This is a genomic window from Paraburkholderia guartelaensis, assembly GCF_004353905.1.
Classification (GTDB): Bacteria; Pseudomonadota; Gammaproteobacteria; order Burkholderiales; family Burkholderiaceae; genus Paraburkholderia; species Paraburkholderia guartelaensis.
Map to the genome: position 1 here is coordinate 1 of NZ_SMOD01000030.1, position 57,123 is coordinate 57,123.

General features: G+C 66.0%; 50 protein-coding genes and 1 pseudogene (1 of these 51 only partly in view). 21 read left to right on the forward strand and 30 right to left on the reverse strand.

The genetic code is table 11. The features are described 5' to 3' along the window. Positions 1-750: SH3 domain-containing protein (locus tag E1N52_RS30485; RefSeq protein WP_133186862.1), on the reverse strand; the 750-nt coding region annotated here is incomplete at its 3' end. Positions 751-1,021: 271 nt separating this feature from the next. On the opposite strand from E1N52_RS30485, the gene E1N52_RS30490 reads away from it, so the two are divergent. Further along, positions 1,022-2,344: a TIGR00366 family protein gene (locus E1N52_RS30490; RefSeq protein ID WP_133186864.1), complete on the forward strand. Its 1,323-nt coding sequence runs from the start codon at positions 1,022-1,024 to the stop codon at positions 2,342-2,344. Positions 2,345-2,377: 33 nt separating this feature from the next. Here E1N52_RS30490 and E1N52_RS44925 read toward each other — a convergent pair whose 3' ends face one another. Continuing rightward, complete coding sequence (locus E1N52_RS44925) at positions 2,378-2,746, reverse strand: DUF488 domain-containing protein (protein ID WP_165979475.1); 369 nt, start codon at positions 2,744-2,746, stop codon at positions 2,378-2,380. A 45-nt stretch (positions 2,747-2,791) separates the two neighbouring features. After that, a pseudogene (locus tag E1N52_RS44930) lies at positions 2,792-3,406 on the reverse strand (uracil-DNA glycosylase family protein); the annotation flags it as partial. Positions 3,407-3,599: 193 nt separating this feature from the next. Between E1N52_RS44930 and E1N52_RS30500 the strand changes: the two are divergent. The 5 genes from E1N52_RS30500 (at position 3,600) to dld (ending at position 10,660) form a co-directional block, all read left to right on the forward strand. After that, positions 3,600-4,658 carry a patatin-like phospholipase family protein gene (locus E1N52_RS30500; protein ID WP_133186868.1) on the forward strand — a complete coding sequence of 353 codons (1,059 nt, stop codon included), beginning with the start codon at positions 3,600-3,602 and terminating at the stop codon, positions 4,656-4,658. Beyond that, positions 4,655-6,142, forward strand: a complete 1,488-nt coding sequence (locus tag E1N52_RS30505) for a GntP family permease (protein WP_133186870.1) — start codon at positions 4,655-4,657, stop codon at positions 6,140-6,142. Before E1N52_RS30500 ends, E1N52_RS30505 begins: the two co-directional genes overlap by 4 nt. 90 nt (positions 6,143-6,232) lie before the next feature. Then, positions 6,233-7,777, forward strand: coding sequence for a hopanoid C-3 methylase HpnR (gene hpnR, locus E1N52_RS30510; RefSeq protein ID WP_133186872.1), 1,545 nt, complete (start codon positions 6,233-6,235; stop codon positions 7,775-7,777). A gap of 116 nt (positions 7,778-7,893) precedes the next feature. Continuing rightward, positions 7,894-8,793: a LysR family transcriptional regulator gene (locus E1N52_RS30515; protein WP_133186874.1), complete on the forward strand. Its 900-nt coding sequence runs from the start codon at positions 7,894-7,896 to the stop codon at positions 8,791-8,793. A gap of 124 nt (positions 8,794-8,917) precedes the next feature. After that, positions 8,918-10,660, forward strand: coding sequence for a D-lactate dehydrogenase (dld, locus tag E1N52_RS30520; RefSeq protein ID WP_133186876.1), 1,743 nt, complete (start codon positions 8,918-8,920; stop codon positions 10,658-10,660). A gap of 77 nt (positions 10,661-10,737) precedes the next feature. Here dld and E1N52_RS30525 read toward each other — a convergent pair whose 3' ends face one another. The 5 genes from E1N52_RS30525 to E1N52_RS30545 form a co-directional block, all read right to left on the reverse strand. Next, on the reverse strand, positions 10,738-11,505 hold the full coding sequence (locus E1N52_RS30525; RefSeq protein WP_133186878.1) for a DUF4410 domain-containing protein: 768 nt from the start codon (positions 11,503-11,505) through the stop codon (positions 10,738-10,740). A gap of 189 nt (positions 11,506-11,694) precedes the next feature. Further along, positions 11,695-13,092 carry an ATP-binding protein gene (locus E1N52_RS30530; RefSeq protein WP_133186880.1) on the reverse strand — a complete coding sequence of 466 codons (1,398 nt, stop codon included), beginning with the start codon at positions 13,090-13,092 and terminating at the stop codon, positions 11,695-11,697. Next, on the reverse strand, positions 13,092-13,805 hold the full coding sequence (locus E1N52_RS30535) for a response regulator (RefSeq protein ID WP_133186882.1): 714 nt from the start codon (positions 13,803-13,805) through the stop codon (positions 13,092-13,094). Before E1N52_RS30535 ends, E1N52_RS30530 begins: the two co-directional genes overlap by 1 nt. 16 nt (positions 13,806-13,821) lie before the next feature. Further along, positions 13,822-14,127, reverse strand: a complete 306-nt coding sequence (locus E1N52_RS30540) for an EF-hand domain-containing protein (RefSeq protein WP_133186884.1) — start codon at positions 14,125-14,127, stop codon at positions 13,822-13,824. Positions 14,128-14,229: 102 nt separating this feature from the next. Beyond that, positions 14,230-15,210 (reverse strand): hypothetical protein, encoded by a 981-nt coding sequence (locus E1N52_RS30545; RefSeq protein ID WP_133186886.1) that lies wholly within the window; start codon positions 15,208-15,210, stop codon positions 14,230-14,232. Between the two features lie 332 nt (positions 15,211-15,542). On the opposite strand from E1N52_RS30545, the gene E1N52_RS30550 reads away from it, so the two are divergent. Then, positions 15,543-16,484 carry a sterol desaturase family protein gene (locus E1N52_RS30550; RefSeq protein ID WP_133186888.1) on the forward strand — a complete coding sequence of 314 codons (942 nt, stop codon included), beginning with the start codon at positions 15,543-15,545 and terminating at the stop codon, positions 16,482-16,484. Between the two features lie 90 nt (positions 16,485-16,574). Beyond that, positions 16,575-17,285, forward strand: coding sequence for an SDR family NAD(P)-dependent oxidoreductase (locus E1N52_RS30555; protein ID WP_133186890.1), 711 nt, complete (start codon positions 16,575-16,577; stop codon positions 17,283-17,285). Positions 17,286-17,366: 81 nt separating this feature from the next. Here the strand turns inward: E1N52_RS30555 and E1N52_RS44225 are convergent, their stop codons facing one another. The 6 genes from E1N52_RS44225 to E1N52_RS30585 all read right to left on the reverse strand — a co-directional run bounded on the left by E1N52_RS44225 (position 17,367) and on the right by E1N52_RS30585 (position 23,779). Beyond that, complete coding sequence (locus E1N52_RS44225) at positions 17,367-17,726, reverse strand: hypothetical protein (protein WP_165979474.1); 360 nt, start codon at positions 17,724-17,726, stop codon at positions 17,367-17,369. A 117-nt stretch (positions 17,727-17,843) separates the two neighbouring features. Continuing rightward, positions 17,844-19,346 carry a PepSY-associated TM helix domain-containing protein gene (locus E1N52_RS30565; RefSeq protein ID WP_133186892.1) on the reverse strand — a complete coding sequence of 501 codons (1,503 nt, stop codon included), beginning with the start codon at positions 19,344-19,346 and terminating at the stop codon, positions 17,844-17,846. 89 nt (positions 19,347-19,435) lie between these two features. After that, complete coding sequence (locus E1N52_RS30570) at positions 19,436-21,832, reverse strand: TonB-dependent receptor (protein WP_133186894.1); 2,397 nt, start codon at positions 21,830-21,832, stop codon at positions 19,436-19,438. A gap of 101 nt (positions 21,833-21,933) precedes the next feature. Further along, on the reverse strand, positions 21,934-22,305 hold the full coding sequence (locus tag E1N52_RS30575) for a DUF2946 domain-containing protein (protein WP_205965686.1): 372 nt from the start codon (positions 22,303-22,305) through the stop codon (positions 21,934-21,936). Positions 22,306-22,495: 190 nt separating this feature from the next. Further along, positions 22,496-23,158 carry a response regulator gene (locus E1N52_RS30580; protein ID WP_133186896.1) on the reverse strand — a complete coding sequence of 221 codons (663 nt, stop codon included), beginning with the start codon at positions 23,156-23,158 and terminating at the stop codon, positions 22,496-22,498. Between the two features lie 177 nt (positions 23,159-23,335). Then, on the reverse strand, positions 23,336-23,779 hold the full coding sequence (locus tag E1N52_RS30585; RefSeq protein ID WP_133186898.1) for a hypothetical protein: 444 nt from the start codon (positions 23,777-23,779) through the stop codon (positions 23,336-23,338). Between the two features lie 387 nt (positions 23,780-24,166). Here E1N52_RS30585 and E1N52_RS30590 point away from each other — a divergent pair, with 387 nt between their 5' ends. Both E1N52_RS30590 and E1N52_RS30595 read left to right on the forward strand, forming a co-directional pair. Further along, entirely contained in the window at positions 24,167-24,757 is a 591-nt protein-coding gene (locus tag E1N52_RS30590; RefSeq protein ID WP_133186900.1) for a BPSL1445 family SYLF domain-containing lipoprotein, read from the forward strand. Between the two features lie 35 nt (positions 24,758-24,792). Then, positions 24,793-25,230, forward strand: coding sequence for an acyl-CoA thioesterase (locus tag E1N52_RS30595; RefSeq protein ID WP_028203609.1), 438 nt, complete (start codon positions 24,793-24,795; stop codon positions 25,228-25,230). Positions 25,231-25,244: 14 nt separating this feature from the next. Here E1N52_RS30595 and surE read toward each other — a convergent pair whose 3' ends face one another. Next, positions 25,245-26,033 (reverse strand): 5'/3'-nucleotidase SurE, encoded by a 789-nt coding sequence (gene surE / locus E1N52_RS30600; RefSeq protein ID WP_133186902.1) that lies wholly within the window; start codon positions 26,031-26,033, stop codon positions 25,245-25,247. Positions 26,034-26,205: 172 nt separating this feature from the next. Between surE and ydiK the strand changes: the two genes are divergently transcribed. After that, entirely contained in the window at positions 26,206-27,288 is a 1,083-nt protein-coding gene (gene ydiK / locus E1N52_RS30605) for an AI-2E family transporter YdiK (protein WP_133187022.1), read from the forward strand. A 200-nt stretch (positions 27,289-27,488) separates the two neighbouring features. Further along, on the forward strand, positions 27,489-30,179 hold the full coding sequence (locus E1N52_RS30610; protein ID WP_133186904.1) for an ATP-dependent Clp protease ATP-binding subunit: 2,691 nt from the start codon (positions 27,489-27,491) through the stop codon (positions 30,177-30,179). A 37-nt stretch (positions 30,180-30,216) separates the two neighbouring features. Here the strand turns inward: E1N52_RS30610 and E1N52_RS30615 are convergent, their stop codons facing one another. The 9 genes from E1N52_RS30615 to E1N52_RS30655 form a co-directional block, all read right to left on the reverse strand. Then, on the reverse strand, positions 30,217-31,452 hold the full coding sequence (locus E1N52_RS30615) for a type II toxin-antitoxin system HipA family toxin (RefSeq protein WP_133186906.1): 1,236 nt from the start codon (positions 31,450-31,452) through the stop codon (positions 30,217-30,219). Continuing rightward, entirely contained in the window at positions 31,449-31,727 is a 279-nt protein-coding gene (locus tag E1N52_RS30620; RefSeq protein WP_133187024.1) for a helix-turn-helix domain-containing protein, read from the reverse strand. The genes E1N52_RS30615 and E1N52_RS30620 overlap by 4 nt, the downstream gene beginning before the upstream one ends. A 222-nt stretch (positions 31,728-31,949) precedes the next feature. Further along, positions 31,950-33,587: an AMP-binding protein gene (locus tag E1N52_RS30625; RefSeq protein WP_133186908.1), complete on the reverse strand. Its 1,638-nt coding sequence runs from the start codon at positions 33,585-33,587 to the stop codon at positions 31,950-31,952. Positions 33,588-33,636: 49 nt separating this feature from the next. Further along, positions 33,637-34,053, reverse strand: coding sequence for a RidA family protein (locus E1N52_RS30630; protein ID WP_133186910.1), 417 nt, complete (start codon positions 34,051-34,053; stop codon positions 33,637-33,639). 41 nt (positions 34,054-34,094) lie between these two features. Then, entirely contained in the window at positions 34,095-35,282 is a 1,188-nt protein-coding gene (locus E1N52_RS30635; RefSeq protein WP_246089275.1) for an acyl-CoA dehydrogenase family protein, read from the reverse strand. A gap of 1 nt (position 35,283) precedes the next feature. Continuing rightward, positions 35,284-36,138, reverse strand: coding sequence for an enoyl-CoA hydratase family protein (locus E1N52_RS30640; protein WP_246089276.1), 855 nt, complete (start codon positions 36,136-36,138; stop codon positions 35,284-35,286). A gap of 35 nt (positions 36,139-36,173) precedes the next feature. Next, a complete protein-coding gene (locus tag E1N52_RS30645; protein WP_133186916.1) occupies positions 36,174-36,737 on the reverse strand; it encodes a MarR family winged helix-turn-helix transcriptional regulator in 564 nt (187 codons plus the stop codon). After that, entirely contained in the window at positions 36,734-37,513 is a 780-nt protein-coding gene (locus E1N52_RS30650) for an SDR family NAD(P)-dependent oxidoreductase (protein WP_133186918.1), read from the reverse strand. Before E1N52_RS30650 ends, E1N52_RS30645 begins: the two co-directional genes overlap by 4 nt. A 2-nt stretch (positions 37,514-37,515) precedes the next feature. Next, positions 37,516-39,876 (reverse strand): bifunctional salicylyl-CoA 5-hydroxylase/oxidoreductase, encoded by a 2,361-nt coding sequence (locus E1N52_RS30655; RefSeq protein ID WP_133186920.1) that lies wholly within the window; start codon positions 39,874-39,876, stop codon positions 37,516-37,518. A gap of 574 nt (positions 39,877-40,450) precedes the next feature. Between E1N52_RS30655 and E1N52_RS30660 the strand changes: the two genes are divergently transcribed. Continuing rightward, the gene (locus tag E1N52_RS30660) at positions 40,451-41,539 is read left to right on the forward strand and encodes an OpgC domain-containing protein (protein WP_133186922.1); all 1,089 of its coding nucleotides are present in this window, start codon (positions 40,451-40,453) and stop codon (positions 41,537-41,539) included. Between the two features lie 92 nt (positions 41,540-41,631). Here E1N52_RS30660 and E1N52_RS30665 read toward each other — a convergent pair whose 3' ends face one another. Then, entirely contained in the window at positions 41,632-42,408 is a 777-nt protein-coding gene (locus tag E1N52_RS30665; protein ID WP_133186924.1) for an SDR family oxidoreductase, read from the reverse strand. A gap of 211 nt (positions 42,409-42,619) precedes the next feature. Here E1N52_RS30665 and E1N52_RS30670 point away from each other — a divergent pair, with 211 nt between their 5' ends. Then, positions 42,620-43,564: a ProQ/FINO family protein gene (locus tag E1N52_RS30670; protein ID WP_133186926.1), complete on the forward strand. Its 945-nt coding sequence runs from the start codon at positions 42,620-42,622 to the stop codon at positions 43,562-43,564. 210 nt (positions 43,565-43,774) lie between these two features. On the opposite strand, the gene E1N52_RS30675 is transcribed toward E1N52_RS30670, so the two are convergent. The 3 genes from E1N52_RS30675 to E1N52_RS30685 all read right to left on the reverse strand — a co-directional run bounded on the left by E1N52_RS30675 (position 43,775) and on the right by E1N52_RS30685 (position 47,135). Next, on the reverse strand, positions 43,775-44,512 hold the full coding sequence (locus E1N52_RS30675; protein WP_133186928.1) for a transglycosylase SLT domain-containing protein: 738 nt from the start codon (positions 44,510-44,512) through the stop codon (positions 43,775-43,777). A 137-nt stretch (positions 44,513-44,649) separates the two neighbouring features. Continuing rightward, complete coding sequence (locus E1N52_RS30680; RefSeq protein WP_133186930.1) at positions 44,650-45,546, reverse strand: fructose bisphosphate aldolase; 897 nt, start codon at positions 45,544-45,546, stop codon at positions 44,650-44,652. Between the two features lie 194 nt (positions 45,547-45,740). Then, positions 45,741-47,135: an aminotransferase-like domain-containing protein gene (locus E1N52_RS30685; protein ID WP_133186932.1), complete on the reverse strand. Its 1,395-nt coding sequence runs from the start codon at positions 47,133-47,135 to the stop codon at positions 45,741-45,743. 172 nt (positions 47,136-47,307) lie between these two features. Here E1N52_RS30685 and cyoA point away from each other — a divergent pair, with 172 nt between their 5' ends. From cyoA to E1N52_RS30710, 5 genes are all read left to right on the forward strand, one after another. Beyond that, positions 47,308-48,330 carry a ubiquinol oxidase subunit II gene (gene cyoA, locus E1N52_RS30690; RefSeq protein ID WP_133186934.1) on the forward strand — a complete coding sequence of 341 codons (1,023 nt, stop codon included), beginning with the start codon at positions 47,308-47,310 and terminating at the stop codon, positions 48,328-48,330. Between the two features lie 7 nt (positions 48,331-48,337). Beyond that, positions 48,338-50,347 carry a cytochrome o ubiquinol oxidase subunit I gene (gene cyoB, locus E1N52_RS30695; RefSeq protein WP_133186936.1) on the forward strand — a complete coding sequence of 670 codons (2,010 nt, stop codon included), beginning with the start codon at positions 48,338-48,340 and terminating at the stop codon, positions 50,345-50,347. 3 nt (positions 50,348-50,350) lie between these two features. Then, a complete protein-coding gene (gene cyoC, locus E1N52_RS30700; protein WP_133186938.1) occupies positions 50,351-50,962 on the forward strand; it encodes a cytochrome o ubiquinol oxidase subunit III in 612 nt (203 codons plus the stop codon). Continuing rightward, complete coding sequence (gene cyoD, locus E1N52_RS30705) at positions 50,959-51,333, forward strand: cytochrome o ubiquinol oxidase subunit IV (RefSeq protein ID WP_133186940.1); 375 nt, start codon at positions 50,959-50,961, stop codon at positions 51,331-51,333. The genes cyoC and cyoD overlap by 4 nt, the downstream gene beginning before the upstream one ends. Positions 51,334-51,439: 106 nt before the next feature. Further along, positions 51,440-51,637 carry a CsbD family protein gene (locus E1N52_RS30710; RefSeq protein ID WP_133186942.1) on the forward strand — a complete coding sequence of 66 codons (198 nt, stop codon included), beginning with the start codon at positions 51,440-51,442 and terminating at the stop codon, positions 51,635-51,637. An 86-nt stretch (positions 51,638-51,723) separates the two neighbouring features. Here the strand turns inward: E1N52_RS30710 and E1N52_RS30715 are convergent, their stop codons facing one another. Both E1N52_RS30715 and E1N52_RS30720 read right to left on the reverse strand, forming a co-directional pair. Continuing rightward, a complete protein-coding gene (locus E1N52_RS30715) occupies positions 51,724-52,194 on the reverse strand; it encodes a PaaI family thioesterase (protein ID WP_133186944.1) in 471 nt (156 codons plus the stop codon). Positions 52,195-52,210: 16 nt separating this feature from the next. After that, positions 52,211-54,955: a winged helix-turn-helix domain-containing protein gene (locus E1N52_RS30720; protein WP_133186946.1), complete on the reverse strand. Its 2,745-nt coding sequence runs from the start codon at positions 54,953-54,955 to the stop codon at positions 52,211-52,213. 338 nt (positions 54,956-55,293) lie between these two features. Here E1N52_RS30720 and E1N52_RS30725 point away from each other — a divergent pair, with 338 nt between their 5' ends. Beyond that, positions 55,294-56,850, forward strand: a complete 1,557-nt coding sequence (locus tag E1N52_RS30725) for a long-chain-fatty-acid--CoA ligase (protein WP_133186948.1) — start codon at positions 55,294-55,296, stop codon at positions 56,848-56,850. Between the two features lie 59 nt (positions 56,851-56,909). Further along, a protein-coding gene (locus tag E1N52_RS30730; RefSeq protein WP_133186950.1) for a lipid-transfer protein crosses the window boundary here: on the forward strand, positions 56,910-57,123 show its start. Its footprint extends 971 nt past the window's final position; 214 of the gene's 1,185 nt are visible here — the first part of the coding sequence; it begins with the start codon at positions 56,910-56,912; its stop codon lies beyond the right edge, outside the window.

The following is a 57,123-nucleotide window of genomic DNA, read 5'->3' on the forward strand; positions in this document are numbered from 1 at the left end:
CCCGCCGCCACCTCCGCCGCCGCCCGATCCGCCGCCACCACCGCCACCCTGCGGCCTATTATTCCCGCCGCCGGACGGCCGTCCGCCGCCTTGCCCCTGCGGTCTGCCGCCGCCCTGGCCAGGCGGCCGGGCGTTCCCTTGGCCTGGCGGACGAGCATTCCCCTGTCCGGGCGGTCGCGCGTTGTTATTGCCGGGGCCCGCGCCGGGTGGCCGGTTTCCCTGTCCCGCGTTGTTGTTGGGCGGACGATTCCCGCCGCCCTGGTTAGGCGGCCGTGTGCCGCTCGGCGGACGACCGACAGGCGGACGCGGCCGCACGGGCGGCGGCGGCACGGGCCGCGGCCCTGGATGTCGCGCCCAGCGCGACTGATTGGAGTACCACGGCCGGTCGCGGTAGTGCATGCCCCAGTAGGCGCCGAGCGAGAACGTCACGATTGGCAGACCGATGCGCGGGCCATAGTTCATCACCGGCACGCGTTGTCCTTGCCATGGATAGCTGATGAAGGTGCCGTAGACCCAGCCGCGCAGGCCCGGAAAACCGATGTCGCACCAGCTAAAGCCGGCGACGCAGCCCCATACCGTCACCGCCACGCCACCCGGAATCTGCGCGACGATAGGAAAATCGGCTGCGGGTCCTGCGTAGATATTGACGGTCTGATTCGTGAACGCCTGCGACTGGGCGTGCGCGGGCGGCGAAGCCACGAATATGCCGGCTAGCGCGGCGAGCACGACACCGAGAAACTGCTTGCGCATTGCTGCCTCCAGCTGGGTGGAACCACCCGGACATTTATTGAGATAGCAACCATAACGGTAGCAGATAAGACTTTTTGGGCGCGCCTAACCATGTAACGGCTTATTTCGTGCGGGCGCGCAATCACCGGTCGGGCGCGGCGTTCGGCGCGCATTCGGCAAATTGCCGGCGGCGCGCACGCGTTGTGCCGCGCTGTGCAAAAATCGCGGCCTCGGTTCGTAAAGAAGAAAACAAGCGGCCGATTCCGTATCAGCAGACGAGGAGCAGACCACCGTGATTCAGCGTATTTCCCAATTCTTTACCGGCGTAGTGCATCGGATCTTGCCGGATCCGCTCATCTTCGCCATTCTCCTCACCGTCGTGACCTTCGTGCTGGCGTTCGCGCTCACGCCGCAGCCGCCCGAAGCGCTTGTCTTGATGTGGGGTTCGGGCTTCTGGAACCTGCTCGCATTCGCGATGCAGATGGTCCTGATTCTCGTGACCGGCCACGCACTCGCGAGCTCCGGGCCGGTCAAGCGCATGTTGGTCGCGCTGGCGAGTTGCGCACGCACGCCGGCCCAGGGCGTGATGCTGGTTGCATTCGTGGGTGCGATTGCCTGCGCGATCAACTGGGGCTTCGGCCTCGTGCTCGGCGCGATGTTCTCGCGCGAAGTGGCGCGGCGAGTGCGCGGCGCGGACTACCGGCTGCTCGTTGCCGCCGCGTACATGGGCTTTCTCACGTGGCACGGCGGTCTTTCCGGCTCGGTGCCGCTCGTCGCGGCCACGAAGGGCAACCCCATGGAAAAGGCCGTCGGCCTGATCCCGGTCTCGCAGACCATCTTCACGGGCTATAACGCGTTCATCACGATCGGACTGATCGTGCTGCTGCCGATTCTCGTGCGTCTCATGATGCCGAAGCCCGAAGATGTCGTCTCGGTCGACCCCGCGCTGCTCGAAGATCCGCCGAGCGTCGAGCGCAAGCTCGGCCCGGACGCGACCTTTGCCGAGCGCATCGAGGAAAGCCGCGGGCTCTCGCTGCTGGTGGCGGCGTTGTGCTTCGTGTTCCTCGGCTTCCGGTTTCACACGAAGGGCTTCGCGCTCGACATCGACACAGTGAACCTCGTGTTCCTCGCGGCGGGCCTCGTACTGCATAAAACGCCGATGGCCTACGCGCGCGCCGTGGCCGGCGCGGCGAAGGGCGCCTCGGGCATCATGATCCAGTTTCCGTTTTACGCGGGCATTCAGGCGCTGATGGACCACTCGGGTCTCGCGGGCGTCATCACGAAGTGGTTCGTCGATATCGCGAACGTACACACGTTTCCGCTGCTCGTGTTTCTCAGCTCGGCGGTGATCAACTTCGCGGTGCCTTCGGGCGGCGGCCACTGGGTCGTGCAGGGGCCGTTCGTGATGCCGGCGGCACAGGCGCTGGGCGCGGACCTCGGCAAGTCGGCGATGGCGATTGCTTATGGCGAGGCGTGGACCAACATGGCGCAGCCTTTCTGGGCGCTGCCCGCGCTCGCGATCGCCGGCCTCGGCGTGCGCGACATCATGGGTTACTGCGTGACCACGCTGCTGTTCTCGGGCGTGGTGTTCGTCGCGGGGATGTATCTCTTCTGAGCGTGAAACGGGCGGCGCGCGAGCGCCGTCCACTCACTTCTGCTTCACGTGCTTCGCCAGATAGTCGCGCAGCACGATCGCGTGATTGCGCTCCGTGTCGTGGGAGCCATAGAGCAGGGTGATGTGCCCGTTCCCGGCCGCTTCGGCGAGCGGCCGCCAGGCGTCGGGATTGGCATTCAGCTCGGCCAGATAGCGCTTCTTGAATTCGGTCCACTGCTCCGGGTCCTTGTGGAACCATTGGCGCAGTTCGGTGCTCGGCGCCACTTCCTTGAGCCACTCCACGTTCGCGAGCTTTTCCTTGCTCAGGCCGCGCGGCCACAGCCGGTCCACCAGATAGCAGTGGTGTCCCTGCTCGGGCAGCGGTTCGTAGACACGCTGGATATCGATTGCCGGTTTTGTCATCGTCGGCTCCTTTTTAGTGATTTGCGCGTGGCGGCCCTGGGGTGTCAGCAATGCTTGCACGCGCTCCTGCAGCGCGGGCAGGACGTCGTGTTCGAACCACGGGTGGCGCTTGAACCACGCCTGGTTGCGTGGCGACGGATGCGGGAGCGGCACGAAATTGGGTGCATAGTCCCGCCAGGCCGCCACCGTTTCGGTGAGGGAGCCGCGGCGCTCGCTGCCGAGAAAATAGCGCTGGGCATACTGGCCGACGAGCAGGGTCAGGCGCACGCCACGCAACTGCTTGACGAGCCGCGCGTGCCACAGCGGGGCGCATTCCGGGCGCGGCGGGTTGTCTCCGCCGCCGCCGCGGCCGGGATAGCAGAAGCCCATCGGCACGAGCGCGACCTGGGCGGCGTCGTAGAACGTTTCGCTGTCGATGCCGAGCCACGCGCGCAGCCGTTTGCCGCTGGCGTCGTCCCACGGTACGCCCGAGGCGTGGACCTTCGCGCCCGGCGCCTGGCCGACGATCAGCAGGCTTGCCGTATCGCTCGCCTGAAGCACCGGGCGCGGCCCGAGCGGCAGCGCGTCGGCGCAGGCGTGGCAGGCGCGGATTTCGGCGAGCAGCGCGGGAAGCGGGCCCGATAGCGAAACCGGCCCCCGAAGCGGATGGACATTCGACACGGCAAGGCGGGAAGGCGTGGCGGGAGATCCAGTCTACCAAACGCCCTGGTGCGCCGCTGCGACCGGCCCGCTGCGTGCCGGTCGCAGCGCGATTCCAGCGCGCTCGAGCCACATTGCGCGCTGCGTCATTCTCGAGCGGCCATTTGCGCTTTTCCTGTAATCTCGCCCGTGGTCGATCTGGAACGGAGCCGCAATGTCTGCCGAAGCCGAGACGTCAACCCGCACGACCCGCACCGAGCCCTTGCTCGTCGATCTCGCGCTGCAAGGCGGCGGCTCCCATGGCGCATACACTTGGGGCGTGCTGGACCGACTGCTCGAAGAGCCATGGCTGCAGATCGAAGGCATTTCGGGCACCTCGGCGGGCGCGATGAACGCGGCCGTGCTCGCGAGCGGCTATGCGAGCGGCGGCGTGTCCGGCGCGCGCGAGGCGCTCGAGCGCTTCTGGCGCCGCGTGGCCGACTCCGCGCGCTTCAGCCCGTTCCGGCGCGGCCCCGTCGACATCCTGCTCGGCCGCTGGACGCTCGATCACTCGCCCATGTTCGTCGCGCTCGACATGATGGCGCGCGTCATCTCCCCGTACGACCTGAATCCGGGGCGCGTGAACCCATTGCGCACGATCCTCGCCGACACCATCGACTTCGACGCGTTGCGCCGCTCGCGCATCAAGCTCTTCGTCACGGCCACGCGCGTTTCCAACGGCCAGGCGCGCGTGTTCCGCAACGCCGACGTCACGCCCGACGCGCTGCTCGCTTCCGCCTGCCTGCCCACGCTCTTTCAGGCCGTCGAGATAGACGGCGAAGCATACTGGGACGGCGGTTACGCGGGCAATCCCACCATTACGCCGCTGATTCGCGAGACCGATGCGATCGACGCGATCCTCGTGCAGGTGAACCCCGTGGAACGCGCGGGCACGCCGCGTTCGGCGCGCGACATCATCAACCGCGTGAACGAGATCGCGTTCAACTCGCCGCTAATCAAGGAGCTGCGCATGATGGCGCTGCTGCACAAGGTCGCCGACGCAGGCAGCGACGAGGGCCGCCGCTGGGCGCATATGCGCCTGCATCGCGTGCATAGCGAGAAGCTCGTTACGCTGGGCGCGTCGTCGAAGCTCAACGCCGAGTGGTCGTTCATCACGATGCTGCGCGACGAAGGCCGCCGTACCGCCGATGAATTCCTCGCGCAGCACGGTGCGCGGCTCGGCGAGACGTCCACGTTCAATTTCGAAGCGCTGCTCGAAGGGGTGCTGCAATGAGCGCGGGCACGCTCGTTATCGGCCTCGGGGGCATGCTCGCGAGTCTCGCGCTCCTGATCTGGCTCGCGTATCGCGGCTGGAGCGTGCTGCTGCTCGCACCGCTGTGCGCCATGCTGGCCGCGCTCATTTCCGGTGAGCCGGTGCTCGCGCATTGGACGCAAACATTCATGTCGAGCACGGGCCGATTCCTCGCCCAGTTCTTTCCGCTCTTCCTGCTCGGCTCGCTGTTCGGCAAGCTGATGGAAGATAGCGGCTCGGTTGATGCCGTGGCGCGCCTCATGATCGACAAGCTCGGCACGCGTCACGCACTCGTGGCTGTGGTGCTGGGCGGCGCGCTCGTCACCTATGGCGGCGTGAGCCTGTTCGTCGCGTTCTTCGTCCTCGCCCCGATGGCGCAGGCGCTCTTTCGTTCGGCCGATATTCCGCGCCGCCTGATGCCCGCTGCGATCATGCTCGGCACGGCGACCTTCACGATGTCGGCGCTGCCCGGCACGCCCGCGCTGCAAAACGCCATTCCGATGCCGTTCTTCGGCACGACGCCGTTCGCTGCGCCGGGTCTTGGCGTGATTGCAAGCGTCGTGATGGCGAGCTTCGGCCTCTGGTGGCTTGGACGCGTGGCGGCGGCGGCGCGGCGCAACGGCGAGGGCTTCGTCGAGCCTGACAACGGCGGCGCCGATGACGAAGAGCGTGGCAAGTCCTCGCTCGTGCGCGAGCGCGCGAGTCTCGCGCAAGCCTTCGATCCCGCCGAGATCGGCGGCGCGGCTGTACCGGCACATGCCGGGCCGCCGTCGCCCTTCGTCGCGCTCGCGCCGCTCGTGGTCGTCGTGGGGATGAACTTCGTGATGAACGTCGTGGTGTTCCCGCGCATCGACGCCTCGTATCTCGCCGAACCGCGTTGGGGTTCGACCACGCTTTCGGCGGTGGCGGGCGTGTGGGGTGTCTCGGTTGCGCTCGCGCTCGGCATCATCGTGCTGGTGGCGCTCAATCGCGGGCGGCTCGGCGCGCTGCGCGAAAGCGTCGATGCAGGCGCCAACGCGTCGGTGTTGCCGGTGCTGAGCGTGGGCAGCCTCGTGGGCTATGGCGCCGTGATTGCCGCATTGCCCGCGTTCGAGGCCGTGCGCGACTGGGTGCTCGGCATCGGCGGCGGCCCGCTCGTCTCGCTCGCCGTGGCCACGAACCTGCTTGCCGGGCTCACGGGCTCGGCGTCGGGCGGGTTGACCATCGCGCTCGATGCACTCGGTGGCACCTATATGCAGCTCGCCGCCGAGCATGGCATCGATCCCGCGTTGCTGCACCGCGTCGCCGTGATGTCGTCGGGCACGCTCGACAGCCTGCCGCACAACGGCGCCGTTGTCACGCTGCTGGCCGTGTGCGGCTCGACGCATCGCGAGAGCTATCGTGACCTCGTTGTGGTGAGCATCGTCGGCGCGATCATCGCGCTCGCCGTGGTGATCGTGCTCGGGTCGCTGTTCGGCAGTTTCTGAACGTGTTCCTGCGCGAGACGCGCCGCGGGGCAGCGATCCGCCAACGCGCGTAGACTCTCGCGAAGCAGCGGCCCTTCGCAAGGAGGCTTCATGAAATTGCTTGCTGTCCACCCGAGCGGACTGATGTACACGCGCGTGTTCCTGCGGCTCGAGCCGCTGGGCCTCGAATCCGTGGCCGGCACGGCGCGCGAGGCGGGGCATGACGTGCGCCTCCTCGATCTGCAGGTCGAGACACACCGCGACCTCATGCGCATGGTGCGCGGCTGGCAGCCCGAGGCGCTCTGCTTTTCGGGCAACTATCTGGCCAACATTCCCGAGATCGTCGACTTGTCGAAGGCCGTGAAGGCCGCGCTTCCCTCGTGTTTCGTATTCGTAGGGGGCCACAGCGTGTCGTTCACCGCGCACGATCTGCTGCGCCATGCCGAAGGCGCGATCGATTGCGTGCTACGCGGCGAGGGCGAAGCTTCGGTGAACGAACTGCTCGAAGCGGTATCGCGCGGCGCCGACTTGCTCGCCGTGCCCGGCGTCGTGACGAGCCGCGGATCGGGGCCTGCGCCTCGCTTCGTCGAGAATCTCGATCCGGTGCGGCCCGCGCGCGACCTGCTGCGCCATCGTCGCAAGTATTTCATCGGCACGCTCGATCCTTGCGCTTCCATCGAATTCGCGCGTGGCTGCCCGTGGGACTGCACGTTCTGCAGCGCATGGACGTTCTACGGACGCAGCTACCGCACGCGCAGCCCCGAAGTCGTCGTGGAAGAACTGGCGGCGCTGCGCGAGCCGGGCGTGTTCATCGTCGACGATGTGGCGTTCGTGCACGCCGAACACGGCATGGCGATCGGCGAGGCGATCAAGCGGCGTGGCATCGACAAGCAGTACTACCTGGAAACGCGTGGCGACGTGCTTCTGCGCAACAAGGACGTGTTCCGCCTGTGGCAATCCATCGGCCTGAAATACATGTTCCTCGGTCTGGAGGCGATCGACGAGGAGGGGCTCAAGGCGTTTCGCAAACGCATCAGCCTTGACAAGAACTTCGAGGCGCTCGAATTCGCGCGTTCGTTGGGGATTACCGTCGCGATCAATCTGATTGCCGATCCGGATTGGGACTGCGAACGCTTCGAGACGATCCGCCAGTGGTGCCTGGAGATTCCCGAGATCGTCAATATCAGCGTGAATACGCCGTATCCGGGCACGGAGAACTGGCAGCGCGAGGCGCGGCGCCTCACGAGCCTCGACTATCGTCTTTATGACATCCAGCACGCCGTCGTGCCGACGAAGCTTCCGCTGCCCGAGTTCTACTCTGAACTCGTGCGCACGCAGCAGGTGCTCAATCGCAAGCACATGGGCTGGACCGCGCTGCGCGGCGCGGCGGGGCAGGCCACGCACCTCCTGTTGCACGGCCAGACCAATTTCGTGCGCATGCTGTGGCGCTTCAACTCGGTGTTCAATCCGCGCCTGCAGATGGCCGACCACGCGCGTGAAGTCCACTACGAGATGACGCCGCCGCCCGGCATGAGCGGCGCGCCGCAGGTCGATATGAAGACCGTCTACATTCATGGTCCCACCGGCCGCAAGGGCCGCAAGATTGACGACGCCACGGAGAAGTTCGTCGACGAGACGCGCATGGGTCTCGGCTGATTTTTCGGCCGGCGCCGTCTTGACGCATACCGGCTGCGCGCGCGTCCTGCCGTCGAGGTTGGACGCGCGCGCGTAGTGGGTTCACAATCCACCGGTCGCATCAAGACGAAAAAGATATGGAATTCCGGCAACTACGCTACTTTCTCGCCGTCGCGGAGTATCTGCATTTCAGCGAGGCGGCAGCCTTTCTCGGCATGGCGCAGCCGCCGCTCAGCCAGCAGATCCTCAAGCTCGAAAAGGAAATCGGCACGCGGCTCTTCATTCGCCACTCGCGGCGCGTGGAGCTGACCGAGGCCGGGCGGCTCTTTCGGGAGCGCGCGCAACGCCTCATCGACGACGCGGATCTGGCGCTCGCGGAAGCGCAAAACGCCGGGCGTGGCGAGACGGGGAGGCTCGTGCTCGGCTTCGCGGGCTCCACGGTGTTTCATCCGCTCGTTGCGACCGTGCTGCAGCGCTTTCGCAGCGCGTACCCTGGGGTCGTGATCGGGTGCGAGGAGAGCAACAGTTCGGTGCTGCTTGAGCGCGTGAGCGAAGCCAAGGTGGATGCCGCTTTCGTGCGCCTGCCGCTCGATTGCCGCGGCCTCGCCACGCAGGCGCTTGTGGAAGAGGACGTACTTGCCGTGCTGCCACCGCGCCATCGCCTCGCGCGCCGCCGCAGCCTCGATCTCGGCGATCTCGCGGGCGACCCGCTCATCCTGTTTCCACGCCCGATCGGCCCCGATCTCTACGACTCGATCATCAGCGCGTGCCATGCGGCGGGCTTCAATCCCGTGATCAGCATGGAGTCGCCGCAGATTTCCTCGACCGTCAACATGGCGGCGGCGGGCTTCGGCGTCACGCTCATTCCTTCTTCGATGCGGCAGATCCAGGCCAAGGGCGTGACGTACCACGATCTCAAGGGCGGCACGCTGCACACGACCATCGCGCTCGTGCACCGTCCGCGCGAAAAGGCGCCCACGGTGCAGAACTTCGTGCGCGTCGTGCGCGATGCGTCGCGGCATGCGCCGCAGGGCTGATTCTGCGGGCTCAAAGGTCGATCTATATCTTTTTCGTCTTGATTGTGCGTGGTCGCGATATTGGACGTAATAGGTCGCGGGTTTTATCCTTCCGCGATCATCGTTTTCTGCAGGAGCCGTTCGCATGTCCACCACCAACCCGAGCGCCGCTCGCGAGCCGCTTGTCGCGTCGTTGCGAGCCGTCGTCGGCCGCGAGCACGTGCTGACCGGCGACGAAGCCACGCGGCGCTACCGCAAGGGCTTTCGCTTCGGCGAAGGGAAGGTGGCGGCGGTCGTGCGGCCCGGCACGCTCGTCGAGCAGTGGCGGGTGCTGCAGGCGTGCGTGTCCGCGAACGCAATCGTCATCTCGCAGGCTTCGAATACGGGTCTCACGGGTGGCTCCACGCCCGACGGCGACGACTACGACCGCGAGGTCGTGATCGTGAGCATGACGCGCATGCGCAAGGTCTATGTGATCGACGGCGGCAAGCAGGTGGTCTGCCTGCCGGGCTCGACGCTCGATCAGCTGGAGCAGACGCTCAAGCCGCTCGGGCGTGAGCCGCATTCGGTCATTGGCTCCTCATGTATCGGCGCTTCGGTCGTGGGCGGCGTGTGCAACAACTCGGGCGGCTCGCTCGTGCGGCGCGGACCGGCCTATACGGAGATGACCGTGTTTGCGCAGGTCGATGCAGCGGGACGTCTTACGCTCGTGAATCGTCTCGGCATCCGGCTCGGCGAGACGCCGGAAGCAGTGCTTGGCCGCCTCGATCGCGGCGAGTTGCCCGAAGCCGATATCCTGCACGACGCGGGCGCGGCTTCCGACCACGGTTACGCGGATCACGTACGCGACATCGAAGCGGATACGCCCGCGCGCTACAACGCCGACCCGCTTCGTCTGCACGAAGCGGCGGGTTCCGCGGGCAAGGTCATGGTGTTCGCGGTGCGGCTCGACACGTTCCCGATCGAGCGGGGCGCGAAGGTGTTCTACATCGGCACGAACGAGACGGCTGAGCTGACCGACCTGCGCCGCGACATACTGGGCAAGTTCTCGAAGCTGCCCATCGCGGGCGAATACCTGCATCGAGACGCCTTCGATATTGCCGAGCGCTACGGCAAGGACATGTTCCTCCTGATCCAGCATCTCGGCACGCAGCGCCTGCCCGCGCTGTTCGCCTTCAAGAGCCGTTGCGACGCGTTTTTCGAGCGGTTGCCGTTCTTTCCCGCGCATTTCACCGACCGCGTGGCGCAGGCCGTGAGCCAGTGGTTTCCGGGCCATCTGCCCGCGCGGCTCAAGGACTACAGGCAGCGCTACGAACATCATTTGATGCTCAAGGTGTCGGCCGATATGGTGGACGAAACGCGGGCTTACCTGAAAACGTTTTTCGGCGTGGCGAGCGGCGACTTTTTCGAATGCACCGACGAAGAGGGCAGCAAGGCGTTTCTCCATCGTTTCGCCGCCGCGGGCGCGGCGGTGCGCTATCGGGCGGTGCATAGCGACGAAGTGGAGGATATCGTCGCGCTCGATATCGCGCTTCGCCGCAACGATCGCGACTGGTTCGAGCGACTGCCCGAGGCGGTTGAAAAGCCCATCGCGATCAAGCTCTATTACGGGCACTTCTTCTGCCATGTGTTTCATCAGGACTACATCGTACGCAAGGGGAACGATTGCCTCGCACTGGAACACGAGATGTGGAAGCTGCTGGACGCGCGCGGCGCCGAATATCCCGCTGAGCACAACGTCGGCCATCTCTACGATGCGAAGCCTGCGCTGAAGTCGTTTTACGAAACGCTCGATCCGTGCAACTGCTTCAATCCGGGTATCGGCCATACGTCGAAGTTCGCGCGGTATCGTGAGCCGCAGGCGCAGCGCGAGCCGCAGGCGCAGTAAACAAAAAGACGGCGGCGGTATCGAACCGTCGCCGTAAAGGGCACGTAGCCTCGCGCTGCGCTGCGCGCTTCCCCCTGTCAGCTCTTCGTCGTCGTTGCCATCCAGCCGTTCTGCGTGCTGATCTGCGTGATTTCCTTCGCGATCGAGCGGGCCAGCTTGCCGGCATCCGACGAGAGCGTGTCGCGCTTCGCCTCCGAGGCGCCGTGCAGACCGCCGCCCACCACCGCCGCCGTCGCGACATGGCCAGCCGCCGCGCCCACGCCCGCCGTCTCGGCCATGCCAGGCATATGGCCGCTATCGGCCTTCGTCTGGAAGCTCAGGAGCGGTTGCGGTTCGCCGCCGTTGGCGGGCTGGAACAGCACCGCGATCGTCGCGCCCACTTCGCTCTTGCCCGCGCCCAGTCCGATCAGCATGCGGCGGCGGCTGCTGCCCGCGTCCATCGTGTCGATGCGGCCTTCCACGATCAGCGCGTTGCGACCGGCGGGGGCGGGACCGTCCATGCGCACGGCGGGCAGGCCCATTTTCTGAAGTTCGCTCACGAGCTGATCGGCGAGATGCTCGCGCGTTTGCAGCGCGGCCTGCTGTTGCTGCTGCTCCGACGACTCGCCGCTCGTCATCGTCTTGAGCTTGTGCAGCATGCCGGTGCTGTCGAGCTTCACCTGGTCGGCGGCGGCGTCGAACGTGTAGACGTAGACGACGTCGGCGTGCAGTTGCGGGAGCGGCCCATTCGTCTGCACGACCGGCGCGGCCGATGCGCAGCCGCTCGCGAACAGCGCGCCGGCGAGGCACGTGGTGCCCGCGATGCGCTTGGCTTTTTTGACGAGGAAGTTGATGATCGTTTGCATGTCGATGTCCTTTTGCCTGAAAGAGTGTCTCGTGTCTGCCGATACTCGCAAATTACTCAGGATGGCGAACTATCGACTATGGTGCTTCGGCGTCTGGGCTTCGGTTTGTTCTGCTCCGTTGCTCAGGCTCAGGCGCAAGTATGGGGGGAAGGGCGCGCGAAATCCACGCGCAAATTATGTCGATTCATGTCATGCGTGAGCGGCCGGCGGCGCGCCGTTCTGACTCGACGAGGGACGGTTCAGCGGCAGGCGCACGACGGCTTCGAGGCCGCCGCCTTCGCGGTCGCGGAACGTGAGCGAGCCGCCATGCAGCCGCGCGATCCGCTCGACGATGGCAAGCCCGAGGCCCGAGCCGCCCGAATGCGTGCGCGCGTTCGCGCCGCGGCTGAAGGGCGATTTGAGGCGCTCCAGCTCCTCGGCGCGGATGCCGTTGCCGCGGTCGGCAACGATCACGCAGGCGGTGTCGCCGTCGCGCCAGGTGCGAATCGTCAGACCTGTGCGGCCATAGTTCACGGCGTTCTGCATGAGATTCATCAGCAGACGCATAACCGCGATGGGCCGGAACGCGAACACCGGCAACTCGCCTTCGTCGAAATCGAATTCATGGCCGAGCCCCGCGAAGTCGGCGACGAGCTGGCCTGCGAGTGCGTTGAGGTCGCCCGGTTGCGGCGCTTCGCGCTCGCCGCTGCCTGCGTAGTCCATGAACTGCTGGAGGATCGTGTCGATCTGGTCCAGATAGCTCTCGGACGAGGCCACGAGCGCATCGTTGCTGCCGCGCGGCAGGGCCATCGCGATCGCGAGGCGCAGTTTCGTGAGCGGCGTGCGGATGTCGTGCGAGACGCCGGCCAGCATCAGCGCGCGCGTGGCCTCGGCCTGCTTCAGCGCTTCGGTCATTTGATTGAAGGCGCGGCTCACTTGGGCGATTTCGGTGGGGCCGTTGGTCGGCAGCGGCGGCGGCGTTTCGCCGGCGCTCACACGCCGCGCCGCGCGCGCGAGCTTGCGCAGCGGCCGGTTGATGTGGCGCTGCAACAGATAGCCGGTGAGCGCGGCGAGCAGCGCGAGCGCGGCGGACAGGATCAACGCCGTGGTGATGCCGCTCGCGCGCGCGTCGGCGGTTACCGGCAGTGCGATCCAGATCGGTTCGCCCGCTGCATGAAGGCGGATCCACAGGCGCTCCTGCGCGGCTTCGCCATCCGCTGCGGGTTCAGTCTCGTCGTGACTCGCGTCCCAGCGCACCAGCAGCTCGGGCGGCAGATGGCTTTGCAGCGCTTCGACGAACACGTCGCGCTGCCAGGTGCGGAAAAAGTCGACGAGACTCGGAGGCGCCTCGCTCGACGCTTGTGGCGGCGCCGCACGGCGCGCATCGAACCGCGCAGCCGCCGCGCGCCCTTCGTCGGGCGGCATGGACGCGAGCGTGGTGTCGAGCAGCTTGACGTAATCGGCGAAGATGATCGAGGCGCGTTCGATGCGCGGGCGCTGCACGAAGTGCAGCAGCACAATGAGCGAGCAGATCTGCGAGAGCGCGACGAGCGCCACCAGCAGCGCGATGTTGCGCGAGAGCAGCGAGCGCGGCAGGCGCAAGCGCATTACGATTCGACGCCGGCCACCAGCATGTAGCCGATGCCCCAGACGGTCTTGATGAAGCGCGGCTTGGCGGGATCGTCCTCGACGATCTGCCGCAGGCGCAGGATCTGCACGTCCACGCTGCGGTCGAGCGCGCTGTGGTCGCGCCCGCGCGCGCGGGCGAGCAGATTCTCGCGGCTCACGGCGCGGTTCGGCGACGAGCCGAGCGCGTGAAGCAGCAGCATCTGCGCCGAGTGGACCTCGATGGGCGTGCCGTCGCGGTAGAGCGTTTGTTTGCCAACGTCGAACTGAAAGTCGCCGAAGCGCAGCAATTGCGAGGTGACCGTGGGCTCGCCCGAGGCCATCTTCTGGCGGCGCAGCAGGGCGCGAATGCGCGCGACCAGCTCGTCGGGAAGAAACGGCTTGGCGAGGTAGTCGTCGGCGCCGGTCTCGAGGCCGATCACCTTGTCGGCGGCATCGCCCTTGGCGGTGAGCATGAGGATCGGCAGCGTCTGGCCTTCGGCGCGCAGGCGGCGGCATACCGTGAGGCCGTCTTCAGGCTCCATCATGAGATCGAGCACGAGGAGGTCGTAGGGCTCACGCTGAAGCAGGCGGTCGAGGCGCTTGCCGTCGGCGACGGCGCGCACCTCGAAACCCTGGCTCGTGAGAAAGCGCTGCAGCATGTTGCGCAGTTCGGCTTCGTCGTCGAGCACGATGATCCTGTTTGCCTGCTCCATGTGACGCCTCCGGCGTTCATCGGGCTGCTGCGCGCGCTCGCATGAAGTCCTCGATCTGCGCGAGGGTGACGAAGCCGGCCTTTTGCGTGTCGATTTCGTCGAAGTGCTGCGCGACCTTCGGCATACCCGCCTGCGCCTGCTCGCGCGTGAGCTTGCCGTCGTGCGTCGTGTTCGCGGCGGCGAAACGCCCTTCCATCTGCGCCATCATGCGTTCGACGCGCGCGCTGTCGCCTGAGCCGCCCGGCAAGGCCTGAGCCGATGCCGGCATGCAAACCGCTGCTGAAACGATACACAAAACGAGGGCAGCGATCATCTTCTTCATGGTGTTCTCCGTGAGGTGGCCGACGTAGCGCGCCGGCCGGTTGATAAAGCGAATGAGAGGGGCGGCTGCGGGTCATGCGAATCCGCAGCCGCCGGTGATGGTTCAGGCCCAGTGAGCGGGGACCCACACGCGGCCGACCCAGTGGCCGGGAATCCACACGGCGGGGCGCGGGGCGATGTACACGGCGCGCGGCAGCGGCTGGCCCACATAGACGACCTTGGGTGCCGGCGGCGCCACGTAGACGACCTTCGGTGCGGGGGCCGGCGCCACGTAGACCGTCTTCGGTGCGGGAGGCGCGACATAAACCGTCTGCGGTGCGGGTGCCGGCGCGACGACCACCGTCTTGGGGGCGGGCGGCGGCGGGGCGACATACACCGTGGTGCTGGGCGGCGGCGGCGTGACGACGACCGGCGCGGGCACGGGGGCCGGGACGCCCACGACGGCGACCGTCGTGCCCGAGGTGGTGACCGTGCCGGTGGTGACTGTGCCGCCGTGGACGACGGTGGTGCCGCCGCTCGTGGTCACCACGCCGGTTCCGACGCCCGTCGCGCTGCCCGAGTGGTAGACGCTGCCGCCCTGCGTACCGGTGACGGTGCCCGAGCGATTGCACGTGTTCCCCGCGCAGCTCGTGGACGCCGAGTGCCCGTAGGTGTTGCCGTTGCCCGTCGTGACCGTACCCGTCGACGAGTACTGGCCGGGCGCCGTGCGCGTCACGCTACCCGAGGTGCTCGCGCTGCCGCCATCCGAGCCGTTGAGCGAGCCGGTGTGCGAGCAGGTGCCGCCCGCGCAGCTCGTATCGCCCGAATGCTGGACCGAGCGGCCGTTCGGGCCGTAGGCCGTGCCGCTGTTGCTGAACTGGCCCGGCGCGGTGCGGGTGATGGAGCCGCTGTTGGTGGCGACGCCGCCCCAGGGACCGGCCACGCCGCCCGCATGCGAGCAGGTGCCGCCGCTGCACGAACCGTAGTGCGCGCCGTTGTACGTGCCGTGCGGCGTGTATGCCGTGCCGTGGCCGGACCAGCCGGCGAAAGCGGGGGCGCTGGCGAAGCCGATGAGCGCGGCGACGACGAGGGGGAGCGTTTTCATCAGAGGTCCTTGCGGTTCGTTTCGGGAGGCACGCTGCGGCGTGTCAGCGGAACGAACTATAGGGCTGGGCCTGGCTCAAGTCGCGTCATAAACCATGTCGCCGTGTTACACGTCGCGCGGCGTTTGGCGCTACCTCCCCGCGCACGCGGCGCGGCGGGCGTATCGACGTGTTTCGCGCGCGTGGCGCGTGACATATCCCGACATACTTTGCGCGTGGTTTTTCCCTCTGCGCGCCACTACAGTGCCCTTCATCCGACGCGCCGCCGCGACTCCTGCGTGCAACACGCGTCTTTCCTCACCGCGCAAGACGCGCTTATTGCACACGATCCATCATGCTCACCACAGGAAAACTCGCGTTCTATGTCACGCTGTTCGTCGTCGCCGTCTCGCTGATCGAGGCGTGCGTGCTCACCTTCAGGAAGCGCCGCGAAGCGGCGGGCGAGGCCGCTTTCGATTGGTCTGAAGTTTGGCTTTCGCTCGCCGACCTCGCGGGCCGCAAGCTCCTCGCGTTTCTGCCGCTTTCGCTTGCCGCGCCGATCCTGGATTTCGCGTGGGAGCATCGGCTTTTCACGCTGCATATCGACACGGTTGCGCTCGTGCTGCTGGTCTTTATCGGTCAGGAGTTCTGCTATTACTGGTATCACCGCGCGTCGCACCGCATCCGCTTTTTCTGGGCCACGCATGCCGTGCACCATTCGCCGAACCAGTTGACGCTTTCGTCTGCCTACCGTCTGGGGTGGACCGGCAAGCTCACCGGCCCGGCCATGTTCTTCGGGCCGCTCGTGTGGCTCGGCGTGCGGCCCGAAGTCGTGCTCGCCATCCTTTCGCTCAACCTGCTCTATCAGTTCTGGCTGCACAACACGTGGATTCCGAAGCTCGGCTGGCTCGAGTACGTGTTCAACACGCCGTCCAACCATCGCGTGCACCATGCTTCGAACGTCGATTATCTCGATGCCAATTATGGTGGAGTCCTGATCATTTTTGACCGTCTGTTCGGTACCTATGTGCCGGAACGCGCCGATGAGCCTTGCCGCTACGGGCTCGTGACGCCCGTGCGCTCGCGCAATCCATTCGTCGTCGAACTGGAACACTGGGCGACGCTCGCACGCGATGTCGTGATGGCAAAGGACATCTGGACCGCCGTGCGCTATGTTTTCCTGCCGCCGGGCTGGCGCGCGGACGGCGGCGGCGACACCACGGAGAACCTGCGCAAGCAGCACGCGCTCGCCACGGTACGCGCGGATGTTTCACGCGGACGCCCGCGTGCCGGTTGATGGAAGGCCGCGGCTCGCGTAACGTGGCGCCAGCGGCGCCCGCATCGATCGCGGGCCGCATCGAATTCAGGTTAGCAAAGGAATAAGAGCATGGAAAACGGTTTGAACGGCAAAGTGGTCGCGGTGACGGGCGGCTTCGGCAGCCTCGGTCTGGCGACGGCGCAATTGCTGGCCGAACGCGGCGCCCGCGTGGCGCTGGTCGGCCGGGGCGCTGCCCCCGAAGCGGCGGCGCTGCCTGCCGCGCTCGCAAACGCGCTATGCATGGGCGGCGTCGATCTCGTCGACGCGAAGGCGGCCCAAACTGCGTTCGGCGCGTTGCAGGAGCAGCTTGGCGGGCTCGACGCGCTCGTCAACGTGGCGGGCGCGTTCCGTTGGGAAACCATCGGCGACGGCGATGCGCACACGTGGGATTTGATGTTCGATTTGAACGTGAAAACGGCGCTCAATGCCTCGAAGGCCGCTCTGCCTCATCTCGTGCAGAGCGGCGCGGGGCGTGTGGTCAACATCGGTGCGGGCGCGGGACTCAAGGCGGGGATCGGGATGGGCGCGTATTCGGCGTCGAAGGCGGGCGTGGCGCGTTTGACGGAAGCGCTCGCGGAAGAGCTGAAGGACAAGGGTGTGACGGTGAACGCGATTTTGCCGAGCACCATCGACACGCCGCAAAACCGCGCCGACATGCCGGACGCCGATTTCACGCGCTGGGTGCAGCCGCGCCAGATTGCTACGGTGATCGCGTTTTTGCTGGGCGAGGACGCGCAGGCAATTACGGGAGCGCTGATTCCCGTGAACGGGCGCGTATAGGAGCGGTGCCGCTGTTGCGCGCACGGCGCACGCAGGGGCCGCTGCGATCGAGCGGTCCCGCTGTGATTGCGCCGTGACGGGTTAGTGGCCGTGGCCGCCGCCGGCCCCCATGCCACCGCCGCCGCCTTGCCACGTGCCGCCACCGCCTCCATGCCAGCCGCCGCCGCCGTGTCCGCCGCCACCGTGCCAACCGCCGCCATGGCCGCCGCCGTGCCAGCCGTGGTGATAGCAGCATCCGCCGCCACCGCCCCAGATGGCGATGCCGCCATAGCCGCCGCCGAAATAGCCGGGGTAGTAGTCGTAGCCGTAGGCGTACGGATAGCCCGAGTAGTAGGGGTAGCCGTAGTCATAGCCGTAGTATCCCGGGTAACCGGGATAGGGCGCGACCGCGCAGCCCGCGAGCACGGCTGCCGCGCCCAGTGCCGAAATAAGCCGCAACACGATAATCTCCGCATATATACGTTTGAAACCGTTTGGCGCAGCCAGGTTCAGACGCATTTGTGTCCGCAGATTACCGCAGGGCCGCCGCGGCCGCTGACGCCGGCAAGACGGCAGCCTCTAGGCGCGCCGGAAGGCTGCCCGGTCGAACAGCCAGACCGCCACGAGCGTCGCGCCCATCAGCGGAAACACGATACCGAGCAGCACGAGACCGGTCTTCCAGGCGTGCAGCGGCGGCGCGGCGCGCTCGCGTGAGGGCGCGGCCAACATCGATGCGCCTTTCGCGCGCGCGGGACGGCGTATCCACCACATCACGAAGCCCGTCACCGCGAGTGCGCCAAGGCCCAGGGAGATCGCCGCGCAGATCAGCTGGTTGGCGAGGCCAAAGTAGCGGCCCATGTGCAGCGACGTGGCATATGAAACGGCCTGCGAAACTGCGCCGTAATCCTCATAGCGAATGTCCTTGAGCACGGCGCCGCTGTACTGGTCGATATACACGGTGCGTTCCGCTTTCGGATCGGGCGGAAAGTACGAGACCGTGTACACGCCATCGGGCGTGGCGGGCAGCACGATGTCGTAACCGTCGTGCACGCCGAGATCGCGCATCTGGGCGACGACCTGGGCGAGCATCCAGTGTTGCGGTGCGCCGGACGTTTCGGGCGAGTGCGGCACGGGAACCGCGCCGACCGCCCAGGGCACGAGCGGCAGCGGCATGTCGTCCATCACCATGCCCGGCATCGACGCCATGTCGTGGCCCGCGTGCTCTCCGCTGTGTTCTTGTCGATCGGCATGGCTTGCGGGCGGGTTCGCTGCTGCAGCAGTGGCAGCGGCCGGCGCACCCGGCACGGCCGACTTCAACGCGAGGCCGCCGCCCCATGCGCCGCGCGGCGCGCCGAGGCTCGCGCGCGTGGCGAGCGCCTTGAACTGCTTGCCCCACGAGCCGGTCCACGGCAAGCCGCTCAGCACGAACGCGAGTGCGCCCACGGCGAGCCAGATGCCGACGCTCGCGTGCACGCTCTTCCAGAACGGCCGTCCGCGCGTGCCGAAGCGAGGCAGAAGCGCGGCTCGCCACGACGCGCCCGCGCGCGGCCACCAGAGTGCAATGCCGGTGGCGATCATCACGAGCGTCCAGCAGGCGGCCAGCTCCATGAGCAGCTCGCCGGGCTTGCCGAGCAGGAGCTTGCGATGCAGCATGCGGTCGACCTGCATGAAGCGGCGATCGACGTCGAGCGTGCCGAGCACCGCGCCATCGTATGGATTCACGTAGACGCTCTCTTTGGTCCCGCCAGGCAGCGCGAAAACGAATTCGGCGCTGCGCGCGGGATTCGACTCGACGTGCGCGCGTAGCGCCCGCGCGTCTGGCGGCAGCGCGGTTCGTGCGCGGGCCAGCAGCGCATCCACGGGCAGGCGTGGTGTCGCCGCCGGCGCGACCACCAGCCGATGCGGGTAAAGCAGCGGTTCGATCTGCGGTTGAAAGCAGTAGATCGTGCCCGTAATGGCGAGCACGAGCAGCAAGGGCATGACGAAGAGGCCCGCGTAAAAATGCCAGCGCCACAGCGTGCGGTAGCCGGGCTGCGCCGCGTGGGTCGGCGGTGCGCTGACCGGGTCGGATATCGTGGACATCGGGGACTCCCTGTCGAGCCGGCATGGCTCGAGTGCATGGATGATTCAAACGAAAACGCGGACGCAAACGAAGGCCGCGAGCGAGCCGCTCAAATGCCGAGCTTCGCTTCGAGGTAGTAGGTGCGGCCTGGGTACGGGTGATAGACGAAGTAGCGCGCGTCGAACAGGTTATCGATGCCCACGCCTATCTCGCTCTTCTTCGTCGGCCGGAAGGTGTACTTCACATCGGCGACCGTGTAGGTGCTCGTGCCGCCGAACACGTTCGGGTTCGTGTCCGTGTTCGTGAGCGTGTTGTACTGGCGTCCCGAATAGCGCGCGGCGAGCGTGAGCGCGGAGCGGGCATCGAAACGGTAGGTCGCGACGAGATTCGCGCGCCACAGCGGAATGCGGTAGAAGTACTTGCCGACGCTCGCCGGATTCTGCGCGTTCTCCAGAATCTTCGACTGCGTATACGCCACGCTCGCCGCGAGATCGAGCCCGCGCAGCATGACGTCTTCTCCCTGATAGCTCGTTTCCACGCCGCGCGAGCGTACCTTGCCGATGTTCTGGAAGTTCGTGACGTTCGGAATGACCGTCGTATCGGTCTGGCTGAAGATCGTGTTTTTTACGTCATCCTGAAAGAGCGTCAGGCGGAACAGGCCGTTCCAGTGCGCCCATTCGGCGCTCAATTCCTTCGAGAGATCGTCCTCGGGGCGCAGGTTCGGATTGTTGTTGACGATGGACGAGCCGTTCACCTGCCCCTGGAACAACTCGCTCACAGTCGGGAAGCGGTAGGCGCGTGCAATCGATGCACGCAGCGTGAGGTCGTCGGTCACGTCGAACGAGAGCGAAGCCTTCGGCGAGAAGTGATGGTCGCCCACGTTCGCATAAGGCACGTTCACGCCGCCGAGTGCCTGATAGCCGTCGAAGGCGCGCCAGTTTTCGTAGCGCACGCCGTAGACGAGCTTCCAGCGCGGCAGGAAGCGCCACGCGTCCTGCGCATAGAGCGCCTGGGTTTCGGTCTTGCCCGCGAAGGCGTTGGCGAAACTATTCGCACCGCCGTCGCGCCACGCGAGCGTGTTGTACGTGCGGTTGTCGAGCGCGTAGTCGTCGTAGTGATAGCCGAAGGTGAGCCAGTGGGCGGCGAGTCCGGCGTCAGGCGTGGTGGGCGTCCACGTCGTCTTGAGGTCGAGCGTCTTCCAGCCGGTACCGTCGCCCAGCGTCATGACGCCGGGACCGTTGCCGGGTCCGCCCGCATTCGCCGTGCGCGCCACACTGTTGCTTACGTCGTAGTACGAAGCAATGGCCTCCGCGTTCCAGCCGGTGGCCTGATGCGTGCGCAGCGTTGCGCCATACAGCCAGTTTTCGCTCCAGCCGCGGCTCGGTGCGAACGCTGCTGCGGGAATGGTGTACTCGTAGCCGTTGATCGACACCTTGCCGCTGTACACGGGGTTGCCGTTTGCGTCGTAAAGGAAGGTCGAGGTCGCGTTGTTATAGGTCTGGTGCCAGTAGCCGAGCGTCACGCCGCCTTGCACAGTGGGCGTAAAGTCGTACTGCATGCGCAGCTTGAACTGGTCCTGCACCGTGTGCTGCATGCCTTCGCCGTTGACGCCGAGCACGACGGTGGGCGTGTTCGTCTGGTTGTTGTAGAAGTACGCGCCACGCACGGGCACGTCGCCCGGCTGCGCGGGTTTCGTCGACTGCGCAAGCGTCGCGAACTGCAGCGGCTGGCTCGTGTTCTCCAGGTGGTTCACGCCAAGCAAATACGAGAACTTGCCGATGCGGTCGCCGATCGACGCGCTCATCTCGCTGCCGTTGAAGTTCTGGTTCACGCCGAAGAGGCTGAAATGCTGGGTGAACGCCTTGACGTCCGCGGTCGCTTCGAACGACTTCGGCATGCGCGTGGTGATGAGCACGGTGGCGCCGAGCGAGTTGCCGGGATAGAGCGCGGAATACGGCCCATAGATCACATCCACCTGCTGGATCTGGTCGGGGAACACCATCGACCAGCGTGGCGGAAAACTGTAACTGTTGCCGAGCAGGTTGGAGAGCAGCAGGCCGTCGGCATACACGAGGCCGCGCGCGCTTTGCGTATTGCTCGTGCCGCGCACGGCAATGATCGAGTTCAGATCGCCCACGTAACGCTTGCGTACGGCGAGATTGGGCAGGTATTTGAGCACGTCCTCGGTGTTGACGACGTTCCAGTTCGAGAACTGCGCGGGCGTGACGGTCTCCACCGTCGCGGGCAGGTTGGGGTCGACGGCGGGCGCCGCGGCGCTGCTAGCGGAGGCGCTGACCGTGACGGTGGGCAGCGTGGTGGCCGAGGCGGCATCGGCGGCTTGCGCCTCGGCAGCATGGGCTGCATGAGAGACGATGGGTGCAACGAATGGCAGCGGCAAGACGCGCGGCAGTATCGCGAGCGCGAGGCGCCCAGCGTGCCGCAGCGCGCGCGGCGTTGCGCGTTCGCCCGAGCGAACGCCAGCGCCACGCGTGGTGTGCGTGGACATGAGGTGCTTTCCTGGAAACGGGAATCGAGCAGCCGCGCGCGTCGTGCGTGCTCGTTGGGCACGCATTCAGATCGCGGTCGGCCGGCCGGTAAAGGCGTAACTCAGGAAAGGACGGGTGGGGCGCGCGGCCTGCCCGAAGGGAAGGCGCCTAAGGGGAGATCGTGCGTGACGGGCGGCGCGATCGTCTCGCGCGCGAGCACGAGCGCGGCGAGCGGACCGGGCGCGGCGACCGAAGGCATCGCCACATGATGCTCGAGCAGATGGCAGTAGCCGCAAGCGCCGAATGCATCGTCGTGCGAAAGATGCGGCGCGCTACCGGCATCGGCCGGCTGCACGGCGGAGCAGAGCGTGGCGTCCGGCTCATGCGCGTGCTGCGCGGCGACGAGCTGGCTCACGAGCGGCGCAAGCACGATGAGCCACATGGCGACGAGGCCAAGCCATGCGGTCAGCAGTGAATGCTTGCGTGAATTCATGAGAATGAGAATGATTGCGCGGCGGAGTCTAACACGGCCTTTCGCGTTTGCGCACGCGGGTCCGCCGCCCTGAGGGTCGCAATAAGCGTGGCGCGATGTCGCGGCCACCGACGCGTGCGGCGCAAGCAAAACGTCGTGCGGTCTCGCGTTTCAGATTGGGTTCACGCGTCCAGACGGCGTGAACATGGCATCAGGCGAATCCTTGTTCGCCGGCGTATCGAATCAACTCAGCATTCGATTCGAGATGGAGCTTGCGCATGGCCGCGCGCTTTTGTGTGGCGATGGTGGTCACCGAGCGGTTCAGCCGCTTCGCGATTTCGGTGACGCTCAGGCCGAGCGCGAAGAGGCGTACGACTTCGAGTTCGCGCGGCGACAGCGGCTGGGTGCGCTGAAATTCGTCGACGGTCGAGCCTTCCCTGGCAAGTCGCTCGGCAATCCGCGCGGAAAGCGCCGTGCCCGGTTCCGCGAGCGCGCGCCGGCAGACTTCGCCAAGCGCGGGAATCGGCTCGTCTTTGCCGACGAGTCCGGCCACGCCGAGCTGCGTAAGCTGGTGCAGGATGCCGCCGTTGGTGACCATCGTGAACACGATCACTGGCGTGTCGGGATAGAGCCGCCGCAGGCGGCAGACGAGGCGCAGGCCGTCTTCGTCGTCGACGTCGCCTTGCATCGAAAAGTCGGTGATGATCAGCTCGCACCCGGCGTCGCGCAAGGCGTCGATGAGCCCCGCGCCGGAAGCGGCTTTCGCAACCACCCTGAAGCCGGGCAGGGAGTCGAGGTAATCGCTGATCGCTGTCAGCACGACCGGATGGTCATCGGCCACTACGATCCGCACCTCTTGCGTTGCATTCGTCATGGCCGTGAGCGTGTCGCCTGAAGTCGGATAGGCCGGAGGGCGAGACCTGCAGAGCCAGAATTCAGCGTGCGAGTTGCTCTGTCATGGTTTGACGGATTATAGGTCGGGCATTGCTTGTCGTTTTCGGAGTTTGCCTGGGCATGTGGAGGGCGACCCGACTGCGCACGCGATGGGCCCTCAGTCCACCGCTTTGCTGGGCCCGCGCGCGCGGCAGTGAGTGTGAAAGCACGACACTGTGAACCGCTCGCGCGCGCCATCGGACCCGGCGCAGTGCTGGCTGCACGTGCGCGTGATCATCTGCACGACGCGCTGCGGCGCCGGGCGTGCAGCGCCGTGGGAGGCCGTGGCGCGTAGGGCAGCCTGCTGGAGCGGGGCGACTCGGGGGGCGCTGGCCGCGAAGAGGACCAATGAGCAGATGGCCATGGCGCCTGCGAGCGCGCCGGCCGCGGCCAGCAGCCAGAAGCCGCCGTCCGGGGCCCGGCAGAGCAGGCACAGCATGGCGACAAAGCCCACGTAGGGCGGCGCCAGCAGATAGATGCCGGCACCGCTCAGGCGATCGCAGACGCGCGCCAGCATGGGCCTGCGCGGTTGTGACGATCGATCTGGCGTGCTGGGAAACATGGCGAATCTCTTCCGGGGATGAGGCGTGGCGCGGCGGCATGGGGAGTCGCAACCCGCGCGCGGGCATCTCCACAATTTATCGACGGGGAGGCTCCGGCGATATCGAAGGAATTCGAGAAATGGGCGATGTTGCGTTGCATCGATACGCCTGCGGGTGGGGAATTGCTTACATCTCTGCGCGAACTCGATGCCCGCTGCATGGTCCTATACCCCCAAGGATGAGCGGTCATGGCCGCCGCAGGCGGCCGGGTGCCCACACGCCGGATTGCGGTTTTGCCCCGGCGACGGCCATGCGCGCTATCCTGTAGCGCTTTGCGCGCGGCCTGGATGTCCACGATCGGGCCGGCGCGGGCACCAGAAGCCCAATTTGCACAGGAAAACCACCTAATGCGCCGACGTCAATTTCTTCTCAGCTCCAGCGCCGCTCTCGCCGCCAGCGGCCTCGCGCTTGCCGGCTGCACGACAACGCCGCTCGGCACACAGAACAGCGCTTCGCAGAACACGGCAAAGCGCAATTCGATCGACGCGGGCGTCGACGCCACGCTTTCGCGCCTCTTCAGCACAGTGAGCGGGTCGCAGGAACTGATCTCGAAGTCGAGCGGCGTGCTGGTCTTTCCGCAGGTTCTCTCGGCAGGCTTCTGGATCGGCGGTCAGTACGGCACCGGCGCGCTGCGCGTGGATGGCCGCACGACGGGCTACTACAGCACCATTGCGGGCTCGTTCGGGCTGCAGATCGGCGCGCAGTCCAAGGCCATCATCTTCGCGTTCATGAATCCGGTCGCGCTCAACGATTTCACGAGCAGCCAGGGCTGGTTGGCAGGCGCGGACGCCACGGTTGCACTCGTCACGGTGGGCGCGAACGGCAACGTCGATACCTCGACCGCGACGAGCCCCGTGGAAGCGTTCGTGCTGACCAACGCGGGCCTCATGGCCGGCGTGTCGCTGGAAGGCGTGAAGGTGTCGCGGCTCGTGATTTGACGCTGCCGCCAGCAGGCATGAAAGGAGACACACGCATGGCGACGCCCACGTACCGCCGCAAACACAAGATTCATTTCTCGGAGTGCGATCCCGCCGGTATCGTGTTCTACCCGCAGTATTTCGTCCTCTTCAACGATCTCGTCGAGTCGTGGATCGACGAGTTGCTGCCGCAAGAGGGCTATCACGGCGTGATAGGCGCGCGCCGCGTGGGCATGCCGACCGTGCGGCTCGAAGTGGATTTCAAGGCGGTCAGCAAGATGGGCGACGAGGTCTGGCTCTCGCTCGACGTCGAGCGCCTGGGCGGGGCATCGCTCACGCTCGCGTGGGCCTGCACGGGCGTGGACGGCGTGCTGCGGATGGCGGCGCGCCAGACCATCGTGACCACCTCGCTCGACACTCACAAGTCGATTGGCATTCCTGAGGACATCCGCGATGCGATCGCGCGGGCGATGACGGCCGCCGCGCGCGATTGATCATCGATGCATGTTCAGGCGGCAGCGCCGAGCGCCGCTTGCAATGTGACAAACGTTTTTTCGTCGGTGCGTTCGAAATGCAGCGGCGTGACCGAAACGCGGCCGGAGTTCACCACGGCCGTTTCGCTGTCGGGCCCGTTTTCGCGCGGGCCGCGATTGAAGCGCAGCCAATGGTAGTCCATGCCGCGCGGGTCGATCTGCGGTACGACGTCGATGCCTTGCACGAGCCCGACACCCTGGCGCGTGACCGTGAGCGGCCCCGCGGCGCTCGCGTCGATATCGGGAAAATTCACGTTCAGGCAGACGGGCGCGTCATGCGCCACGGCGGCGAGGCGGCGAATCACGTCCGGCGCGAGTGCGCGGGCGGTGTCCCAACGCACGCGCTCGCGGTCACGGAAGGTCTGGCTCAACGCGATGGACGGCAGGCCGAGCAACAGGCCCGTCATGGCTGCGCCCACGGTGCCCGAAAACATCGTCTCCACGCCGAGGTTGCCGCCGCGGTTGATGCCCGAGAGCACGAGCGAAGGGCGCACGTCGCCCATGAGCTGGCGCACCGCCATCACCACGCAATCGCCCGGCGTGCCGAGCACGCCGAAGCGCCGCGCGCCGCGCCGGCTCACGCGCAGCGGCGTATGCAGGCTGATCGAGTGCGAGGTGCCGCTCTGGTCGTGTTCGGGCGCGACGACCCAGACTTCGTGCGCGAGTTCGGCGGCCACGGCTTCGAGCACGGCGAGGCCGGGCGCGTCGATGCCGTCGTCGTTGGTGAGGAGCACGCAGGGCAGTTTCGTATCGGTTGCGGTCATGGCTGGCTCTTCTTCGTTGCAAGGTCGGGGGAAAGGGCCATTATTCCAGAGTGCGTTCCGTGCTGCCGTGCGGGACTTTTGAAACGGATTCGTAGCCTATCCGATATAGACTAGCGCGTCGGCGCCATGAGGCGCGCCCTGCATCGAGGAGAAGTACGTGAAGCCGCAAGCCATGCCGGACCTGGCCCGCATCCTGTTCGTTGTTGCCATACTCTGCGCGCTGACGATCGGCAGCCTCTACGTCATGCGCCCGTTCCTCCCGGGGCTGATCTGGGCCACGACGATCGTCGTCGCGACCTGGCCTGCCATGAAAGCCATCGAGCGGCGCTGCGGCAACCGCCGGTGGCTCGCCACGCTCATCATGCTGCTGATCCTTCTGGTCGTGATCGTGCTGCCGCTCTATGAAGCCATCTCGACGCTCGCCGTGCACGGCGGCGAGATCATGGAACTGATCCGCAAGCTGCCCGACTATGCGTTGACCGCGCCGCCGCAGTGGGTCAGCGACATTCCCGTGGTTGGTTCGCGCATCGCCGCCAAGTGGCAGGAGTTTTCTGACGCCGGCCCCGGCGGTCTGCTCGCGCAGCTCGAACCATACGTTTCGATCGCGGCGCACTGGCTGATCGCCCACGCCGCCTCGGTGGGCGTGTTCGTCATGCACATGTTCATCACCGTCATCATCACGGGCATTCTGTACAGCAACGGCGAGCAGGCTGCCGACTATGTCACGCGCTTCGCCATTCGCGTGGCTCCCGCGCATGGCGAGCAGGCCGTCAAGCTCGCGGGCGCTTCGGTCCGCGCCGTGGCGCTTGGCATCGTCGTGACGGCGGTCCTGCAGTCGGCGCTCGGCGGCATCGGCCTGTGGGTGGCCGGCGTGCCGGGCGCGGGCGTGCTCACGGCCGTGATGCTCATGCTGTGTCTCGCGCAGATCGGGCCGACGCTGCCGTTGCTCGGCGGCGTGATCTGGCTGTTCGTGCACGACGCGCACATTGCGGGCAGCCTGCTCGCGGTGTGGTCGGTGATGGTCGCCATGCTCGACAACCTCGTGCGTCCGGTGCTGATCCGGCGCGGCGTCAATCTGCCGATGCTGCTGATTCTTTCCGGCGTGCTTGGCGGCTTGTTCGCCTTCGGTATCGTCGGGCTCTTCATCGGTCCGGTGATCCTCGCGGTTTCGTCCACCTTGTTGAGCGCCTGGATACGCGAGCCGGCGGCGCAATCGCGCGGAGAGTCCAGCCCGGCCGCCCGCGAGGACGTTTGACGCCGCGCGGGCAACACCATCGATTAGCAAACGTCTCCTCTTGCCGACGCGCAGTTCGATTCGACGTTACGATGACGTCTGAACTTCGCTTCGGCATTCGTTAGAGCATTCATGCGGCGCTCGCGTGCCCATGCCTCGTGCCATTCCTGGTCGCGGGCAGCGCACCGGCGTGCGCCGCGCATCGCTTCCAAGGAGACGAAATGGCTCAGTTCAACTGCGATATCTGCGGCGTGCGCCCCGCTACGGTGCGGGTCGCCGTGTTGCAGGACGGCAGGCGGCGTTTTCTCGATGTCTGCGACTATCACTACGCGCAGCTCACGCGCCATCAACGCACGTTGAGCCCGCTGGAGGCGCTGTTTCGCGCCTCGCAGCAGGCAGACGGTCCGGGCGACGCCGGCGGCCCGGCGGCCGAACCCGCGCCGCAAGCCATGGAAGCAGGCGACGGTGCCATCGTCGAACGCTATTTCAGCGACGTGGCGCGTGAATTGCTCCAGCGCGCGGCGGAGCGGGCGGTGCAATTTGGGCGGCGCGAGGTCGACACCGAGCATCTGCTTTACGAACTCGCGGGCAACGACGCAGGCGCGGCGATCCTCAAGCGTCTCGGCATTCAGCCCGACGATGTGCGCGCGTTCATCGACGCCAATGCGCAGAAGCGCGAAGGCGGGATCGCGCCAGAGGATGGCCGCATAGGTGTCTCGCCGCGCCTGAAGGGCGCGCTCGACCGCGCATTTCTCGTTTCGCGCGAACTGGGTCACAGCTACGTCGCGCCAGAGCATCTGCTCTTCGGGCTCACGCAGGTGCCGGAGAGTTTTGCTGGCCATCTGCTGGGCCGCTACGGCGTCACGCCCCAGAAGGTGTTGCAGCGGCTCGTGGAGGCCCAGGGCGACAAACGCGAGCGTCCCGCCGCGAAGGGGCCGAGCGCGACGCCGCAGCTCGACCAGTACAGCCGCGATCTCACCGCGCTCGCGAGCGAGGGCAAGCTCGACCCCGTGATCGGCCGTTCGAGCGAGATCGAGACCGTGGTCGAAGTGCTCGCGCGCCGGCGCAAGAACAATCCGGTGCTGATCGGCGAGCCGGGTGTGGGCAAGACCGCGATCGCCGAAGGCCTCGCGCAACGCATGCTCAACGGCGACGTGCCCGAATCGCTGCGCGGGCGGCGGCTCGTCGAGCTGAACGTCAACGGGCTGATTGCGGGCGCGAAGTATCGCGGCGAATTCGAAGAACGCGTGAAAGGCGTGATGGAGGAAATCTCGGCGCAGCGCGAAAGCCTCGTGCTCTTCATCGACGAAGTGCACATGATCGTCGGCGCGGGCCAGGGCGGCGGCGAGGGCGGGCTCGACATCGCCAACGTCTTCAAGCCGGCCATGGCGCGCGGCGAATTGAACCTGATCGGCGCCACGACGCTATCCGAGTACCAGAAGTACATCGAGAAAGACGCGGCGCTCGAGCGGCGCTTTCAGCCCGTGTTCGTCTCCGAGCCGAGCGTCGATCAGACGATCAACATCCTGCGCGGCTTGCGCGACAAGCTCGAGGTGCATCACCACGTCACCATTCGCGATGACGCGCTCGTTTCGGCGGCCGAGCTGTCGGACCGCTATGTGATGGGGCGCTTCCTGCCCGACAAGGCCATCGATCTCGTCGACCAGGCGGCTGCGCGCGTGCATCTTTCGGCCACCTCACGGCCTGCGGCGATCCTCGAACTCGAAGCGGAGTTGGCGCAGTTGCGGCGCGAGCAGGACTACGCCGCGACGCGCAAGAACTTCGAGCGCGCCCATACGCTGGATGAGCCGATTGCCGACAAGGAAAAGGCGCTCACGCAGGCCACCAACGACTGGAAAGGCCAGCTCGGCACCGTGACCTCGGACGTGACGAGCGAAGACGTGGCTGAGATCGTCTCGAAGCTCACGGGCGTGCCGGTCACGCAACTGACCGCCGAGGAGCGCACGCGGCTGCTCGAAATGGAAAAGCGGCTGCATGAGCGCGTGATCGGCCAGGAGCAGGCCATCGTCGCGGTCAGCGACGCGGTGCGCCGTTCGCGCGCCGGGCTGCGGCGCGGCCGGCGGCCCACGGCGGTCTTCCTGTTCCTCGGGCCGACCGGCGTCGGCAAGACGGAGCTTGCGAAGGCGCTGGCCGAAGTGGTGTTCGGCGACGAAGACGCGATCGTGCGCATCGACATGAGCGAGTACATGGAGCGCCACGCCGTGTCGCGGCTGATCGGCTCGCCGCCGGGTTACGTCGGCTATGACGAAGGTGGCCAGTTGACCGAGAAGGTGCGCCGCCGCCCCTATTGCGTGATCCTGCTCGACGAAATCGAGAAAGCGCACTCCGACGTCTACAACGTGCTGCTGCAGGTGTTCGACGACGGTCGGCTCACCGACGGCAAGGGGCGCGTGGTCGACTTCAGCAATACGGTCGTGATCGCGACGAGCAATCTCGGCTCCGAAGCGGTCTCGGGGCAGAAGCGCTCGGGGCCGGGTTTTCTGTCGAGCGCCGAAGGGTCGATGCAGGGTGCCGTGATGGGCGAATTGCGCCAGCATTTCCGGCCCGAGTTCCTGAATCGTATCGACGAGATCATCATGTTCCAGCCGCTGACGAGCGACGAGCTGCGCTCGATCGTGCGGCTGCAGCTCGAACAGGTCCGGCGCATGGCGCGCAGCCAGGACATCGACCTGACGTTCGACGACAGCGTGATCGATTACCTCTCGGCGGAGGGATATCGGCCGGAATTCGGCGCGCGCGAGTTGAAGCGCAAGATGCAGCAGGCGGTGGAAAACGAACTGGCGAAGGAAATGCTCAAGGGCGGCGTAAAAGAGGGCGCCAAAGTCGTATGCCGTTACGACGTGGCCGGCAAACGCATGACATTCGCGCCGCAGGAGGCGAGCGCAAGCTGATGCAGGCGGCGGGGCATTGTTGCCCCGGCTCGCGTGTCTAGCGCACTAGCTTCGGGCGCGAGACGGGTTTGACGCCCGGACGTTCGACGGCCCGCCGGATCCTGGCGAGCAGATCGCCCTCGTGGAATCGCGGGTCGTCCGAGAAGCGCTCGGCGACCGTGAGATAGGCGTCGTGCAGCCGGCTCATGATTGCCTCGCTCTCCGCCTGCCGGAGACCGAGGCGCCGGGCGAAGGCATGGAGTTCCGCCGGCAGCGGGAACGTCTTGCTCCGGTTGAGGCTGAGCGCCATGCGCCCATCGAGATCCGGATAGATGTCCGTGCAGACCACGTCGAATACCGGAGCGAGACGGCGCGGCCCGGTCGGATCAATATAGAGGATTCCCAGGTTCTTCATGTGGGCATCACCGTCGCGCAGCAGGCACGAGAGGGCGATGCGCTCGAAAAGGCGGTGTTTCTGCGCCGGGTCCGAACGCGTATAGATGTCCACGGCCTTGGCGATCATCTCGTAGCTGCCCTCGTACTTGGCCTTGCCGGTGAGCACGCTCATGTCCTCGAATCCGAGGGGCGTACCGTTCGCCTCGCGGTCGAAGCGTGACATGACGAAGAGCTTGCCGTCTTCGGAAAGCCAGAAGTCGGGGACTTCGAGCGCCGCCTCTTTCGCCACCGACATGCAGAAGTATTCGTTGCGCGCGAGCCCGGGAAAGTCGTCGCCTTCGGCCTTCACGATCACTGTGCGCAGGGGCAGCGCCGTGTGCTCGGCGGGGCGCGAGGCGTTTTCTGCGGCGAGCGGGACGACCGCCTTCGGCTGCACGCCGGAGATGCCCGAGCCGAGTGCGTAGCGATCGATCAGGCGCTCGAACAGCCGGCCCGACGGCGAGGAAAGCAATTCGTCCAGACGCTCGCCATCGCTTTGCGGCACCCGCTCTCCCGGCACGGAATAGGTGAGCCGCCCGATCTGATTGGTGCCGGCGAGAAAGAGCAGAAACATGTCGCTCGGCGCGCCGTAACGCGCGAGCCGTTCCTCGATGACGAAGCGCAGGTAGCCCTCTGGCCGATTCATCGCGAAGATGCCCATCAGGTCGCCGCTTGCGTAACTCTGGCGCCGCACCGGCATGGTGAGCGAGACGGCCGCCGTGTCCGGCGCGTCGCCGTAATTGAAGACGAAGCGGCTTTCGCGCGCGAGCAGACCGCTCGGTCCCTGCGGCGTATGGACTTCCAGGTTGCGGATTTCGCGCAGAAGCCGCTCGAGGTCGAATGAGGCGCTGGCAGTCATTCGTCGTCCCTGAATATGTCCTTCAGGTCCTCGAGGACGACAGTGTCCATGGGGCGAAGCACGACTTCATAGCCGAGGGCGTTCACGAGCCGGCAGAGTTCGCGTACGCCGACGTTGCCTGCGTGTTCGGCGTTCGTGACGGTGCGGCGGGCGACGCCGGCCTGCTCCGCGAGCGCCTGCTGGGTCAGCTTGCGCTCGCGTCGCGTCGCGCGCAGGCCTTCTGCCAGGCGCTCGACGTTCGAAATCGAGAGGTTCGCGGATTTTTTGCGCATCATAGTGCGCATTATAGGTCGTTGTTGGAGGTCTTGCGCATAATTCTGCGCATCAAGCTGACAGGATCTCGCACCCGTGGAATGCGCACGATTCTGCGTAAAGCAGCAAAAATACGCCGATATACGCAAAATAATGCGCATATCGGTGTCTTGGGGTGCGATGCCTGATCGTTAAAAATTCCACGGTTTACGTCGTATTTTTCACTCGCTACGAGCCGCGCCGTTTCACATCGACCGCAACGCCGAGCGCTTGAGCTTGCCGGTCTCGGTGCGCGGCAATGCGTCGATAAACGCGATCAGGCGCGGATATTTGTACGCGGCCACCGCGTTCTTCACGAAGTTCTGCAATTCGGCGACCAGGGCGTCGCCGGCGCTGAAGCCTGGGCGCAGGACGACGAACGCCTTCACCACCTGGCCACGCACTTCGTCGGGCACACCCGTTACGCCGCACTCGGCCACCGCGGGGTGCTGCATCAGCACCGTCTCGACTTCGGGCCCCGCGATGTTGTAGCCCGACGAAACGATCATGTCGTCGGAGCGGGCCTGATAGAACACATAGCCGTCGGCGTCGATGGATACGGCGTCGCCGGGCAGATTCCAGCCGCCGCGCACGAACACGGCCTGGCGTTCGTCGGCGAGATAGCGGCAGCCGGTCGGGCCGCGCACGGCGAGATTGCCCGTCACGCCGGGCGCCACCGGCTGCAGGTCATTGTCGAGCGCCTGCACGACGTAGCCAGGCACTGCGCGGCCGATCGAGCCGGGGCGCACATCGGCACCCGCGGACGAGACGAAGATATGAATCAGCTCAGTGCCGCCAATGCCGTCGATCATCTCGATGCCCGTCGCGTCGCGCCATAGATCGCGCGTGGCCTGCGGCAGCGCCTCCCCGGCGGATACCGTCTTGCGGAGGCTGGCCAGGTCGTACTGCGTGACGAGCGCCGCCATCTGCCGGTAGAACGTGGGTGCGGTGAAGACGATGGTCGCGTGAAAACGCTGGATCGTGTCGAGCAGCAGCGCCGGCGTGAGCTTTTCGATCAGCACGGTCGACGCGCCGACGCGCAGCGGAAAACACAGCAGCCCGCCCAGTCCGAACGTGAACGCGAGCGGCGGCGTGCCGCAGAACACGTCCGCGGCCGTGGGCTTCAGGATGTGACGCGGGAACAGGTCGCACATGGCGATCACGTCGCGGTGAAAGTGCATGCAGCCCTTGGGCATGCCCGTCGTGCCGCTGGTGAAGGCGATCAGGCAGACGTCGTCGCTGGCCGTGTCGCAGGCCGTGAAGTCGGCCGGCTTGTCTGCTGCGAGCGCTTCCAGCGTGCCCGGCGCAGTGTCGTGAAAGTAGCAGACCTGTTTGATGCCTTCGCAAAAGAACTCGTCGGCGGGGTCCATGCAGCGCGCGAGTTCTTCAGTGAGCCGCACGTCGCACAGCGCCGCGCAAACCTGCGCTTTGTCTGCGATCTGCTTGAGTTCCTTCGCGCGTAGCAGCGGCATGGTGGGTATCACCACGAGGCCTGCCTTGAGCGACGCGAGAAACGCCACCGCCATCTGCAACGTGTTCGGCCCGCGCAACAGGACGCGGTTTCCCGGCTGCAGCCCCATATCTTCCACCAGCACGCGGGCGCTGCGATTGACGAGCGCAAGCAGTTCGGCATACGTGGTGGCTTGCGGCTTGCCGTCGACGTCCGACCAGATGGCCGGGCGTTCGCCGTGCCCGGCCTCGATCGCGCGGTCCAGCAACTCGACCGCGCAATTCATGCGCGCAGGGTAGGCGACGTCGGGATTGTCGAGCAGCATGTCGGGCCACTGCGACTCGGGCGGCAGATGATCGCGGGTGAACGTATCGACATGGGCGGTGGGTTGCATGGCGTCTCCGGCTGTCTGTATGAGCTGATCGTTCTAGTGCGTGGGCGGTCTATCGGCGCGTGAGACGCGCGTCGTCGGGAATCACGGCTGTCGCTTCGATTTCCACTTTTGCGTCGTCTTCCATGAGCGCGACGACCTGCACGGCGCTCATGGCGATGTCGTAGTCGCCAATCAGCTCGCGAAACGCAGCGCCAATTTCCTTCAGCGATGCCAGGTACTCCTTCTTGTCGGTGACGTACCAGGTCATGCGCACGAGGTGCTCGGGCTTGCCACCCGCGGTTTCGAGTATGGCAACGATATTGCGCAGTGCCTGCACGGCCTGCGCGCCGAATTCGCGGCTCGTGAAGCGCGCGTTCTCGTCCCAACCGATCTGGCCGGCGATATAAACCTGCGTACCGCTCGCGGCGACGCCGTTGGCATAACCGCGCGGCTTGACCCAGCCTGCGGGAAGAAGGGCTTGTTTCATGTTTCGTCCGTTTCCGTAGAGAAGCGTCGCGCAGCACACGCTTACGCGGCGTTGTATGCCTTGAGCAAGTCACGCCCGACGATGAGCTGCTGCACCTCGGTCGCGCCTTCGTAAATGCGTAGCGAGCGAATCTCGCGGTAGAGCGACTCGACGATATTGCCGCTTTGCACGCCCATGCCGCCCCAAAGCTGCACGGCCGCATCGATCACCTGCTGCGCGCCTTCGCTTGCATGCCACTTCGCCATGGCGGCTTCGCGCGTCACGCTTTCGCCCTGGTCGCGCAGCCACGCCGCGCGATAGACGAGCAGGGCGCTGCTGTCGATGGTGAGCGCCATTTGTGCGAGCTTTGCCTGGGTCAGCTGAAAATCACCGAGCGTCTGGCCGAACATCTTGCGCGAAGCGGCGCGCGCGAGCCCTTCGGCCATCGCGCGGCGCGCGAAGCCTAGCGAAGCTGCGGCAACCGACGTGCGGAAAATATCGAGCGTGCGCATGGCGATCTTGAAGCCTTCGCCCGGCGCGCCGAGCATCTGGCTGCGCTTCACGCGCGCGCCGGTGAAGCGCAGACGCGCGAGCGGATGCGGCGCGATCACATCGATGCGTTCCGCGATTTCGAGCCCGGGCGTGTCGGCATCGACCACGAACGCGCTGATGCCGCGCGAGCCCGGTGCCTCGCCGGTGCGGGCGAACACCACGTAGAAGTCGGCGATGCCGCCATTCGAAATCCACGTTTTTTCGCCGTCGAGCACGTAATCGTCGCCCTCGGCGCGTGCGGCGAGCGCCATCGCGGCGACGTCGGAGCCCGCTTCGGGTTCGGAGAGCGCAAACGCGGCGATCGCTTCGCCGCGCGCGACGCGCGGCAGATAGCGCGACTTTTGCGCTTCGTTGCCGGCCAGCGAGATGGCGCCGGAGCCGAGGCCCTGCATGGCGAGCGCGAAATCGGCGAGGCCCGAGTGCTTCGCGAGCGTTTCGCGCAGCAGGCAGACGGCGCGCGTGTCGATCGTGTCGCCGTGGCCGCCGTAAGCGGTGCCGCCCACGCCGTAGCGCAGCCAGCCGGCTTCGCCCAGCTTGCGCACGAGCGCGCGGCAAGTCGCATCGACATCGTCGTGCGGCACGTGCGCGAGATGCTCACGCGCCCACGCTTCGATTCCCGCGCCAAGCGCGCGATGGCGATCTTCGAAGAACGGCCACGCGAGTGCGTCGTGGAGATTGGTTTCAACGGCAGCGTTCAATTCAGTCCCCTTCGAAAACCGGACGCGTTTTGGCCGCGAACGCCTCATAGGCGCGGCCGAAATCGCGCGTGGCCATGCAGATCGCCTGCGCCTGCGCTTCCGACTCGATGGCCTCGTCGATGCTCATGGTCCATTCCTGATGTAGCATCGTCTTGGTGATGCCGTGCGCAAAGGTCGGGCCGGAGGCGAGATCGGCGGCGAGTTTCTGTGCATCGGCGAGCAGCATTTCGGGCTCGCAGATGCGGTTGTAGAAGCCCCATGCGTGGCCTTCTTCGCCGCTTGCGGAGCGGCCCGTATAAAGCAGCTCGGCCGCACGGCCCTGGCCGATGATGCGTGGCAGAATCGCGCAAGCGCCCATGTCGCAGCCCGCGAGCCCTACGCGCGTGAAGAGGAACGCGAGCTTGCTGCGCGCCGTGGCGTAGCGCATGTCGGAGGCCATGGCGAGAATCGCGCCCGCGCCGGCGCAGACGCCATCCACGGCGGCGATGATCGGCTGCGGGCAGTGGCGCATGGCTTTCACGAGGTCGCCGGTCATGCGCGTGAACATCAGCAGTTCGGGCATCGGCAGATCGATGAGCGGCGCGATGATGTCGTGCACGTCGCCGCCCGAGCAGAAGTTTTCGCCTGCGCCATGCAGCACGATGGCCTTCACGTCCGTCGCATAGGCGAGCTGGCGAAACAGATCGCGTAGTTCTGCATACGATTCGAACGTGAGCGGATTCTTGCGTTCGGGGCGGTTCAGCGTGATGGTTGCCACACGGCCTTGAACCGACCAGCCGAAGTGTTGCGCCTCATAACCGGCAAGCGTGACGCGGTTGCCCGCGAAGAGCGCTTCGGCGCTGGAACGTGTCGTCAAGATATGTCTCCCGGATCTTTGCAAATTCAGTGTGTTCAGCTTTCGAGCCCGTTGCGCAGATGCTGTTTGAGCTTGCCGAGCCGCTCGTGCATCTTCGACTTCTCGTCGAGCGAGAGGCCGCCGAACAGTTCCACCACCCATTGCTCGTGCGCGGCGGCCATGCGGTCGAAGAGGGCGCGGCCCTCGGGCGTTAGGCGCACCACGAAGGCGCGCCGGTCGTCGGGGGCGACGTCGCGCACGACGAGGCCTTCTTTTTCGAGCTGATCGGTAATGCCCGTGACGTTGCCGCCCGTCACCATCAGGCGGCGCGAGAGTTCCGTCATGCGCAAACCTTCGGGGTGGCGCTCGAGCTGCGCCATCAGGTCGAAGCGCGGCAGCGTCGTGTCGAACTCGACGCGCAGGCGGCGGCGCAACTCGGCCTGCACGAGGTTCGTCGTGGTGAGCAGGCGCAGCCACAGGCGCAGGCCCATGTGGCTGTCGGCGCCCGTGCTCATTTCCATGTCGACGACATTCTCGGCCGGCTTTTCGACGCCTTTGCGCGGCGCTTTCGTTGCGGCCTTCGCCGCGGCGTTCTTGCGCGAGGATGCGGGCGATGTCATGTGATCTCTCCACCGGAAACGGATATGGACTGGCCCGTGATCGCGGACGATCCAGGCGCGCACAGCCACAGCACGGCGTTAGCGACTTCTTCCGGTGTGACGAAACGCTGCTGCGGGTTGTGGCGCACGAGGATGCTGCGCGCCTCGGCTTCGCTGCGCGAGGTCTTGCGCGTAATCTGCTCGAGCGACGCCTGCAGCAGTTCCGTTTCCGTGTAGCCGGGGCAAACGGCGTTTACGGTCACGCCCTGCGTGGCCACTTCGAGCGCCAGCGCGCGCGTCATGCCGATCACGCCATGTTTCGAGGCGCAATAGGCGGCGACATACGGATAGCCGACCTGGCCCGCCGTGCTTGCGACATTGACGATGCGTCCGGCCTTGCGCGCGAGCATGCCGGGCAGCGCCGCGCGCGTGCACAGAAACGCGCCCGTGAGATTCACGTCGAGCATGCGCTTCCACAGCGCGAGGTCGGTTTGCGTGAATGGCGCGGCCTGAGCCTGGCCCGCGTTGTTCACGAGGATATCGATGGCGCCAAGCGCTTCGGCCGCACGCGCGAACGCGGCGTTCACGGCGTCTTCGTCGGTGATATCGACGCTCACGCTAGCCACTTGCTCGCCGCCGCCGAGCGCGGCACGCTGGGCGTCGAGCCGCGCGGCGTCGCGGCCGATCAGCGTAACGCGCGCCCCGGCATGCAGGAGCGCGGCGGCGGTCGCCGCGCCGATGCCGCTGCCGCCACCGGTCACCACCGCATGACGATCGTTCAGGATTGCCTGGTTCATGCTTACACGGTTCCTTCGGCGCGTTGCGCACGCTCGATCGGCGAAAGGCCGGCCGCGGCGGCCGCAGCAGCACGTTCGCGCTCGATGTTGCGTTCGAGTTGCGTCTTGGCCGCCATGTACTGATTCGGCCACTTGATGTCGAGGTAGCCGATGCGCGCGGCTTCGGTGAGCGTCCACGACGGATTGGCCAGATGCGGCCGCGCCACGGCGCACAAGTCGGCGCGTCCGGCTGCGATGATGCCATTCACGTGATCCGCTTCGGAAATCGCACCGACGGCGATCGTCGCGATGCCCGCTTCGTTGCGGATGCGGTCGGCGAAGGGCGTCTGGAACATGCGGCCGAACACCGGCCTTTCTTCCTTGCTCACCTGGCCCGACGAAACGTCGATCATGTCCGCGCCTGCTGCCTTGAATGCACGCGCGATTTCGATGGCATCGTCGGGCGTGTTGCCGCCTTCCACCCAGTCGTGTGCCGAGACGCGTACCGAAATCGGCTTGTCCTGCGGCCAGACCGCGCGAATCGCCTTGAAGACTTCGAGCGGATAACGCAGACGATTTTCAAGCGATCCGCCGTACTCGTCAGTGCGCTGGTTCGTGAGCGGCGAGAGGAAACTGGAAAGCAGATAGCCGTGCGCGCAGTGCAATTCGAGCCAGTCGAAGCCCGCTTCGTCTGCCATTTGCGTGGCTTGCACGAATTGCGCCTCGATTTCGCGCAGTTCCTGGGTACTTGCTTCGTGCGACCACTGGCTCACACCGCGCAGATATTGCTGCGGCGACGCGGAGACGAGCGGCCAGTTGCCGTCGTCGAGCGGCTGGTCGATGCCCTCCCATGCCACGCGTGTCGAGCCCTTGGCGCCGGAATGACCGAGTTGCATGCCGATTTTCGCGTCCGAGTTCGCGTGCACGAAGTCGACGATGCGCTTCCACGCCTGCAGATGCTCGGGCGCATACATGCCGGGGCACGCGGGCGTGATGCGAGCCTCGGGCGAGACGCAGGTCATCTCGGTCATCACGAGCGCGGCGCCGCCCATGGCGCGCGCGCCCAGATGCATGAGGTGATAGTCGCCGGCTACGCCGTCATGGGCGGAGTACTGCGCCATCGGCGAGACGACCACGCGATTTTTCAACGTCACGCCACGCACCGTATAAGGCGTGAACATCGGCGGCACGGCACGCGCCTCGCCACCCGCGCGCTGCGCGAGCCACGCTTCGAAGCCGGCCAGATAATTCGCGTCGCGCTCGCGCAGGTTTTCGTGCGAGATGCGCTGCGAGCGCGTGAGCAGTGAATAGGCGAACTGCTCCGGATCGAACTTCGCGTAGCGGTCCACGTGCTCGAACCACTCCGTGGAATTGCGCGCGGCGTTCTGAATACGCAGGACATCCACGCTGCGCACGTTCGTGTAGTGCGTGAGCGCCGCGCGCAGATCGCCGGGATGCGCTTCCATGCTGTTGGCGAGTTCGATCGCGTCTTCGAGCGCGAGCTTCGTGCCGGAGCCGATCGAGAAGTGCGCGGTGTGCGCCGCGTCGCCCATCAGCACGACGGGCGTTTGCTTGCCGTCGGCCGCGGTTTTCCAGTGCACCCATTCGCGATTGACCACGCGTGGAAAGCGGATCCATTGCGACGAGCCGCGCAGATGCGACGCATTCGAGCGCAGCGCGTGGCCGTCGAGATAGCGCGCGAACAGCTTCTCGCAGAACGCGATGCTGTCTTCCTTGCTCATGGTGTCGAGGCCGGCTGCGCGCCACACGTGATCGGGCGTTTCGACGATGAACGTCGACGTGTTGTCGTCGAAGCGGTAGGCGTGCGCCTGGAACCAGCCCCATTCGGTTTCTTCGAACGCGAACGTGAACGCGTCGAAGAGTTTCGACGTGCCGAGCCACACGAAGCGGCAATTGCGCAAATCGATATCGGGCTGATACGTGGCGGCATATTTCTGGCGCGTGGCGCTGTTCAGGCCGTCGCTCGCGATGATGAGGTCCGCGTGGGTGACGTCGTCGTCGGTGATCTGCGATTCGAACACGAGCTTTACGCCGAGCGCTTCGCAGCGCGCCTGCAGGATGTTGAGCAGACGCTTGCGGCCAATGCCGCAGAAGCCATGGCCCGACGAGCGGATCGCGCTGCCGCGAAAGTGAATTTCGATGTCGTCCCAATGATTGAACGCGTCGAGAATTTCGTCCGCGCTTTCGGGGTCGGCCGCGCGCAGGTTGCCCAGCGTCTGGTCCGAGAACACCACGCCCCAGCCGAACGTGTCGTACGGGCGGTTCCGTTCGATTACGGTGATTTCGTAGTCGGGGTGACGGCGCTTCATCAAAAGGCCGAAATAGAGGCCTGCCGGCCCGCCACCCATGCAAACAATGCGCATGCTCGCTCCTTCGTTCAATCTGCAAGGTCAATGTAGGACCAATTACTTTAGGTGTCAAGTAATTCGCAGGGAAGGGCGGGATGACCCTGGGCGCGCCGGTGAAACTTCTGAATATTTGTGGAACCCTTGCTGCGGCGCGGCGTCAATTCGCCATGACGCAAGCAAAGGGAACATGCAGGCTTTCGTGCGCCTTTCCACGAGGCGCAGCGGCGGAAATGCCGCGATGGCGCGGACGCGGCACCAACGGATGTGGCACCAGAAAAGGGCGGGTGCTGACTCGATGTGCATGGCGCGCACCGTCCGGGCGTACGTTTGCGAGCACGTGGAGGCGCCAGGCGGGCGAAATGCTTACCATGGGTTACGCAGGCCCAATTCGTGTCGAGCTGGCATTAAAGTCGCATGGTGAGGCGGCGCTTTCGCGCAGCCTTTTACGGAACCCTTTCTTGCGTTGCGCGTGCGGCCGCGAATCGATCAGGCATCCTTACAAAAAGACTCATAAAGCTGACAGCTTCATCGAATCGAGGCCGCTCACCCCTTCAATCGTAATCTTCGACACGAACGGGAGTCGTCACCAATGAGTCAGATAGCGAAGCGATCGATCGAAATCGACTTTTTCCGGGGTTTCGCGTTGATTTCAATCGCGCTCGATCACATTCCTTCCAGCGTGCTTTCGCATGCGATGCTGCACAACTTCGCGTTCTGCGACTCCGCGGAAGTGTTCGTGTTCGTGAGCGGCTATGTATGCGCAGCGAGTTGGCTCGCGATTGCCGGGCGAAAGGGAGAGAGCGCGGCCAACCGCCGCTTCTGGCGTCGCGGGCGCGAGATCTACGCCGCCTACCTGTGCACCGCTGCGCTCATGCTGCTTTCGGGTGCCGCAGCGGTGATGCTGCGTGTGGATTCGCCGCTGGTTGCGGAGTCGGGTTATCTGCGCTTCGCCGCGCAACCGTTCACGATGCTCGCCAATATCGCGATCTTTCGCGATCAGCCGTATCTCGCCGGCGTGCTGCCCATGTACATCGTGCTCGTGATGGTGTTGCCATTCGTGATGCCGCTCGCGCGCCGCTCGCCCGATCTCGTACTCGTTGGCAGCTTCGTGCTGTGGTTCGGCGGGTGCTGGCTCGCGGGTTATTTGCCTACCGCGCCCGGCGCCATATGGCCCTTCAACCCGTTTGCCTGGCAGGCCATGTTCATGCTGGGCCTGCTGTGTCGTATCTATCCGGTCTCGCGAGCGTTCCAGGTCTCGTGGACGGGCCGCGCGTTGACGGCGTTCGCGCTGGTCCTCGTTGCCACGTTCGCGTTCATCCAGTTGTTCGCCAATCTGGATCCCCAGCCTGGCTACATGAAACAGAATCTCGCGAGCGTGCGAATCGTGAACTTCGCCGCCGTGGCGTGGCTCGCCGCGCAGGCGGTGCGCAAGGGCTGGATAGCGTGGCTTGCGCAACGGCTGCCGGCCGTCGTCACCGTGGGGCAGCAGGGCCTCGTCTGTTTCGTGGGGGGCGCGGTGGCTTCGAACCTCATCGACACGCTGCTGCGTGCAACGCATGTCACGGCTTCTTTGCCCGCACGGCTCGCGGGCGACTTGCTCGCGGTCGGCGCATTGCTCATGCTCGCGGGTGGCGTGCGGCGCCTGAAAGCGGTCCGGCCGCGCGTCGCGCTCACGTAAAGCGCGACGGCGACCGCTCAACGGTGAGGGTTTGCGGGAGCCCCGTGAGTGTATTCAAGGCGCATTGAAGGTGCATTCAATGCGCAACACGCTCACGCTTTGCCGAGTTCGCGCACGTCAGTGGCCGGCACCGAGCCGAATGCATCGCTCAACGCATAGTCGATCAATTGCTGCGCGGCGGCTTCGGGTGTGGACAGCAGGCCGTTTTGCTTGAGTTGTTCGAAACGCTCGCGCTTCGGGAACTGGTCGACGCTCGTCGCGCGGATCGTCTCCTGCATGCCGGTGTCGATCACGCCGGGTGCGATGCTGCAAATGCGCACGCCGACGGGCACGTCGAGCGCAACGGCGCGCGCGTGGTGGTCGAGCGCGGCCTTGGTCGCGCAGTACACGCTCCAGCCCGGATATGCGTTGCGCGCGGCGCCGCTCGAAATATGCACGATGCGGCGCGACGCGTTCGCGCTGAGCGAAGGCGTGGCGGCGAGCGCGTTCGCGAGCATCAACGGCGCTGCCACGTTGAGCGTCACGGCGCGCGCAATGGCGAGCGGGTCCTGCGCGCCGAGCGGCGCAATCGGCTCGACGGTGCCTGCGTTGTTGAAGAGCAGCACGCACTGCGCGCCGCGCGCGAACGCATCGAGCGTGTCGCCCGCCAGCCAGCGCTCGAGTGCGGCGGGATCGGCAAGTTCCACGACCGCCTGGGTGAACCGCTCCGGATGGAGGGACGGGAGTTCCGCATGCTCGCCGCGGCCGAGGCCGAGCACCTCGATATCCCGTTGCAGCAGCGATTGCGCGAGCGCCGCACCCAATCCGCGCGTATGGCCGGTCACGATGGCACGAATGGAGGAACGGGGGGCGGATGTCGAAATCGTCATGGTGTGGTGATGAAAAAAAGGATGCGATCCTTGCGTGCGCAAGGTGTTGACGCTTGAAATTCGAGGGATTTTGCCGCGCGCCGCGTGTGTTCGCGGTGTAGCGCGGCGCGCGATGGCGGACTCGAAACCGGCCGCGGCAAGTGATTGCCCGGTTGGAGCGGCCGTGTTTTCGGTATCATAGCGTCCGGTTCCATATGGAAGAGATCTGGACGTGAAAGCCGCATCGCAACAACGCCGTACCCTGAGCTTCAAGGAAGGCCTTCTTGAGATCAAGAAGAGCATGGGGGGCAGCTCTGGCCAGCCGCCCGAAGAACAGGCGCAAAAATCGCAAGGCAAGCCCGCTCACAAGGGCGCGAAGAGCCATGGCGGCTCGCACGCCCCGAAGGGCCCGCGTGCCCCGAGAGAGGGTTCGGCGGCTGCGGGCGCGGCCGGCGGCAAGGACGAGCGTTCGCGCTCGCGCCATGGCCGGCCCCAGGGCGCGCGAGCGCAGGAGCAGAGTCAAGGTGAGCAGCGCGCGCAGCAGCCGCGCCGGCCGCAGCAGCCGAAGCCCGCCCGCGGGCCGGAGGCGGGCGAGCGTCCCGGGCAGCAGCAGCGCCGCCGTCCGGCGCGTCCCCAGCAGCCGCCGGCCGCGAATCTGAGCGAAGCCGAAAAGGCGCGCATCGAGCGCAACCGCCAGCTCAACACGGTCTGGAACGTGTTCGCGAAGCACTATCCGGCTTTCCGCGACCGTTTGCCGCTCAAGATCGGCGTAGCCGAGGATCTCGTCGCGCGTCACCCCGAGTACGAGCGCACGATGATCGTCGCCGTGCTCAAGCGCCATGTGAACCATCCGCGCTATCACGAGCGTGTGGCCGCAGGCGGCTCGCGCTACGAACTCGACGGCACGGCTTCGGAAGGCCCGGGCATCGATCCGTCGCACGTCGGCCGCGCGAATGCGGCGCTGGCGCGTCAGAAGGCCAAGGCCGAGGCGCAAGCCAAGGCGCGCGAAGAGGGCAAGGCCCAGCCTGAGGTCAAGGCCGACGCCAAGGCCGAGGCGAAGACCGAACCCGCGCCCCAGCCCGAAGCCCAGAGCGTGGAGCCGCAAGCCCCGTCCAGCACGCCGGAAGCCGCGGTACAGCAACCGGAAAACGGCGAAACGCCCGCAAGCGGCGCCTAAGCCCGCGCCGGATTTTTGCTCCTTCGAAACGCCCCTCTCGCGGTACTGCCGTCAGAGGGGCGTTCGCACGTCTGGCGAACCGCGCCGATCGATGCGCGCGCAACCATTGGCGCGCACGTCGCGCCTTCGCATGTGTTCCCGGTGATTTCGACGCGCATCGCATGGCCGCCGATCCCGCACCAGGCAGCCTGAGCGAAGCAGGAGGCGGTTTTAGTGCGCGTTGGCCGAAGCGGCGTCTTGCACGGCAGCCTGTGCTGAGGCCGCCGATGTAGGGGAGGGGGCAGCGGCAGGCGCGGATGCGCCGATCGCGGCCGTTGCCGCCGCAGCCGCAAAGGCGGAAGCTGCCGAAGCCGCAAGGCCGACGCTCGCGGGCGCATCGCTCGGGGCAGGCGCGCTAGCGGTATCGAGCACCCGGCTGAACTCCACGGCGCGCGTGCGGATCTTTTCCGCATAGGCCTTCGAGCCGCCATAGTTCTTCATCGCGGCGTTGAGATCGCCGCCGGCGGCCCGCTGGTAGCCATAGAGGATCGACGAGCCCACGTCGATATTGACCTCGGGGTCGGTGAGATCCTTGTTGTGCAAGAGATTGCGATGCGCCGACGGCACGACCTGCATGAGTCCGGTCGCGCCATTCGCGCCGTGCGCCTTCTCGCGAAAGCGCGACTCGATCGAGATGATGGCGAGCAGCACCGCAGGCGGCAGCGAATACTTTTCGGCCGCCCCCGTGACGGCTTGCGAAATTTGCGCGGCTTTCTCTTTCGCGATACCGAATTTTTGCGTGAGGTATTTCGAAACCGCGCTCGACATGGCGCTGGAACTTGCGGGAGCAACCCCGCTCGCCGCCGACGCGCTGACGATGTCGCTTGCGGGCGCCTGCTGCTGCGCCTGCGCGGCCGCGGTTTGCACGAGGCCCGGCAACAGGACGAGCAGGCAGAGTAACTGCCTCATGGCCGGTGCATAGGAGAAAAAGAAGGCGCAAGTATAACCGGCCCCGATTAATGAGGCCGGCTGCGTGTCATCCCGTTTTCACATCCCTGACCGGTGTCGGCGCCGGACGTCGCGCCCGGCGCGGCTTCAGGCCGGTTTCACGCCTTTTGAACCGAAGCCTTCCAGATTTCGTCGATGCTCGCGGCGAGCGCGGCGTCGAACTCGGCGTCGCTCATCGATTTCGTGAGGTCGTTGATGAGCGCGCGCGAAAAGCTTGCAATCATGCGATGGTTTTTGGCGAGACGCTCGCACGCGTCAGTACGCGAGTAGCCGCCCGAGAGCGCCACCACGCGCACCACGCGCGGATGTTCGATGAGCGGCAGATAGAAGTCGGGCGTATCGGGAATCGTGAGCTTGATCATCACGTTCTGCGAGGCGGGCAGTGCGTCGAGCCCCTTGATCAGTTCGTCGCGCAATAGCTTCTCGGCCTTGGCCTTGTCGGGAGCCTTGATCGAGACTTCCGGCTCGAGAATCGGCACGAGTCCGTGCGCGGATATTTGCGCGCCGAATGCGAACTGCTGCGCGGCGATCGAAGCGATGCCGGAAGGCGAGGCATGTTCGATCACCGAGCGCATCTTGGTGCCGAAAATCCCGGCCTTCACCGCGCGTTCGAGCAGGGCGTCGAGGCCCGGGATCGGCTTCATGAGGCGCACGCCGTCGGACTCGGCCTCCAGCCCCTTGTCCACCTTGAGGAACGGCACGACGTGGCGCTCGTTCCAGAGGAAGTCGGGCACGGGCTTGCCTTGTGCCTGGCCATCCATGGTCGCCTCGAAGAGGATCGCGCCAATCACTTTCTCGCCCGTGAACGCGGGGGCGCTGATGATGCGCACACGCATTTCGTGGATGAGGCGGAACATTTCGGCGTCGCCGCTATACGCGCTTTCGGGAATGCCGTACTGGCGCAACGCGCCAGGCGTCGAACCGCCGCTCTGGTCCAGCGCGGCGATGAAGCCCGGTTTGTCGCGCATCTGCGCAAGCATTTGCTCGTTTGCCATCGTCGTCTCTCCGCATTTAGGGCGCCCTTGCGGGCGCGGTTACTCGAATCCGGTCGCCGCCTGCTGCGACGAGTGTACTTGCGCCGATGCGCCGCGTCTTTGCCATTATGTGGGCATGGCCGCGCAGCCGCGCTGAAGAAGGGAAACGATAAACCGTAGCAATTGCGGTGCCAGGGGTGGCGCGGCAAGCGCCGTCACACGATGACTTGCGCCTGCGCGCTGCGGTCGTTCGCGAGCAGCGCCGAGAGCTTGCGCAGCGCGGCCTGCAATTGTTCGCGCCCGCCCGTTGCGCCGAGAGAAATGCGGATCGCGTTCGCGGTTTCCGGGCCTTGCTGGAACGCCGTCGAGGGCGCCACGGCGAGGCCCTCGATGCTCGCGGCCGCCGCCAGTTCGCGCGCCTGCCAGTAGCGCGGCAGCGTGTACCAGAGGTGAATGCCCGCGCCCGCCGACGATCCCAGCGTGTGCGCCGCGATGCGCTGGCGCTCGCGCGCTTCGGCCTTTACGTCCGCGAAGACCTGCTCGGCCACGCCTTCCTCGATCCAGTGCGTGGCGAGCGCGTTGGTGAGCGGCGCGGCCATCAGCGAGAACGTGCGCAGCGCGGTCACGAGGCGCGTGCGCGCCTCCTCATCGGGCAGCGCGAGATAAGCCGTGCGCAAGCCGGGCGAGAGCGTCTTGGAAAGCGTCGCGAGATAGCAGACCTGAGCGGGCGCGAGCCGGGCAAACGGCGCGGGCGCGTCGAGCGCGAAACGCCAGTAAGGATCGTCTTCGACGATCCGCGCGCCGCAGCGCTGCGCCACCCGCAGGATTTCCAGGCGGCGTGACTCCGGCATGGTCGCCGTCGTCGGGTTCTGCAGCGTGGGGTTCACGTAGATGAGCCGCGCCGCGTGTTCGCGGCAAGCCGCTTCGAGCGCGTCGGGGCGCATCCCGTGAGCGTCGACGGCAACGGGGGCGATGCGGCGGCCCAGTTGCGCCGCCGCGTGCGGCAGGCCCGGATAGAGCAGCGGCTCGGCGAGGATGACTTCGCCCGGCTGCGTGAAGGCGAGGATCAGCGCGGCAAGCGCCGCCTGCGCGCCGGGGCAGACCACCACGCGATCGGGCGCGACGTGGCCGAGCATGGGCTGCAGCCACTTCGCACCCGCCTGCCAGTCGGCGCGGCCGCCGCCGCCCATGTGGTAGGTCATGAGCAGATCGGCGTCGCTGCGCATCAGCACGCGTGTCATGCCTTCGCGCAGCAGCGCATTCATGTCGAGCCCGGCGGGCGCAGGCGGGATGTTCATGCTGAGGTCCACGCGCTGGAGCAATTCGGCGCGCGGCGCGGCGATGAAGGTGCCTAGCGGCCCACGCGCCTCGATCAGGCCACGCCGCCGGGCTTCGTTGAAGCCCCGCGTGACGGTGGTCAGATCGACCGCAAGCAGGGTGGCGAGACTGCGCTGCGCGGGCACGCGCTCGCCGGGGCGCAATGTGCCTTGCGCCACCGCGGCTTCGATGAAATCGGCGAGCCGCAGGTAGCGCGGGCCGTTGCCGGACTGCATCGCGGTGGCCCATGCATTGATCTCTCCGGCGCTTTCGGCAGGTTGGTCGTGTGTCATTCTGTCGCGGATGTATGCGTCATGTCTTACTCTAGCATGCGTGCATGAAGCGCGTAAATCCATACATATAGGCTATGTATGGCTTCTGCGGCGGCCCTCCGAGGCCGCTCGTGCGGCAGCAGAGTGAGCACGTATGGATGGGTTTGCGCGAACGTCAACCTTGGAACCAGACATGCGCAATCCAGACCCTCGCTCGGGGCGGGCCGCTACCGCCGGCCCGCCTTCTTCATCACGTCCCCCACTGATTACCCGTTTTCTGCGCCGCGCCGCTCTCGGCGCGGCGGGCATCCCGCTCGTGCTGCTCAGCGGCTGCAACATGGCGCTGCTCGCCCCGAAGGGCGACATCGGCGTCCAGGAAAAGAACCTGATCCTGATCGCGCTCGGCTTGATGTTGCTCGTCGTGATCCCCGTGATCGTGCTCACGCTGTGGTTCGCGTGGCGCTACCGCGCCTCCAACACGAACGCGACTTATGCGCCGCGCTGGTCGCATTCCACGGTCATCGAAGTGGTGGTGTGGACGATTCCCTGCGTGATCGTGCTCACGCTCGCCGTGCTGATCTGGCGCACGACGCATTCGCTCGACCCGTATCGCCCGATCGAATCGCAGACGAAGCCCGTGCGCGTGGACGTGGTCGCGCTCAACTGGAAGTGGCTCTTCATCTACCCGGACTACGGCGTGGCCTCCGTGAACCAGCTGGCGATTCCCGTGGATACGCCCGTTGAGTTCAACCTCACCGCCGAGTCGCTGATGAACTCGTTCTTCATCCCGCAACTGGGCAGCCAGGTGTATGCGATGCCTGCCATGCAGACGAAGCTGCACCTCATCGCGAACGAGCCCGGCATCTATGCGGGCCGCTCGGCGGCGTTCAGCGGCCCGGGCTTCTCCGACATGCATTTCGAAACGCTGGCCAAGAGCCGCGCCGACTTCGACGCCTGGATCGCGCAGGCGAAGGCATCGCCCACGATGCTCAGCCGCGCGGCCTACGAACAGCTCGCGTTGCCCGGCGAAAAGACGCCGGTGACGCTCTATTCGAACGTCGCGCCGGGCCTGTTCGACGGCGTGGTCGGCAAATACATGCGCGACGTGCACGGCAATCCGATTTGCGGCACGGTCCCCACGGCCTCAAGCACAGTCCCCGGCACAGGCGCCCCGGCGCTCACGCTCAACCGTAGCGCCATCCTGGCAGCGGAGTAATCACACCATGTTCGGAAAACTCACGCTCGACGCCGTACCCTGGCACGAGCCGATCATCATGGGCACGGGCGCCGTCGTGGCGCTCGGCGGCCTCGCCTTGCTCGCCGCGATCACGATCGCAGGCAAGTGGGGCTATTTGTGGCGCGAGTGGATCACGTCGGTCGATCACAAGCGCATTGGTGTCATGTACATCATTCTCGCCGTCATCATGCTGCTGCGCGGTTTCGCCGACGCGATCATGATGCGCGCGCAACAGGCGCTCGCGTATGGCGACGCCGCGGGCTATCTGCCGCCGCATCACTACGACCAGATCTTCACGGCGCACGGCGTCATCATGATCTTCTTCGTGGCCACGCCGCTCATTCTCGGCTTGATGAACGTGGTCGTGCCGCTGCAGATCGGCGCGCGCGACGTGGCCTATCCGTTCGTCAACTCGCTCTCCTTCTGGCTTTCGGTGGTGGGCGCGATCCTCGTGATGGTCTCCATGTTCGTGGGCGATTTCGCTGCCACGGGCTGGGTGGCGTATCCGCCGCTTTCGGAGCTTGGCTATAGCCCGACCGTTGGTATGGATTACTACATATGGTCGCTGCAGCTATCGGGTCTCGGCACGACGCTCTCGGGCATCAACTTCATCGTCACGATCCTGCGCATGCGCGCGCCGGGCATGAAGATGATGCAGATGCCGGTGTTCGTGTGGACGGCGTTCATCACCAACATCCTGATCGTTGCGGTGTTCCCGGTGCTGACCGCCACGCTCGCGCTGCTCACGATGGACCGCTACTTCGACATGCACTTCTTCACGAACGAGCTGGGCGGCAACGCGATGATGTACATCAACCTGATCTGGGTCTGGGGTCACCCGGAGGTGTACATCCTGATCCTGCCTGCGTTCGGTGCGTACTCGGAAATCATCGCGACGTTCTCGGGCAAGCCGCTGTTCGGCTACAAGTCGATGGTCTACGCCACGTCGTCGATCGGCATCCTCTCGTTCTTCGTGTGGCTGCACCACTTCTTCACGATGGGCTCAGGCGCGAACGTCAATGCGTTCTTCGGCATCATGACCACGGTCATTTCGATTCCGACCGGCGTGAAGCTCTTCAACTGGCTCTTCACGATGTATCGCGGCCGCATCCGCTATCACAGCGCCACGCTCTGGACCATCGGCTTCATGGTGACGTTCGCCGTGGGCGGTATGACCGGCGTGCTGCTGGCCGTGCCGGGCGCGGACTTCGTGCTGCACAACTCGCTCTTTCTCGTTGCGCACTTCCATAACGTGATCATCGGCGGGGTGGTGTTCGGCTGTCTTGCAGGTGTGAGCTTCTGGTTCCCCAAGGTGTTTGGTTTCACGCTCAACGAGTTCTGGGGCAAGGTGTCGTTCTGGTGCTGGCTGATCGGCTACTGGCTCGCGTTCACGCCGCTCTACATCCTCGGCTTCGAAGGCATGACGCGCCGCATGAATCACTATGAAGTGGCCGAGTGGCATCCGTGGCTCGTGGTGGCGCTCGTGGGCGCGGTGTTCGTCGGCCTCGGCATTCTCTCGTTCATCGTGCAGATCGTGGTGAGCCTGCGCGATCGTGAAGCCAACCGCGACGTGACCGGCGACCCGTGGGATGGCCGCAGCCTCGAGTGGTCGACTGCTTCGCCCGCGCCGTTCTACAACTTCGCCGTGCTGCCGGAGATCACTTCGATGGAGCAGCACTGGGACAACAAGGAAGCGGGCCGCGCCTACGTGCAGCCGGCGAAGTACGAAGACATCCATATGCCGCGCAACACGGGCGCGGGCTTCATCATCGCCGCATTTAGCCTGCTGTTCGGCTTTGCGATCGTGTGGCACATGTGGCCGTTCGTGGCGGTGGGCCTGATCGGCATGATCGTCACGTTCATCGTGCGCACCTACAACCAGGACGTGGATTACTGGGTTCCGGCCGCGGAGGTCGAGCGCATCGAGAACGCGCGCTTCAAGCAACTCGGCATCCAGCGTTTCGATCAATCCGAGCACATCGAGGAGATGGCATAAACCATGGCTCACGCTGCTACTACTCACGCCCATGGTCATGGCCACGGTCACGATCACGACGACAGCACGAAGACCACGCTGGGCTTCTGGATCTACCTGATGAGCGACTGCCTCATCTTCGCGACGCTCTTCGCCACGTTCGGCGTGCTCGCGAATGCGACGGCAGGCGGTCCGGGTGCAAGGGATCTGTTCGAACTGCCGTACGTGCTGGGCGAAACGCTGCTGCTGCTTGCGAGCAGCGTCACCTTCGGCATGGCCATGCTGAATCTCTACGCGCAGCGACGCGGCCAGGTGATCGTCTGGCTCGCCATCACGTTCCTGTTCGGCGCGGGCTTCGTCGCGATGGAGGTGAACGAGTTCGCCAAGCTCATCGCCGATGGCGCGGGGCCCGGCACGAGCGCGTACCTCTCGGCGTACTTCACGCTGGTCGGCACGCACGGTCTGCACGTCACGGCGGGTTTGTTGTGGATCGCGATCATGATGCACCAGACCTTCAAGTTCGGTCTGACGGGTACGATCCGCCGCCGTCTCGCCTGCCTGAGCCTCTTTTGGCACTTTCTCGATCTCGTGTGGATCTGTGTATTTACGTTCGTTTACCTGCGAGGTTTCCTGTGAGCCAGTCCCATGGCACTCACCACGCCGTGCATGACGCATCGCACGGCAGCTTCAAGGGCTACATGATCGGCACCGTGCTCTCGCTCGTGCTGACGCTCGCGTCGTTCGGCGTGGTGATGTTTCGAGTCGTTTCGCCGGGCTTCGGGCTCGCGGCCATCGTCGTGCTCTGCATCGCGCAGCTCGTCGTGCAACTCGTGTATTTCCTGCATATCGGCACGTCGCGCAGCCAGCGCGCCAACACGGGCATCTTCATCTGCACGGCGTTTCTGATTGCGGTGATCGTCGGGCTTTCGCTGTGGGTCATGCACAACGCAAACGTCAACATGATGCCCACGCAGATCTCGATCGACCGCGCCATGGCGCACGACTGAGGCATCACGTTGCGTCCCTCAATACTGCGCGCCGGGTACCTCGGGCACAGTGCATGCGCTATACGAAGCGTCGCGACACACCGTCGCTTTTACGTGGAGTGTGACCATGAACAAGGACCAGGTGAAGGGCACGGCTGAAAAGGTGAAGGGCAAGGTCAATGAGGCCGTGGGCCGCGCAACCGACAACCCGGCGCGCGAATTGAAGGGGGACCTCCAGCAGGAAGCTGGCCAGGCACGCAAGAACGTCGGTGACATGAAGGAGGCCGCAAAGGATATGGCGAAGGACGTGAAGCGCCATCACTGATAAACGATGGCTAACCCACCGCGCCGCCGCCTCGAAAGGGGCGGCGGCGTCATGCTGTCCGCATGCGGCAGCGCGAGCCCCGGCGCTCAGGCCGGCGGGTTCAGCACCGCGAAGGTCGCGTTGGCTTTGAGCACGCAGCGCTCATCCACCATCAGGCGGCATGTGGCAAAGCGCAGACGTGCGCCCATTTTGTCGAGCGCCACGTGCGCTTCCAGCCAGTCGCCGGGACGCACGGAACCAAGGTAATCGAGGCTCAGATGCGCCGTGACCGCCGGACGTTCGCGTCCCGCCGCGCGTATCATGGCCGCGCCAATCGCGGTGTCGGCGAGCGTGGCCAGCATGCCGCCGTGCGCGATATCCAGATTGTTCAAATGGCGCTCGCTCACGCGCGTGCCGATCACGCCGCGGGCTTCGTCGAAGTAAAGCGTGCCGAATTGGCCCATATAACCAGTGCGGAACGGCAACGCCACGAAGCCGGGTGGCGGGGCGTCATCGCTTTCAACGGTTGCGGGTGCAGCGTTAATCGAGATGTCATTCGCGGGCAGGCGATCGTTCATTGTTCGGGATCCACAATCAGGGAATCAGTCCTTTCGCACGGCCGATGGCGACTGCCTGGGTACGATTGCCCGCGCCGAGCTTGGCGTTGATCTTGCGGAGATGCGACTTGACCGTCAGCTCGGACACGAACAGCTTCTCCGCGATCACGCGGTTGCGGTGGCCTGCCGAAAGCATCCTTAGCACGTCCAGTTCGCGCGCCGTGAGCGCGTCGGCGGGAGAATCCGCGGCGTAGGGCGAGAGATCGGCGGCACCCGTCGTTGAGTCCGCTATGTGCGAGTGAGAGGGCGCCACGCCGTCCAGCAACTGCGCCACGAACGCGGGCACCACGCCAAGCGAGCCGATTTGCGTGGGACCGCGCTCGGCCCATGCGCCAAGCAGGCGCATGAGTGCTTCGCCTTCATCGAGGAACGCGCGAACAAAGCCTTCGTGGCTCGCCATGCGCAGCGCTTCCGTGAGCATGTCGAAGGCGGCGGTGCGCTCGCCGTTGCCGTCGAGCGCGAGTGCGAGCAGGACGCGCAACTTCAGCGCGCGCCAATGACGCCGCCGCGCGCTCGCCTGTGCGACGGCTTCGCTCAGTGCAGCGCACGCCGTGGCGTAGCGTCCCTGCGCGATATCGAGGCGGCAGCGCGCGATCACCGGTTCGTCGATCTCGCTCGCGTGATAGGAGACCCCCGGGCGTGCCCAGTCCGCATGCAGTGTGGCGGCGCGCAGCGCCTGCTCGGCGGCGTCGAAGCGGCCTTCGAGCGTGGCGACGCGCGCGCGTTCGAGCCATGCGGCGCTCACGGCGCGGTCCGATTTGACTGCGCGGCCCAACTGCTCGAGTTCGGCGAGCAGCCGCAACCACTGCTCGACATTACCCTCGAAGAGCGCCACGCGCGCCGAAAGCACATGCGTGGCGATCAGCCCGTCGGTCACGCCCACGCGCTTGGCGCGCGGCAGCGCGTCGGCGAGGAGATGCGTCATTTCATCGAGCGCGTTTTTCTCGTAGAGCGCGAGCGAGCGCACGCCGTCCACGCTGGTGCGGCCGCCGCCCGAATCCACGGTGCGGTTCGCCGTGGCGTTGGCCGCCGAAATTTCGAGCCGCGCCAGCGCCGTGCCAAGCCGCCCCTGCACCAGATCGATGATCCCTTCGATGGTTTCCGCCATCGTGCGCATCACGACATAGGGATGATCGTGGGCGCGCCGCAACGCGCGCGAGAGCACGCCGCGCGCCTCGTCATAGCGATCGGTGCAGACGTAGCTGAAGGCGAGCGAATTCGTGAGGCTGTAGAACGAGAAGTTCGCACGATCGGGCAGGCGATCGAGCAAGGCGGCGCTCGTTTGCGCGCATGCCTCGACCTGGTCGGTGAGCGCGAGCAGCACGCCGCGAATCGCTTCGGCCACGAAGGCGACGCTGTCCTGGTTGGGCTGCCCGACGCTGCCTTCGACAATGTTTTGCGTCGTACGCATGGCGTCCGCATAGCGGCGGTTCAGCAGCAGCACCCACGCGTAAGTGAGACCGACGTCGGGCCGCGTGGCAAGCCGCGCGGCGCCGATGCGGTCGAGCCAGCGCATCAGCAGGCGCAGCCGGCCGCTGCCGAGCAATGCCCGCGAATGACGCGCGATTTCGGCGAGCGCACCCGCCTCGTCGCCCGCGTCGAGCAGATGGTCGATGGCGGGGATGGGGCGTTGCGCTTCGAGATACCAGCGTGCGGCCGCGCCGTGCACTTCGCGTTCACGTTCCGGCTGCGCGGCACGCAGCCGATGCTGCAGGAAGCTCGCGAACAGCCGGTGATAGCGATACCAGCTGCGCTCGCCGTCGAGCGGCACGAGAAAGAGATTCGCGCGCTCCAGATAGTCCAGCATCTCGCGGCTGTCGTTGCGTCCGGTGGCGGCGTCGCAAAGCGCGGCGCAGAACTGCGGCAGCGCGCTCGTCTCCAGCAGGAACGAGCGGCACGCTTCGGATTGCCGGGCGAGAATGTCTTCGGCGAGATATTCCGCGAGTTCGAGGTTCGTGCCCGAAAAGGAGGCGACAAAGGCCGCATGGTCTGTGCGCGTGCGCAGCGAGAGCGTGGCCAGATAAATGGCCGTCGCCCAGCCTTCGGTGCAGCGATGCAGGGTGGCGATATCGGCGTCGCGCAGCGGCAGCGCGCATTTCTCGCGGATGAACGCGCTCGCCTCCGCGAGCGTGAAGCGCAGCGCGGCGGGATTGATGTCGAGTAGTTCGCCGCGCGCGCGGATGCGCCCGATGCCGAGTTCCGGCGTCACGCGCGAGGCGGCCACGAGCGGGTTGCCAGGCGGCAGGGCGGCGATCAGGTCTTGCATGAAGGCGAGCACGGCGGGGCTCTGGATCGACTCGAAGTCGTCGAGGAGGATGGCGAGCGGCTTGCCGTGCGCCGCCACGCGCTCGATCAGGCTCGACGCGAACGTGTCCGGGTCGAGCGTGAGCGCGCGCGGTGTGCGTGTGCCGGGCAACGCGGCGTCGAGATGCTGCAGGAAGCGCCCGAAGTCGTTGTCGGCGGCGTCGAGGCGCAGCCATGCCACCTCGCGGCGGTGGGCGCGGCAGTGTGCGGCGTATTGCTGCAAGAGCGTGGTCTTGCCGAAGCCCGCCGAAGCGCGGATCAGCACGAGCCGCGCTGTGTGGGCGCCTGCAATCGTTTCGATCAGTTGCGTGCGCAACAGATGAGACGGGCTGTCAGCGGGCGGCGTCAGCTTCGACGCGACGATCCCGCGGGGAGGATTCTGATGGCCGCTTGCGGCGTGGGCATCGACGATGTTCACAGGCGCTGTTTCCTTCTGCGGCGCGCGCGGCGGCGCGCCTTGCGGGCCCGCCGGCCGCGCGGGTTGGCCGGGCGGCGGACCTGTCTCACTCGGGTCGTTATTGCTGGGGCGAATGGTCGCGCCCTGTTTTTGCGTTGCTTGTGCAACCGTCAGGGTATTGTTCCACAGCGGCTGGCCGGCGTCGTACTCCTTTCGAACGATTCGCTAGCGCATCCTAAAATCCTCCCTTCGGCTCAGGACAGCAGGCCTGCGTGCGCCTAAAGTGATATCGACTTCACGGCATCCGCGCCACGATCACCCGGCGCAGCCAGAACGACATAAAGAAGCTCGGAGACACCATGTACCTCACACAAGGCCTGCATCGCTGCGTGCAGCAACACCCGGCGGAAGTCGCGATCCGCTTCGGCGGGCGTTCGCGTACTTTCGCGCAGCTGGGCGAACGCGTGGCACGGCTAGCCGGCGCACTCCAGTCGCTCGGCATGGGCGCGGGCGACCGCGTGGGCATGCTCGCGCTCAATTCCGACCGCTATCTCGAATACATGCTCGGCGTGTGGTGGGGCGGCGACGTGCTCAACCCCGTGAATATCCGCTGGAGTGTGCCTGAGATCGTCTATTCGCTCGACGACTGCGATACGCGCATCCTGCTGGTGGACGACCACTTCCTGCCGCTCGCTGGGGACATCGCGGCGAGCGCTGCGCATCGCCCGACGCTCGTCTACACAGGCGAGCGTGACGTACCGTCCGGCATGCTCGCTTACGAGGCGCTGATCGCCGAAGCGCAGCCTGTGGCAGACGCGTTTCGCGGCGGCAACGATCTCGCGACCATCATGTACACGGGCGGCACGACGGGCCGGCCCAAGGGCGTGATGCAGTCGCACCTGAACCTGTGGTCGTCGGCGACTTCGCGCATGGCGGAGTTCCGCGGCTACGCGCACGCCATTTCGCTGCATGCGGCGCCGCTGTTTCACACGGCGGCGATGGCGCGCGCGGTGGGCCATTTCGTGGCCGGCGATACGCACGTGGTGCTGCCCACTTTCGAGCCGCGCGCGGTGCTCGAAGCGATCGAGCGGGACCGCGTGGATGAGATCCTGCTCGTGCCGACCATGCTGCAGGCCGTGCTGGAGCACCCCGACTTCAAGCGGCGCGATCTCTCGTCGCTCAAGCGGATCTATTACGGCGCGTCGCCGATCGCCGCGGGCGTGCTCGACGCCGCGCTCGCCGCACTGCCCGGCATCGAATTCTTTCACGCTTACGGTCTCACGGAGGCGTCGCCCGTGGTGTCGGTCAATCCGCCCGCCAATCACGGCGCCGAAGGGCGCGCGAGCGGCCTTTACCGCTCGGCCGGGCGTGCGGGCTACGGCGTAACCGTGAAGATCGTCGATGCCACGGGCGTGGAAGTGCCGCGCAACACCGTGGGCGAGATCGCCGTGCGCGGCGCGAACGTCATGCTCGGCTACTGGAACAAGCCCGAAGAAACGCGCCAGGCGCTGCGCGACGGCTGGCTGCATACCGGCGACGGCGCCTATATGGACGAAAACGGCTACCTCTTCATCGTCGACCGCATGAAGGACATGATCGTGACGGGCGGCGAGAACGTCTATTCCGCCGAAGTCGAGAACGTGCTCTCGCGCCATCCGGCCGTTGCGCAATGCGCCGTGATCGGCATTCCCGATGCGCGCTGGGGCGAAGCCGTGCACGCTGTGGTCGTCGCGCGTAGCGGCAGCGACGTGGACGAAGCCGCGCTGCGCGAGCACTGCCGCCAGTTTATCGCCGGCTACAAGTGTCCGAAGAGCATCGAGTTCCGCGAGGCGCTGCCGCTGTCGGCCGCCGGCAAGATTCTCAAGCGCGATCTGCGTGCGCCGTACTGGCAGAGCCAATCCCGCCAGGTGGGCTGATCCGCACGGGCGGGCATCGTCATCGTTAACTTGCAATCCCACTTAATCAGGTATCCAAAATGAGCAACAAGGTTGTGGTAGCCGGCGTCGGCATGATTCCGTTCACCAAGCCCGGCGCGAGCGACGACTACGCCACGATGGGCGCCAATGCCGCGAAGGCGGCGCTCGCCGATGCGCGCATCGACTACGCGCTGGTCGAACAGGCTTATGTGGGCTACGTGTTCGGCGATTCGACCTCTGGGCAGGCCGCCATCTATGGCGTGGGCCTCACCG

Excerpts from the sequence above, each read along its gene's own strand:
- E1N52_RS30575 (WP_205965686.1), bottom strand. The coding sequence starts at position 22,305 with ATGAATTCACGCAAGCATTCACTGCTGACCGCATGGCTTGGCCTCGTC.
- E1N52_RS30530 (WP_133186880.1), bottom strand. The coding sequence starts at position 13,092 with ATGCGCTTGCGCCTGCCGCGCTCGCTGCTCTCGCGCAACATCGCGCTG.
- E1N52_RS30595 (WP_028203609.1), top strand. The coding sequence starts at position 24,793 with ATGGCGACGCCCACGTACCGCCGCAAACACAAGATTCATTTCTCGGAG.
- E1N52_RS30505 (WP_133186870.1), top strand. The coding sequence starts at position 4,655 with ATGAGCGCGGGCACGCTCGTTATCGGCCTCGGGGGCATGCTCGCGAGT.
- E1N52_RS30565 (WP_133186892.1), bottom strand. The coding sequence starts at position 19,346 with ATGTCCACGATATCCGACCCGGTCAGCGCACCGCCGACCCACGCGGCG.
- E1N52_RS30590 (WP_133186900.1), top strand. The coding sequence starts at position 24,167 with ATGCGCCGACGTCAATTTCTTCTCAGCTCCAGCGCCGCTCTCGCCGCC.
- E1N52_RS30625 (WP_133186908.1), bottom strand. The coding sequence starts at position 33,587 with ATGCAACCCACCGCCCATGTCGATACGTTCACCCGCGATCATCTGCCG.
- E1N52_RS30710 (WP_133186942.1), top strand. The coding sequence starts at position 51,440 with ATGAACAAGGACCAGGTGAAGGGCACGGCTGAAAAGGTGAAGGGCAAG.
- dld (WP_133186876.1), top strand. The coding sequence starts at position 8,918 with ATGTCCACCACCAACCCGAGCGCCGCTCGCGAGCCGCTTGTCGCGTCG.
- E1N52_RS30615 (WP_133186906.1), bottom strand. The coding sequence starts at position 31,452 with ATGACTGCCAGCGCCTCATTCGACCTCGAGCGGCTTCTGCGCGAAATC.
- E1N52_RS30555 (WP_133186890.1), top strand. The coding sequence starts at position 16,575 with ATGGAAAACGGTTTGAACGGCAAAGTGGTCGCGGTGACGGGCGGCTTC.
- E1N52_RS30685 (WP_133186932.1), bottom strand. The coding sequence starts at position 47,135 with ATGACACACGACCAACCTGCCGAAAGCGCCGGAGAGATCAATGCATGG.
- E1N52_RS30545 (WP_133186886.1), bottom strand. The coding sequence starts at position 15,210 with ATGAAAACGCTCCCCCTCGTCGTCGCCGCGCTCATCGGCTTCGCCAGC.
- E1N52_RS30535 (WP_133186882.1), bottom strand. The coding sequence starts at position 13,805 with ATGGAGCAGGCAAACAGGATCATCGTGCTCGACGACGAAGCCGAACTG.
- E1N52_RS30540 (WP_133186884.1), bottom strand. The coding sequence starts at position 14,127 with ATGAAGAAGATGATCGCTGCCCTCGTTTTGTGTATCGTTTCAGCAGCG.
- E1N52_RS30500 (WP_133186868.1), top strand. The coding sequence starts at position 3,600 with ATGTCTGCCGAAGCCGAGACGTCAACCCGCACGACCCGCACCGAGCCC.
- cyoB (WP_133186936.1), top strand. The coding sequence starts at position 48,338 with ATGTTCGGAAAACTCACGCTCGACGCCGTACCCTGGCACGAGCCGATC.
- cyoA (WP_133186934.1), top strand. The coding sequence starts at position 47,308 with ATGCGCAATCCAGACCCTCGCTCGGGGCGGGCCGCTACCGCCGGCCCG.
- E1N52_RS30550 (WP_133186888.1), top strand. The coding sequence starts at position 15,543 with ATGCTCACCACAGGAAAACTCGCGTTCTATGTCACGCTGTTCGTCGTC.
- E1N52_RS30515 (WP_133186874.1), top strand. The coding sequence starts at position 7,894 with ATGGAATTCCGGCAACTACGCTACTTTCTCGCCGTCGCGGAGTATCTG.
- E1N52_RS30645 (WP_133186916.1), bottom strand. The coding sequence starts at position 36,737 with ATGACATCGCCCGCATCCTCGCGCAAGAACGCCGCGGCGAAGGCCGCA.
- E1N52_RS30650 (WP_133186918.1), bottom strand. The coding sequence starts at position 37,513 with ATGAACCAGGCAATCCTGAACGATCGTCATGCGGTGGTGACCGGTGGC.
- E1N52_RS44925 (WP_165979475.1), bottom strand. The coding sequence starts at position 2,746 with ATGACAAAACCGGCAATCGATATCCAGCGTGTCTACGAACCGCTGCCC.
- E1N52_RS30580 (WP_133186896.1), bottom strand. The coding sequence starts at position 23,158 with ATGACGAATGCAACGCAAGAGGTGCGGATCGTAGTGGCCGATGACCAT.
- E1N52_RS30620 (WP_133187024.1), bottom strand. The coding sequence starts at position 31,727 with ATGATGCGCAAAAAATCCGCGAACCTCTCGATTTCGAACGTCGAGCGC.
- E1N52_RS30725 (WP_133186948.1), top strand. The coding sequence starts at position 55,294 with ATGTACCTCACACAAGGCCTGCATCGCTGCGTGCAGCAACACCCGGCG.
- cyoC (WP_133186938.1), top strand. The coding sequence starts at position 50,351 with ATGGCTCACGCTGCTACTACTCACGCCCATGGTCATGGCCACGGTCAC.
- E1N52_RS30610 (WP_133186904.1), top strand. The coding sequence starts at position 27,489 with ATGGCTCAGTTCAACTGCGATATCTGCGGCGTGCGCCCCGCTACGGTG.
- E1N52_RS30630 (WP_133186910.1), bottom strand. The coding sequence starts at position 34,053 with ATGAAACAAGCCCTTCTTCCCGCAGGCTGGGTCAAGCCGCGCGGTTAT.
- ydiK (WP_133187022.1), top strand. The coding sequence starts at position 26,206 with ATGCCGGACCTGGCCCGCATCCTGTTCGTTGTTGCCATACTCTGCGCG.
- E1N52_RS30525 (WP_133186878.1), bottom strand. The coding sequence starts at position 11,505 with ATGCAAACGATCATCAACTTCCTCGTCAAAAAAGCCAAGCGCATCGCG.
- E1N52_RS30675 (WP_133186928.1), bottom strand. The coding sequence starts at position 44,512 with ATGAGGCAGTTACTCTGCCTGCTCGTCCTGTTGCCGGGCCTCGTGCAA.
- E1N52_RS30655 (WP_133186920.1), bottom strand. The coding sequence starts at position 39,876 with ATGCGCATTGTTTGCATGGGTGGCGGGCCGGCAGGCCTCTATTTCGGC.
- E1N52_RS30680 (WP_133186930.1), bottom strand. The coding sequence starts at position 45,546 with ATGGCAAACGAGCAAATGCTTGCGCAGATGCGCGACAAACCGGGCTTC.
- E1N52_RS30660 (WP_133186922.1), top strand. The coding sequence starts at position 40,451 with ATGAGTCAGATAGCGAAGCGATCGATCGAAATCGACTTTTTCCGGGGT.
- E1N52_RS30715 (WP_133186944.1), bottom strand. The coding sequence starts at position 52,194 with ATGAACGATCGCCTGCCCGCGAATGACATCTCGATTAACGCTGCACCC.
- E1N52_RS30665 (WP_133186924.1), bottom strand. The coding sequence starts at position 42,408 with ATGACGATTTCGACATCCGCCCCCCGTTCCTCCATTCGTGCCATCGTG.
- E1N52_RS30570 (WP_133186894.1), bottom strand. The coding sequence starts at position 21,832 with ATGTCCACGCACACCACGCGTGGCGCTGGCGTTCGCTCGGGCGAACGC.
- surE (WP_133186902.1), bottom strand. The coding sequence starts at position 26,033 with ATGACCGCAACCGATACGAAACTGCCCTGCGTGCTCCTCACCAACGAC.
- hpnR (WP_133186872.1), top strand. The coding sequence starts at position 6,233 with ATGAAATTGCTTGCTGTCCACCCGAGCGGACTGATGTACACGCGCGTG.
- E1N52_RS30585 (WP_133186898.1), bottom strand. The coding sequence starts at position 23,779 with ATGTTTCCCAGCACGCCAGATCGATCGTCACAACCGCGCAGGCCCATG.